This is a genomic window from Prochlorococcus marinus str. GP2, assembly GCF_000759885.1.
Taxonomy (GTDB): Bacteria; Cyanobacteriota; Cyanobacteriia; order PCC-6307; family Cyanobiaceae; genus Prochlorococcus_A; species Prochlorococcus_A marinus_J.
The window spans coordinates 167,746-225,416 of record NZ_JNAH01000008.1 but is presented as its reverse complement, the minus strand read 5'-3'; the positions used below and the strand labels follow the sequence as shown (position 1 = coordinate 225,416).

The following is a 57,671-nucleotide window of genomic DNA, read 5'->3' as shown; positions in this document are numbered from 1 at the left end:
AAAATAATAATAGAAAGGATTTGTAAAATTATTTTTGTTAGAAAGGACGGTAAACTTTTCAAATAAGTAAAAAATAATATTTTTTTCTAAATAAGGGTTAATAGAGACTGCCCAAAATGAGTATGGAATAAATCCGATTAGTAGTCCAAGCCAAAAGTATTTACTGAAAAAAAGATTCTTTTTTTTATATAAGTATGGTGATAGTGCTAGTAAAGGGACAAATACTAGAAAAGTTTTCATCATAAAGGATAAACCAATCCAAATACCAAAAAACAGAATATAGAATTTGTCGTCGTCATTGTTTATTTTGACTAGAGAATATAATCCAATACTTACTAAGCATGAAAAAATGATATCTTGAGTTGCTAAGTGTGAGTAATCAAACCATAGATATGTAGTAGAGAGTATGAGTGGAGATATAATTGCATATTTTTTACTGAAAAATTCTTCATGTAATTTGTAAGTTATAAAGAGCATCAATATTGCTGTCGCTGTTGTAGGTAGATATGCCGAAAACATATTACGCCCAAAGATGACTTGTGACTGTGCAATTAAAAACTGTAATCCTATTGTTCTATCTAAAACATACTGATCCAACCAAAGTGGAATTGTCCAGTTCCCTTTATCCAGTATCCATCTAGCTTGAAGTGCATAAAATCCCTCATCAAAAGCAATGTAACTTCTTTTGCCAAAATAAAATATGAGAGGAATAAAAATAAATAATTTGAATAATTTCTTGAATTTTAAAATTTTATTATTCATTCTTTTTGTAAATTTGCTTTTGAAATGCCGATAATTGGAATTGAACCAATGACCTACTGTTTACGAGACAGTTGCTCTGCCGCTGAGCTATACCGGCAATACAATAATTCTGATAATTTCATATAGACTTAATTTTATAATTTAAAGAATTTATGTCAAAAATAGATCCTGAGTTAAAAAAGAAATTATTAAAGGAATCTCAGGCTCCTTTCAATGGATTAAGGAGAATATTATGGATAGCTTTTAGTGGCTCCGCATTTTTGGGGCTACTAATAATGTTTTTCAAAATGTCCAGTGGAAGTGCGCTTCAGCAGAATAACCTTCTTATTCAATTGGGTGCTTGTATTTTATTTCCTTCTTTATTATTTTTGATAGGAAAAAAGATTGATTAGTTAGATATTAATTATTGAGTTAATGTTCTCTTTTTAGTAACAAATTTGAAGGCTTCGATTATATCTCCTTCAATCCATGAAGAGAATTTATCGCAGCCAACACCACATTCAAATCCTGTATTTACTTCTTTTACGTCATCTTTAGATCTTTTAAGAGAGTCTAAATCGCCTTCAAAAATAACTTTATCTGCCCTAACAACTCTCAAAGAGCAATTTCGTTGAAGCTTGCCAGATTGTATATAACACCCTGCTATAGCTCCTTTGCCAACTGCAAAAGTTGCTCGAACTTCTGCTTTGCCTAATGATTCTTCTACAAGATCTGGTTCAAGTAGACCTTCCATAGCCAACTGAATATCTTCTAGGAGTTTATAAATTACTTCATATTCTCTGATATCAACATCATTAGCATCTGCTGCCCTCTTAGCTCCAGATGCCAATGAAGTATTAAAACCAATAATTACTGAACCTGATGCGGCTGCAAGATCTATATCTGTCTCAGTTATTTCTCCTGGAGCGGAGAGTAGAACTCTTACTTGAACTTCATTTTTAGGTAATTGTTCTAGTGATCCCAATATCGCTTCAACACTACCTTGAACGTCAGCCTTAAGGATTAAGTTTAACTCTTTTAATTCCCCATCATTTGCTTGAGTTGATAATGATGACAAGCTAACTCTTCTAGAAGCCATTTGCTGAGCTAATTTTGTAGCTCTAGCATCTGAAGCTCTGTCTCCAACAACTGCTCTAGCAGTTTTTTCATCTGAGTAAACTTCAAATTCATCACCCGCTGTTGGTACTTCACTAAATCCTAGTGCCTCCACCGGGAAAGATGGACCTGCCTCTTTAATTCTATTACCATGTTCATCAACCATTGCTCTAATTTTTCCAAGTACCGAACCTGCAGCCAAAACATCCCCAGATTTTAAGGTGCCATTTTGAACTAATAAAGTAGCTACAGGACCTTTGGCTTTATCAAGGTGTGCTTCAATAACGGTACCTTTAGCGGTTCTGTTCGGGTTAGCCTGTAAATCTTCAACTTCTGAGACCAATAAAATCATTTCGAGTAATTTATCAATATTTTGTTTTTTGATTGCACTTACTGGCACCATGACAGTATCGCCTCCCCAATCTTCTGCAATTAATTCTTTATCTGATAGTTCTTGTTTGACCTTATCTGGTGATGCTCCTTCTTTATCAATTTTATTTATAGCAACAACAATTGGAACCTTTGCAGCTCTTGCATGACTAATAGCTTCAAGTGTTTGGGGCCTGCAACCATCATCTGCTGCTACTACAAGAACAGCTACATCAGTGACTTTTGTTCCCCTTGCTCTCATGGCCGTAAAGGCTTCATGACCAGGTGTATCAAGAAAAGTTAATTTTTTCTTTACAGATTCGTGCTCAAATTCAACTTGATAGGCTCCTATGTGTTGAGTTATTCCTCCTGCTTCACCAGAAGCAACTCTGGATTCTCTGATGGAATCTAAAAGACTTGTTTTTCCATGATCTACGTGACCCATGACTGTAATTACAGGTGGTCTTTTTATTAAACTATCAATATCATCAGATTCAATCATATCGACTGTTTTTTCTGCAGCTTCTTGAATATCATCTTGCAAAACAGGTACTCCAAATTCTTCAGCTACAGTTTCGATAGTTGTTAAATCAAGTGATTGAGTTACAGTTGCTGTTATTCCTTTGAAAAATAGAGATTTGATTATCTCTGAACTTTCAAGACTTAATTTATCAGCTAATTCTTGAACTGTTAAATTATCTTCGGGAACTATTATCATCTCTGGTCTTACTTGTTTCGCCTCTTTGGCAGCCTTTAATTCCATAGCTCTTCTTTTCTGCCTTTGCCGTGTGGTTTCTTTCTTCTTCTTTTTAAATTGTTTTATAGATTTTTGAGATTTAGTTTCATCAGACTTTTCTTTCTTTGGGCGGGCCAAACTAGCTGATAATATTGAAATTTTCTCGCCTGAGTATCCACTGGTTTCAGATGTTAATGAATCATCATTCTCACCTATGATGTGAACTTTTTGTCTTTGTTTCTGGGGATTTTTATTTCTTAATGCTTCTAGTTTGGCACTGTCATCCCAATCTGTTTTGCCTGTTTTTTTGGAAGTATTTGAAAATGATCTATGAGGAGACTTTTTGGTGCTTGGAGAATCAGGACGGCTATTAGGAGATTTCACCTTTTGCTTAGGTGATTCGATATTTTGTTTTTCGTTTTTCTGTATCCCTAGTTTTTCTTTTTCAGATTTATTTGTTTTTTGAAGTTGCAATAGTTCATTAGGTGATACTGGCTTCCTTATCCCAGATGACTTTTGTCCATTGAATTTAGAACTTTGCCTATTAAAATCACCTTGTTTAAACGAACCTCCTTGTTTGAAATTCTCACCTGGTCTATTAGGCATACCCGGTCTATTAGGCATGCCCGGTCTATTAGGCATCCCAGGTCTATTGGATGCACCAGGTCTGTTGGTCATCCCAGGTCTGTTGGTCATCCCAGGTCTATTAGATGCACCAGGTCTATTGGATGCACCTGGTCTATTAGACATGCCCGGTCTATTAGGCATACCAGGTCTGTTGGGCGCATTTTTTTTGAAAGTAATGTTTTGCTTATTATTTGAATTTTGCTTATTAGGATTTCTCTTAAGATCGTCTCTTCGTATTGGAGCTCCTACAAGCTCAGGGGGAGTTATTTTACTACTGAAATTTTTTGATTTAGGTTTGTTTGCATCTTGAGTAGGTTTGTTTGATAGTTGTTTTTTCCCCCCTGAGTTGTAGATGTTGTTTGAAGATTCATTAGTTTGAGCATTATTCTTATTATTTTTAGGCTTTGCAATTAATTGAATAGGAGGTTTTACTGCACTTTTTATAGGTTGGGTTGTATCACCTCGAGAAGTTTTTTTATTTTGGTTGAAATTTTGTAAAGGTTTAGCCTTTATATTTTGATTAGTAAGATTTCCTTGAGACTGTTTGCTGTTAATAAAAGAGGCTTTATTAAGATCTTTAGTTTGATTTGAGGTTGTTTTTAGACTTTCAGGCTTATTTAGAGGCTTTATCAATAATGGCTTTTTATTAGAATTATCATTTAGAGGATTTCCTGTTGCAGAGGAGGTTGCTGGAGATTTATCTTCTGTGTTTTGTTTGTAATTATCTTTTTTAATTGAAGGTTTATTGATAGAGAGTATTTTTTTATCTGAATTCTTCCTATTAAAAAGATTTTTGATTTTTTTTGCATCCTCTGCACTTATTGAACTGCTATGGCTTTTTACTGAAATTGAAAGTTTTTGAGCGGCATCCAATATATCTTTATTTTCCAGATTTAAGTCTCTAGAAAGTTCGTAAATTCTGATTTTATCGCTGATAGTCATTTAATCTGATTTTTATTCTTTATTTAATTGAAGAGGATATAAATTCATTATATTCCCTTATTGGGTTAGTGATTGTAGCTTGCAATTTCTTTTTCAAAAATATCAATAAATTCAGGTTCTAAAAATGTTTTTAAAGCTTTTTGAAGCTTTTTTTTGATCTTGGAATCTGAGTAACATTTTATTGACTTACAAATGTATGCTGATCTTCCCATTCCCTTTTGAAAAGTTATGCCTTGCCTGTGATCTTTTGTAATCTTAATAAGATTTTTCCTATCGTATGTTTTTCTACACGAAATGCATATACGCATCACAGGGGCATGATGTATCATCCTTTTCTCTCCTCTTTTGAGGACATTTCACTTTCTTGAATTTCCTCCAATTGATCATTATCTGAGAAAGTTTCTCCTTCGTATTGTTCTTCTCCATATTCTTCATCATCTTCAGGAAGAGGATAAAGCTCCCTTAATCTTGCATCTTCTGCGGCACGTTCAGCTTGTTCTGCTTCTAATCTTAATTCAGCTTCTCGCTGAAGATTTTCTTCATCTTCCCGTTGAGTGATTAATTCAGAGACTGCAGCATCTTCTGCTTCTTGATCATATTCATGTGAATTCTTAACATCAATCTTCCAACCAGTTAACCTTGCGGCAAGTCTTACATTTTGACCTTCTCTACCAATTGCGAGACTTAATTGATCAGGAGGAACTAATACGTGCGCATGCTGTCCTTCTGGATCAACTAGTCTTACTAGATCAACTTTTGCAGGACTTAAAGAATTTAAAATATACTGAATTGGATTAGAAGACCATTTTATAACATCAATTTTTTCTCCTCTTAATTCATTAACTACTTGTTGAATTCTTGCTCCTCTAGCTCCGATACAAGCGCCTACGGGGTCAACTTCTTGCTCGACACTATCAACTGCTACTTTTGTTCTAGGACCAACAGCTCTTGATGGCGGATTTGCTTCTCTGGAAACAGCAACTATTTTAACTGTACCCTCTTGAATCTCCGGTACTTCATTTTCGAATAAATAGACAACTAAACCAGCATTTGCTCGACTAACAAAAAGTTGTGGTCCTTTTCTAGCTATTTCACTAACTTCTTTCAAAAATACTTTGAACGTTGCGTTTGCTCGATAGTTATCATTTGGTAATTGATCTCTCTTAGGAAGTTCAGCTTCTACTTCTGGTCTCCCAATACCTGAACTAACTCCCATAATCACTGATTGACGCTCAAATCTTATAACTCTTGCAGTTAAAACAGGATCCTCTAAATCTGCAAATTCTTCTTGGATCATTTTTCGTTGTTGATCTCTTAATTTTTGTGCTAATACCTGCTTGGTTGTTGATGCCGCCATCCGCCCAAAATCCTCTTTTTCTGGAGTGACATCTAAAACAACTGTGTCACCTACTTGAGCATCATCAGCAACTTGTTTAACTTCTCCAAGAGATATTTGATGATCTTCGCTCTCGACTTCCTCAACAATTATTTTGCTCGATAAGATTCTATAACCCTCTTCATCTAAGTCTAATCCAACATCAAAATTACTAAAGTATTCTTCATCAAATGGATCTTCATTAACACCTATGTAAAAAGTTCTTCTATATTTTTCGTACCCTTTTAATAAGGCTTCGCGCAAGGCTGCTTCCACGACATTAGGAGGTAACTTTTTTTCCTCACTAATATCTTCAATAAGATTGTTTAAACCTGGGAGAATAACTAATGCCATCTATGATGGGAAATTTGGATAATGATTGAAAAATAATTAATCTTTTAATGTACAAAGACTAATCCTTAATACTTCAGTAAAAGGGATTCTTTTAATTTTACCCTTTATGTTAATGGCTAAAAAATCTTTAGACTTTTCATAAAGTAAACCATTCAGAAATTTTATTTTTGAATTCTTTTGGTTTAACTCAACATTAACTGGAAAACCCTTAAAAGTTTTGAAGTCTCTTTCTGAGGTTAATTCATCACTGACCCCTTGACTACTAATTTCTAAGACATATGAACAATTTAAAAGATTTGAGTTTTCTATTTCTTTAGATACTGGGCTATTAAATACAACACAATCATCTAAAGAAATCTCGTCTCCATTAGTTTTTTTTATTATAATTTCAATAACAATTGGATTAAGATTAGTTTTTAGATTTAAACTAATTAATTGTAAACCCCATTCTTTTGCTACTTTCTTTAATAAATTTTCAAGTTGTCGTATTTTTTCTTTATTCAAATTCAAAAGTCTAATTTAAATAATTTTCACATATTATAAATTAGTTTTTCTATAAAAAATTCAAAATTTGTATTTTATGGATGTAAACAAAAAAACAACGATAATTTATTTCTTGAATTAGATTTACTAAAAAAATTATAATCTACTTACTATAAATGAAATTGCTCAAGATTAAATTAAATGATTTAATCAAAATATCCATTATTCTTTGTTTTTGTTTAGTTAACTTCTTTCAAGAAACTGAAGTTTTAGCGTTGAATTCTTTTGAAAACCATAATTTTGTATCCTCTGCAGTTAAAAATGTTAGCCCTGCTGTTGTGAAAATTGATACTGAGCGATTGGTTGAAAGGCAACAGTTTGATCCAACTTTACTTGATCCTTTATTAAGGGATTTGCTTGGGGAACCTGGTATCTTCCCAGATAGAGAAAGAGGCCAAGGTTCTGGAGTCATTATCAATGATAATGGTTTAGTTCTCACAAATGCTCATGTTGTAGAAAGAGTGGATGAAGTTTCAGTAACCTTGGCAGATGGAACAATTTGCGATGGGCAAGTTTTGGGAACGGATTCAGTCACTGACTTAGCTTTAGTAAAAATTAAAGAATCAACTTATTCTAGTTCTGCACCACTTGGGAATTCTGAGGATCTTGAAGTTGGAGACTGGGCAATAGCTCTTGGAACTCCATATGGTCTGGAGAAAACAGTTACACTAGGTATAGTTAGTAGCCTCCATAGAGATATTAATAGTCTAGGATTTTCAGACAAAAGACTTGATTTAATTCAGACTGATGCGGCAATTAACCCAGGTAATTCTGGAGGCCCACTTATCAATTCAAACGGCGAGGTAATAGGAATCAACACTTTAGTAAGAAGCGGCCCTGGTGCAGGTTTGGGTTTTGCAATTCCAATTAATTTAGCTAAAAATGTTACTGATCAGCTTCTTAAAAATGGAGAAGTTATTCATCCCTATTTGGGAGTCCAATTGATTTCTTTGAATCCTAAAATTGCTAAAGAACATAATAAAGACCCTAATTCATTAGTTCAATTACCAGAAAGAAATGGAGCATTAATTCAATCAGTGATACCTAATAGCCCTGCTGAAAAAGCTGGGTTAAGAAGGGGCGACTTAGTAATAGCAGCCGAAAATATTTCTATAGATGAACCTAAAGCTCTGCTAGATGAAGTAGAAAAAGCTCAGATAGGTAAAGTATTTCTACTAAATGTTTTGAGAGATAATAAAGAGATAGAGATAAATATTAAACCAGAACCCCTTCCAGGTTTGACATAAATCACCCATTGAAATTTAATTATCTATAAACCTAGGAAAAAAGATTTTGGATACACAAACACAAATGAAACAAGTTGTTGCTGATGCAGCAATTAACGAGGTCAAGAGTGACATGATACTAGGATTAGGATCTGGATCTACAGCCGCGCTTATGATAAGAAGTTTAGCTAAAGAAATTCATTCAGGAAAATTGCAAAATATTAAAGGAGTTGCAACTTCCTTCCAGTCAGAAGTTTTGGCTTTAGAGCTCGATATTCCTCTTGTTGATTTAGCTTCTGTTTCTCAAATCGACTTAGCTATTGATGGAGCTGATGAAGTTGATTCCAGATTTCAGTTAATAAAGGGTGGAGGTGCATGCCACGTTCGAGAAAAGTTGGTAGCATCTAAAGCTAAAAAATTATTAATTGTTGTTGACGAAACTAAACTGGTACAAAATTTAAATCATTCTTTCCCTTTACCAGTGGAGGTTTTGCCGAATGCCTGGAAGCATGTTCAGGAATTAATTTCAGAAATGAATGGAAGTTCTACATTAAGAATGGCTACTAAAAAAGCTGGACCTGTTGTTACTGACCAAGGCAACTTGGTCTTAGATGTTTTTTTTAAAAATGGTATTCAAGATCCAAAAGAGATTGAAACTAATATTAATAATATTCCAGGAGTATTAGAAAATGGATTATTTGTTGATCTTACAGATAAAGTATTGGTTGGTAAAATTGAAAACAATGTTCCAGTCGTCTATTCTCCTTCAAAACTTTCCTAGTCTTCAAATCTTATTTTTACTGAATCAGCGTGACTATCTAACCCTTCACTTTGAGCAAGATGAATAATGTCACGGCTGTTAACTTTTAAACTTTCTTTATTAAATTCTATTATTGATGTGTTTTTCATGAAAGTTTCAACTCCTAAAGAACCGCTGAATCTGGAATTCCCTGATGTAGGTAAAGTATGATTCGGTCCAGCCAGATAATCTCCTACGGCTTCTGGTGTCCATTGTCCTAAAAATATTGCACCCGCATTTTCTATCCCTTCAAGTATCTTTTCATGATCTAAAGCTAAAATTTCTAAATGCTCTGGAGCAAAGCTATTGCTTAGTTCAACACATGATTCAAGATTTTCGCAAATAACGATTAATCCCCAGTTTTTTATTGATTCCATGCAAATTTCTTTTCTTGGATGATTATCTACTATTTTGAATAGTTCTTTTAAGACTTCTTTAGCTTGTTCATCTGAAGTAGTTAGAAGTATTGAAGAAGCTAAAGGATCATGTTCAGCTTGTGCTAATAAATCAAAAGCTATATGTTTACTTAGAGCTGTTTCATCTGCAATGATTAATATTTCACTTGGGCCAGCTAAGGAATCAATTCCTGTAGAGCCATAAATTAGTTTTTTAGCAGTAGTTACATAGATATTTCCTGGACCTGAAATAACATCAACTTTATCGATTTGATTTGTTCCAAATGCTAAAGCACCAATTGCTTGAGCCCCTCCAATTCTAAAAACTTTATTGATTCCTGATAAATGTGCTGCAGCTAAAACGGCTTTGTTTACTTCCCCTTTAGTATCTCCAGGGGAAACCATTATAATTTCTTCTACACCTGCTACTGTCGCAGGTATCGCATTCATCAATACAGTACTTGGGTAAGAAGCCCGACCTCCAGGGATATAAAGACCTGCTTTTTTTACAGGTCTCCATTTTCTTTGAACTTTATCACCATGTTCACCTTTTATAATAAAAGATGATGGAATCTCTTTTTCATGGAATTTTTTGATTCTTGTATAGGCTACTTCAAGTGCTTGCTTTAAATTGCTATCAATTTTATCCCATGCATCTTTCAAATCTCGAGCGCTAATTTGCATTGGCTCAGGGTTGAAACCATCAAATTTTCTTGTATATTTTTCTACAGCTATATCTCCATTTTTTTTTACTTCTTGAAGAATTTTTTCGACAATTGAATTTATATTTTTATTGTTTTCTGAGTTAGTTCGATTAGAAATCCTTTTTAATTCTTGGATCGCTTCTTTTTTATTATTAATAATCTTCATATTCTAAATTTTCAAATTGATAGGCTTAAAGTCCAATTTACTTCACTTTATAAATTATATATGATTGATAAGTAGTCAATTAATTTGCTATTATAAAATCTTCTATTTATATACCCTCTGTGGCTAATAACAAATCAGCAAAAAAGAGAATACAAATTGCCGAAAGAAATCGATTAATCAATAGATCATACAAATCAACTGTAAGGACTTTGACTAAAAAAACCTTGGAGAATTGTGAAAAATATAAAAAAGAACCTAACAAGGATAATGAAGATTTAGTGAAAACAAGTCTTAATAAAGTTTTCAGTTTGATTGATAAAGCTGTTAAGAAAAATGTTCTCCATAAGAATAATGGAGCTAATAAAAAATCAAAAATTAACACTTTTGTAAAATCCACTTTAACAACAAAGTAAAAAGACAGAACATAATTATGAGCGATATTGAACTCATTGATTCACACTGTCATTTGATATTTGAAAATTTTGAGAGCGATATTGAAGATGTTGTTCAAAGACTACGTTCCAGAGGTGTAAGAAAATTAGTTCATGCTTGTTGTGAACTAAATGAAATTCCTAAGTTAAAAACAATATCCCATGAGTTTAGTGAAATATATTATTCGGTAGGTTTGCATCCCCTAGAAGCCAACAAATGGGAACTAAATTCTAAATCCGTCTTAAGAAAGTCAGTACAAGAAGATAGAAAAGTTGTAGCAATTGGGGAATTAGGTCTTGATTTTTTTAAAAGTGAAAATAAAACTCAACAAATTGATGCTCTTATTCCACAAATGGAGTTAGCTTATGAACTTGATTTGCCAGTAATAATTCATTGTAGAGAGGCTGCAAATGAAATGATTGAAATATGTGATGACCTCTCTAAGAAAGGGAAATGCCCTAAAGGTGTACTTCATTGTTGGACAGGAACCCCGAAAGAAATGAAACAATTTCTAGATCTTGGTTTTTATATCAGTTTTAGTGGAATAGTGACCTTCCCGAAAGCACATGAAATTCATGAATGTGCCAAAATAGTACCTAATGATAAGTATCTAATTGAGACTGACTCACCCTTTTTAGCTCCTGTTCCCCATAGGGGTAAAAGAAATGAACCTGCATTTGTTGAAAATGTTGCAAATTTTATGGCGGATTTAAGATCTACTGAATTATTTACAATTGCGAAAGAGTCATCTAAGAATGCTAAAGATTTGTTTAAATTTGACTTGTTAAGTTAACACTAAAGCTGCTAATATAAGGAATTACTGGAAATTTTCTTAATTTTTAGTTTTTACTTTCCTAATTATTGGTTATTTGGCCATTGTACTCAATTTTTTTTGTCTTAATCATTGGTTTTTTGTTGAAATCGAGACTTAATTATTGAATTTAAATTGAGAGAAAGGTTAAACAACTAGATATTAAGTAGATTTTAAGTAAATAGTAAATCTCACATAATCGAAGGTTTTCTTGGATGAGCAGTAGCGCTTTACAGGTAGCAAAAACAGCTACTTATCTACCAGATTTAGTTGAAGTACAAAGAGCAAGCTTTAAATGGTTTTTGGAGAAGGGGTTAATAGAAGAATTACAAAACTTTTCACCCATTTCTGATTACACAGGCAAATTAGAATTACACTTTATAGGTGAAGAGTATAGGCTGAAAAGACCTAGACATGATGTTGAGGAAGCAAAAAGAAGAGATGCAACATTTGCTTCTCAAATGTATGTAACTTGTAGATTAATCAATAAAGAAACAGGGGAAATTAAAGAACAAGAAGTATTTATTGGGGAATTACCATTAATGACTGAAAGAGGAACTTTAATCATTAATGGTGCTGAAAGAGTCATTGTTAATCAAATTGTTAGGAGTCCAGGGGTATATTTTAAAGATGAACAGGATAAGAATGGTCGAAGGACTTACAATGCGAGTGTTATTCCTAATAGGGGTGCATGGTTAAAATTCGAGACTGACAAAAATAATTTACTTTATGTGAGAGTTGATAAAACAAGAAAAATTAACGCTCATGTTCTTATGAGAGCGATGGGACTTTCTGATAATGATGTGGTTGATAAACTGAGGCATCCTGAATTTTATCAGAACTCGATTCAATCAGCTAATGACGAAGGTATAAATTCAGAGGATCAGGCTTTACTTGAGCTCTACAAAAAGCTTCGTCCCGGTGAACCACCCTCAGTCTCTGGTGGGCAACAGCTATTACACAGTAGATTTTTTGATCCCAAAAGATATGATTTAGGCCGAGTAGGTAGATATAAAATAAATAAAAAATTGAGACTTACCGTTCCAGATGATATAAGAACACTAACTCATGAAGACGTTCTTTCTACCATTGATTACCTAATTAACCTGGAATTGGATATTGGTGGTGCGAGTTTAGATGATATAGATCACCTTGGCAATCGAAGGGTAAGATCTGTTGGAGAACTTCTTCAAAATCAAGTAAGGGTTGGCCTTAATCGTTTAGAGAGAATAATAAAGGAAAGAATGACTGTTGGAGAAACAGATTCTCTTACTCCCGCACAACTTGTGAATCCTAAACCTTTGGTGGCCGCTATCAAAGAGTTTTTTGGGTCAAGTCAATTAAGTCAATTTATGGATCAAACTAATCCTCTGGCTGAATTAACACATAAGAGAAGAATATCAGCTTTAGGTCCTGGAGGTTTAACACGAGAAAGAGCAGGGTTTGCGGTTAGAGATATTCATCCTTCACACTATGGAAGATTATGTCCTATCGAGACTCCTGAAGGTCCTAATGCAGGACTTATTAACTCTTTAGCTACCCACGCAAGAGTAAATGAATATGGCTTTATTGAGACTCCTTTTTGGGAAGTTAATAATGGCAAAGTTAAAAAAGAGGGTAATCCTGTTTATCTTTCTGCTGATTTAGAAGACGAGTGTAGAGTAGCTCCAGGTGATGTTGCGACAGATAAGGATGGAAATATACTTGCGAATCTAATTCCAGTTCGATATAGACAAGATTTTGAAAAAGTACCTCCTCATCAGGTTGATTATGTTCAGCTTTCCCCTGTTCAAGTTATTTCAGTGGCGACTTCATTAATTCCTTTCCTAGAACATGATGACGCAAATAGAGCTTTGATGGGTTCGAACATGCAACGCCAAGCCGTTCCATTGCTAAGGCCAGAGCGTCCTTTAGTTGGGACAGGATTAGAATCTCAAGTTGCTAGAGATTCAGGGATGGTCCCCATAACAAAAGTTAATGGGACTGTATCTTATGTAGATGCTAACGAGATTGTTATTAAAGATAAGGATGGTAATGAACATTTTCATTATCTCCAAAAATATCAAAGATCAAATCAAGATACCTGCCTAAATCAAAGACCCATAGTAAAAATTGGAGATCAAGTTATATCGGGTCAAGTCTTAGCGGATGGATCTGCATGTGAAGGAGGGGAAATAGCACTTGGTCAGAATGTGCTTATTGCATATATGCCCTGGGAAGGATACAACTACGAAGATGCGATTCTCGTCAGCGAGAGGATGGTAACTGATGATTTATATACATCGGTGCATATTGAAAAATACGAAATTGAGGCAAGACAAACAAAGTTAGGTCCTGAAGAGATTACAAGAGAGATTCCCAATATCTCTGAAGAAAGCTTGAATAATCTTGATGAAATGGGAATTATCAGGATTGGAGCTTTTGTTGAGAGTGGAGATATTCTGGTTGGAAAAGTTACTCCAAAAGGGGAATCAGACCAACCGCCCGAAGAAAAACTTTTAAGAGCTATTTTTGGTGAAAAGGCTAGAGATGTCAGAGATAACTCCTTGAGAGTCCCTAAAACTGAGAAAGGAAGAGTATTGGATGTTCGCATTTATACCCGAGAACAGGGTGATGAGTTGCCTCCAGGAGCAAATATGGTTGTCAGAGTCTATGTAGCCCAAAGAAGAAAGATCCAAGTTGGAGACAAAATGGCTGGTAGGCATGGTAACAAAGGAATTATTAGCAGAATTTTACCGAGGGAAGATATGCCTTACTTGCCTGATGGAACTCCTGTAGATATTGTTCTTAATCCACTTGGAGTTCCGAGTAGGATGAACGTTGGTCAAGTTTTTGAACTATTAATGGGTTGGGCAGCATCAAACTTAAATTGTAGGGTTAAAGTTGTCCCATTTGATGAAATGTACGGTGCTGAAAAATCACATCAGACTGTTCAAGCATTTCTAGAAGAAGCTTCAAAACAACCAGGTAAAGCATGGGTTTATAATCCTGAAGATCCAGGAAAGCTATTACTCAAAGATGGTAGAACAGGCGAACCTTTTGATCAGCCAGTCGCTGTAGGATACTCTCACTTCCTTAAATTAGTTCACTTGGTGGATGACAAAATTCATGCAAGATCTACTGGTCCTTATTCTCTAGTTACTCAACAACCATTGGGTGGAAAAGCTCAACAAGGAGGACAAAGACTTGGAGAAATGGAAGTATGGGCTCTCGAAGCCTATGGAGCAGCTTATACACTTCAGGAACTTTTAACAGTTAAATCTGATGATATGCAAGGAAGAAATGAAGCTTTAAATGCAATTGTAAAAGGTAAACCAATTCCAAGGCCTGGTACTCCAGAGTCCTTTAAAGTGCTTATGAGAGAATTACAATCTTTAGGTTTAGATATTGGGGTTTATACAGATGAAGGAAAAGAAGTAGATTTAATGCAAGATATCAATCCAAGGAGAAATACTCCATCAAGGCCTACTTACGAATCACTAGGGACCTCTGAATATGAAGAAGATTAAATACCCAACTAAAAACTTTTAATTTAAATTTCCTAAAAATGACCAACAGCAACTTAAGAACTGAAAATCACTTTGATTACGTCAAAATTTCAATAGCATCTCCTCAAAGAATAATGGATTGGGGACAAAGGACATTACCCAATGGACAAGTTGTGGGCGAAGTTACGAAGCCTGAAACTATAAATTACAGAACACTTAAACCCGAAATGGATGGATTGTTTTGTGAGAAAATTTTTGGACCCTCTAAAGATTGGGAATGTCATTGTGGAAAATATAAAAGAGTAAGGCATCGAGGAATAGTTTGTGAGAGATGTGGTGTTGAGGTAACTGAGAGCAGAGTTAGAAGACATAGGATGGGCTACATAAAACTTGCTGCCCCAGTTTCCCATGTATGGTACTTGAAAGGAATTCCTAGTTATGTTGCAATTCTTTTAGATATTCCACTCCGTGATGTTGAACAAATAGTTTATTTTAATTGTTATGTTGTTTTAGACCCAGGTGATCATAAAGAACTCAAATATAAGCAATTACTTACTGAGGATGAATGGCTGGAGATTGAAGATGAAATCTATGCTGAAGATTCAACAATTGAGAATGAACCATTTGTTGGTATTGGGGCTGAAGCCTTGAAGCAATTACTTGAAGATCTTGATCTAAATGAGGTTGCTGAAGAGCTCAGAGAAGAAATAACAAATAGTAAGGGTCAGAAAAGGGCAAAACTTATAAAAAGGATCAGAGTTATTGATAATTTCATTGCAACTAATGCAAAACCAGAATGGATGGTCTTAGATGCAATTCCTGTCATACCTCCAGACCTAAGACCAATGGTTCAGCTAGATGGGGGGAGATTTGCAACTTCTGATTTGAATGATCTTTATAGAAGAGTTATAAATAGAAATAATAGATTAGCTAGGCTTCAAGAAATTTTAGCTCCTGAAATTATCGTAAGAAATGAAAAAAGAATGCTTCAAGAGGCAGTTGATGCTCTGATAGATAATGGAAGAAGGGGAAGGACAGTTGTTGGTGCAAACAATAGAGCTCTAAAATCTCTTAGTGACATCATTGAAGGAAAACAAGGAAGATTTAGACAGAATCTTCTTGGAAAGCGCGTCGACTATTCAGGAAGATCTGTAATAGTCGTGGGCCCTAAATTAAAAATGCATCAGTGTGGTCTACCAAAAGAAATGGCGATTGAGCTCTTCCAACCTTTTGTGATTCATAGATTGATACGTCAAAATATTGTTAACAACATAAAAGCTGCAAAAAAATTAATACAAAAAGCTGATGATGAAGTTATGCAGGTTCTTCAGGAAGTTATTGATGGTCACCCAATTCTCTTGAATAGAGCACCTACACTTCATAGATTAGGAATTCAAGCTTTTGAGCCAAAATTAGTGGGAGGAAGAGCGATACAACTTCATCCTTTAGTTTGTCCAGCATTTAATGCTGACTTTGATGGAGATCAAATGGCAGTTCATGTCCCCTTAGCTTTAGAGGCACAAACTGAAGCCCGTATGCTTATGTTGGCTAGCAATAATATTCTTTCTCCTGCTACTGGGGAACCAATTGTAACTCCATCACAAGATATGGTTTTGGGATCTTATTATTTAACTGCTTTGCAACCTAATTATCAGAAACCGAATTTTGGTGATAAAAATACTTTCGCGTCACTAGAAGATGTTATTTCTGCTTATGAAGATAAAAGACTTAGCTTACATGAATGGGTTTGGGTTAGATTTAATGGAGAAGTTGAAGATGAGGATGAAATGAGTCATCCACGAAAGACCGAAGATCTAGAAGACGGCTCTAGATTAGAAATTTGGAATTTAAGAAGAGATAGATTCGACTTACAGAATAATTTAATAAGTAGATTTATCCTGACAACTGTAGGGAGAGTAGTGATGAATTTCACCATCATTGATTCGGTATCTAAAACGTAATCTTTAAAAACTATTTTTCATTTATTTAAAACTCATGACATCATCAAAGCCTAAAAAAACTTCTAGAGTGCGCAAAGCTTCCAAAACCTCAAAAAAGAATAATCCAGTTACGATGCCTGCACTAGCTAAAACGCCACCATCATTCAAGAATAAAGTAGTTGACAAGAAAGCCTTAAAAAATTTAGTTTCTTGGTCTTATAAAACTCATGGTACTGCTATAACTGCAGCAATGGCAGATAATTTAAAGGATTTAGGCTTTAAGTATGCTACCCAAGCTGCCGTTTCTATTTCAGTAGATGACTTAAAAGTTCCTGAAGCTAAACAAGATTTGATAGGACAAGCTGAAGAGCAAATTTCTGCTACCGAAGAATGTTATAGACTTGGTGAAATTACAGAAGTTGAGAGACATACAAAAGTTATTGATACCTGGACTGAAACTAATGAGAGATTAGTAGATGCAGTCAAAAATAATTTCAATCAAAATGACCCTCTAAATTCCGTTTGGATGATGGCTAATTCAGGAGCAAGGGGAAACATGTCCCAGGTAAGACAACTTGTTGGCATGAGAGGACTGATGGCTAATCCACAAGGAGAAATCATTGACTTACCAATAAGAACAAACTTTAGAGAAGGACTTACTGTCACTGAGTATGTAATTTCTTCTTATGGAGCGAGAAAAGGTTTAGTTGATACTGCTTTAAGAACTGCTGATTCTGGCTATTTGACTCGAAGATTAGTTGATGTCGCTCAAGACGTAATTGTCAGAGAAGAGGATTGCGGAACAGAACGATCAATAGTTGTTGAAGCAGAAGATGGCAAATTTGGATCAAGGCTCCTTGGCAGACTTACCGCTGCGGATATTGTAGATTCCGAAGGTAACTTAGTTGTTTCTCAAAATACCGCAATAGACCCCACACTATCAGCAAAAATTGAGGCAGCATCTATCACAAAGGTTAAAATAAGATCCCCATTAACTTGTGAAGCGACTAGATCGGTTTGTAGGAGATGTTACGGATGGGCTTTAGCTCATAATCATCTGGTTGACTTAGGTGAAGCAGTAGGAATTATTGCTGCTCAATCTATTGGAGAACCAGGTACTCAATTGACAATGAGAACTTTCCATACTGGAGGTGTATCAACTGCTGAAAGTGGAGTAGTAAGATCTAAGATTTCTGGTAGAGTTGAATTCAGTTCAAAAGCGAAGGTTAGAGGTTATAGAACTCCACACGGTGTAGAAGCTAAACAAGCGGAAGTTGATTTTATTTTAAAAATAGTTCCTCAAGGAAATAATTCAAATAAATCTCAAAAAATTGAAGTTTCAAGTGGATCACTTTTATTCGTTGAGAATGGTGAAGATATAGATTCAGACATAACAGTTGCTCAGATTACTGCTGGAGCTGTGAAAAAGAGCGTTGAAAAAGCAACCAAAGATGTTATTTGTGATTTAGCTGGTCAAGTCAAGTATGACAAGGTTATTCAGCCAAAAGAGGTCACAGATCGACAGGGAAATATTACTTTAAAAGCTCAAAGATTGGGTAGATTGTGGGTATTAGCTGGAGATGTTTATAACTTGCCACCTAACGCAAGACCTGTTATAGCATCTGGAAAGTTAGTTGATAAAGGAAACGTTTTAGCAGAGGCAAGTCAATCAAGTGATTTTGGTGGAAAAGTAAGATTAAGAGATTCAATAGGTGATTCAAGGGAAGTTCAAATTGTCACAACTTCAATGTCAATAAGTAATTTTAAATTAATTGAAGAAGCTACTCACTCTGGACAAATATATAATCTTGAATCTAGTGATGGGACCTCTTACCGCTTGAATACTTCTCCCGGGAGTAAGATTAGTAATGGTGAGGTTATAGCGGATTTAACAGATGAAAGGTTTCGAACAAAAACAGGCGGATTAGTAAAATATTCCCCTGGATTAAGTGTTAAAAAAGCCAGATCATCCAAAAATGGTTTTGAAGTTAATCAAGGCGGAACATTGCTCTGGATTCCTCAAGAAACACATGAAATAAATAAGGATATATCTCTTCTAATGATTGAAGATATGAAATGGATTGAAGCGGGAACAGAAGTTGTTAAAGATATATTTAGTCAAACATCAGGAATTGTTACCGTGACTCAGAAAAACGATATCCTTCGTGAAATAACTGTAAGAAATGGAACTTTCCATGAGTGCGACGATGAAGAAGTTTTGAATAGATTTACAGAGGAAGGGAGTATAGTAAATCCAGGCGAAAAGATTATGGATGATATTGAAAATAAAGAAATTCTATTTGTTCAGAGATTAGAAACCCCTAAATGTAGAGGCTTACTATTAAGAACAGTTGAGGAATTTACTATTCCTGATCAAGCAGAATTACCTGAACTATCTCATGTTAAACAGGAAAAAGGACCACATCTTGGTTTAAAAGCTATCCAAAGGCTTGCTTTTAAAGATGGTGAATTGATAAAGTCAGTCGAAGGAGTTGAACTTCTTAGAACACATTTAAGCATTGAAAGCTTTGATGCTACTCCTCAAATGACGATTGATGTGGAGTCGATTCAAGATAAAAACGATAAAGCAATAAACAGATTAAATCTTGTAATATTGGAATCAATTCTTGTAAGAAGAGATACCATGTCTGACTCCAGTCATGGTTCAACACATACAGAATTACAAGTAAAAAATAATCAAAATGTCAAAGCAGGAGATGTAATTGCTACTACTCAAATTCTATGTAAAGAAAAGGGATTGGTTCAATTGCCAAAATTGATTGATGACGAGCCAATAAGGAGGTTAATCGTTGAAAGAGAAGAAGATAAAATCAAAATTGAGATTACTAATAAAGCTGTTGTTAAAGTTGGAGATCGTGTAGTAGATGGTGATGCTGTAAGTAAATCTGAAAAAGCTACTTCTTGTGGAGAAATTGAAGAGGTTTCTGGTAATTCAGTAACCTTAAGACTTGGTAGACCTTATATGGTTTCTCCAGATTCTGTTTTACATGTTGAAGACGGTGATTTAGTTCTTAGGGGAGATGGTTTGGCTTTACTTGTTTTTGAAAGACAGAAAACAGGAGATATTGTCCAAGGTTTGCCTCGTATTGAAGAACTGTTAGAAGCTAGGAGACCAAGAGATTCTGCAATTTTGTGTAAAAAATCTGGAGTTGTTCAGATTAAACAAGGTAATGATGAAGAATCAGTTTCTTTATCAGTTATTGAAAAAGATGATTTTGTTAACGAATATCAACTCCTTATTGGGAAAAATATAATGGTTAGCGATGGTCAACAAGTTACAGGTGGAGAGATCTTAACTGATGGTCCAATTAATCCTCATGAATTATTAGATTGTTACTTCAGCGACTTAAAGGATCAAAAACCTTTAATTGATGCAGCTCGAGAATCCATATCAAAATTACAAAGAAGTATGGTAAACGAAGTTCAAAACGTCTATAAATCCCAGGGTGTTGCAATTGATGATAAACATATTGAGGTTATTGTCAGACAAATGACAAGTAAAGTTCGTATAGAAGATGCTGGGGATACCACTCTTTTACCTGGGGAACTTATAGAATTGAGGCAGGTGGAAGATACAAACCAAGCAATGGCAATTACGGGGGGAGCTCCCGCAGAGTTTACTCCGGTACTATTAGGAATAACTAAAGCCTCTCTCAATACAGATAGCTTTATATCAGCAGCTTCATTCCAGGAGACTACTAGGGTTCTTACAGAAGCTGCAATTGAAGGTAAGTCTGACTGGTTAAGAGGTTTAAAAGAAAATGTTATTATTGGTAGATTGATCCCTGCAGGTACCGGTTTTAGCGGATTTGTGGAAGAATTAGCCTCAGAGGCTGGCCCCCATCCCGATATTCTTGCGGAAGAATCAGGTGGATATAGAAGAACTCAGAACTTAAGGCCAGACTATACAGTTGATATGCCACAATCACCGGCCGTAAACTCTTCAGCAATACTTGATGATCCTAGCGATGAAGATTTGGAAACTACACGTAACAGACACGGAATAGATCCCTCTTCCAGCAATTTTGCTGCATTTACAAGACCAAGTGCTGAAAATCAATTCTCAGAAGATCAATTACCAGATCCTGCTGCATTAGAGGGATTACAAGAGGAGGGACTACTTTCTGATGAATAATATCCATTATAATTTTTAGTTATTAGAATAAACTTTTATTAGTAATAAATGATTAAGCCAGAGATTGCCCCCAAAAGAAAATTACCTCGTTATGGTTTCCATTCTTATAATGAAAGACTTAATGGAAGAATGGCAATGATTGGATTTATAGCTCTTATTCTTACAGAATTCTTTCTTAAACATGGTCTGCTGTTATGGTGAAAACAGTTTTGAGCTAAAGTAAATATTTTGAAAAATCTTCTTGGAAGTTCTTTAAAGGATTTAGAAAATATAGCTTTAGGTTATGGTCAGGCAGCTTTTAGAGGTCGCCAAATCTATAGTTGGATCTATAACTATAGAAACAAGAATAAAAATATTGATCAAATAGAAGTCTTACCTTTAGATTTTAGAAAAAAGTTAAAGGAGGATGGTTTTAAAGTAAGTGAACTTAGTTTTCAAGAAAAAAACTTGTCTAACGATGGTACTCTTAAGCTATTACTAACTACATTGGACAATGAAAGTATCGAGTGCGTCGGCATACCTACTGAAAAAAGATTAACTGCATGTCTCTCTAGTCAAGTTGGATGCCCAATGGACTGCAAATTTTGCGCAACTGGTAAGGAAGGTTTGAAGAGATCTTTAAAAGCAAGTGAAATATTAGATCAAATTTTATTTATTGAGAATGAAATGAATAGAAAAGTAACTAACATTGTTTTTATGGGTATGGGCGAACCCTTATTGAATATTAATGATTTGCTTTTATCAATTAGGTCTATAAATGATGATTTTCAGATTAGTCAAAGAAAGATAACTGTGAGCACTGTTGCTGTACCAAGAATGATAAAAAAGTTATCAGCAAAATCTTTCCAAATTTTAGGAAATTGTCAATTTACATTAGCAATAAGTTTACATGCTTCAAATCAAAAAACAAGACAAATGATAATACCAAGTGCAAAAAACTATGATATTGAAAATATAATTGAGGACTGCAGGCAATATGTAAAAGATACTGGTAGAAGAGTAAGTTTTGAATATTTAATGTTAAATGGGATTAATGATAAATTAGAACATGCCAATGAATTGAGTAATTTGTTAAGAGGTTTTCAATGTCACGTAAATTTAATACAGTACAACCAGGTTGATGAAGTTGAATTTAAACGAGCCTCAATAAAAAATCTTCAATTATTTCAATCTAGACTTTCTAATAATGGTATTGCTGTCAGCTTGCGAAAAAGCAGAGGTCTAGATAAAAATGCTGCATGTGGCCAGTTAAGACAAAATGCAAGAAAAAAATAATATTATCTTAGAAAAAATTTTTAAAAGTCTATTAAACAGGTTATTATTGTTTTAATTAATTTTGAATCTTTGGGTTTTATTAAGACAAAAGTTTTACCTTTCGCTATCGTAGCACTTTTTGGGATTGCTTTCTTTGCAGTTAGTGCAAGAATTTGGTTGCCAGGTGATATGATGTCGCCTGCTCCCCTTAATTAATATTTTTTGTTTTTGAAAATGAAAAAGAATAAGGATCCTAATAACGAAAGCTTAGCTGAAATCGCAGTTGATCCAGATGTTTTAGCCAAAGAGTTAGCTTTAGAGATTGAAATAGATCCATTGGAGCAAATCGATGAAGACGCATTTTCAAAAGGTTTGAATATTACTGAAGAATGTACTGAAGCTTTAAAAATGCTTCAAGGTGATAGAGAAGAAAGAATTCAAGGCTTAAGAATATTTTGTGAGTATAGAGATCAAAGATCTTTCCCCCTTTTGTTACCGTTACTTGATCAACCTTGTCCTGTTGAAAGAATGAGTGCGGTATATGCTTTAGGTCGTAATCCATTCCCTGGCGCAGTTCAGAAACTCGTTAGTCTTTTGAAGAACGATGATAATGCTTACGTTAGAAGAGCAACTGCATGGAGCCTAGCAAACTACGATAACCAAATTGTTTTAAAACCATTAATAAATGCTTTAAAAAATGATGTGGCTGCAGTTCGGTTATGGTCATCTAGTTCTTTAGCTGAAATTGGAAATGTTTCTTTGGAAAATGCTCAATTAGCAGCTGAACAGCTTTTAATAAGTTTAAAGATTGATAATGAATCAGGCGTAAGAAGTAATTGCATTTGGTCATTGTGTAGGTTGTACGAAAAATTAAATAATACATTTCAAGAAAGTTTCGTTGATGAATGTACCAAAATAGCACTTTTTGATAAAGAGCCTTCTGTTATGGAAGAAGCAAAAACTGCCTTAGATTCAATGGGTATGCAAGGTTTTTATAATTAAACCTCTTAATTTTTTTTACCAGAACTCCAAAAAAATAAATTATCATACATTCAAAATAAAAATTAAAATTAATTAACTTGTACCAACTGAAACAAAATATTTTCGTTATTGTATATAAAGTAAAAGTACTTAGTACTTGAATTTAATGCCTCAAAAAACATTGAGATTCAAAATTCATCAAGACGGAAGAGTTGAAGAGACTGTTGAGGGATTTACTGGTCATTCATGCATTGATGCCACTCAAAATCTCGAAGATGCTCTTGGGAAGGTAACAGTTATGAATAAAACCTCTGATGCTTTCATCTCTAATGACAATGAAAACTTAAACCAACTAAACAACGAATCTAATGTCACATTTTAGTACTATTAAAACCCAGCTTAAAGAAGCAGAGCCACTAATTAAGGCACTAAATAATCTTGGTTATCTTATTAATCAAGAAGAAAAGTTTGTGAGAGGCTATAGAGGCAAGTTTACAGCAGTTGATATAAGTATGAATTTACCAGGTGATACTAAAGTGGGTTTTAAATGGGATAATAATTCAAATTCTTATGAATTAGTTACTGATCTTGATTTATGGAAATTTGAGATTCCAGTTGAAAGATTTATATCTAAGGTTACTCAAATGTATGCTTACGAAACAATTATTTCCAAAACAAAAGAAGATGGATACCAAATTGTTGAACAAAAAAACAAAAATGATGGTTCCATCGAGTTGGTTTTAACCAAGTGGGATAGCTGATATCAGAATATGGATTTTACAGATCCATTTAATAATCCTGAAGAAAATATTGAAATTACAGGGTGGGAGCCTGTATTAGGTGGTCAGCTAGCTGAGAAAGCTGTATGGGTTGATGAAGCTAAATGTATTGGCTGTCAATACTGTATACACGTAGCTTCAAACACTTTCATAGTTGATGAATTTCATGGTAGAAGTCGAGCTGTGAGACAAGACGGAGATAGTTCTGATGTTATACAAGAAGCGATAGATACATGCCCTGTTGATTGTATTCACTGGGTCAAGTTTGAAGAATTGGATGATTTGGAAAATAGTCTAGATAGGGATATGTTCCAATCATTTGGAAAACCTCCAAGAATGAATAAGCATTAATTTGAAAAAATGGAATATCGGAGATTTGGTCGAACCAATCTAAAGATTCCTATTTTGTCTTTGGGTGGCATGAGATTTCAAAAAAGTTGGGATCAATTAGACTTTTCAGAGATTTCAAATGAAGAACAAACTAAAGTTGAAAATATTTTAAATCTGGCAAACAAATATGGCTTAAGTCATGTAGAAACTGCTAAGTATTACGGAACTTCTGAGGTGCAATTAGGAATGGGTTTTAAAAATATTAAAAAAATCCCAAATATTATTCAAACGAAGATTCCACCAAACAGTGATCCCAAAATTTTTAAGAGAGATGTTCTGACAAGTCTTGAGAAATTGAAAGTTAAAAGAATTGATTTACTAGCAATACATGGCATTAATACCAATGAACATTTACATCAAACTATTAAAGATGGAGGCTGTATTGAAATTTTAAGGAAGATGCAAAAAGAAAATTTAATTGGATCTATTGGATTTTCGACCCATGGAAGATCTTCGCTTATTGAGAAGGTTATATCAACCAACTTATTTGATTATGTAAATTTGCACTGGTATTTCATAAATCAAGAAAACACAAAGGTTATAAATTTAGCAAAAAAGCATGATCTTGGGGTATTTATTATAAGCCCCACTGATAAAGGGGGACATCTTCATACACCTTCAACAAAAATGTTGGAACTTTGTAGTCCACTTCATCCTATAGTTTTTAATGATCTTTTTTGCTTAAGAAATCAAAACGTCCATACTCTGAGTGTGGGTATTGCAAAAGAGGCAGATTTTGATCTTCATTTAGAAGCAGTCTCTTTGTTATCAGAATCTGAGAGATATGTTCCAAAGATATTAGACAGATTGAGGCAGGAATCAATTAATGCTTTAGGTTTAGAGTGGAATCAAAATTGGAATAGAAATTTACCCAGTTGGGAATATACCCCAGGAAATATTAATATTCCAGTTCTGCTCTGGCTTTCAAATTTAATAGATTGGTTGGATATGGAAGGATTTGCAAGAGCAAGATATCAATTGCTTGGTAATGGAAGTCATTGGTTTCCAGGATGTAACGCTAATTTACTTGATGAGGATGTTTCTGAAGGACAATTATTGAAAGTTTTAGAAGGCCATATCAATCCAAAAAAAGTTATAAGAAAATTAAGAACTTTAAAAGAAAAGTTTGGTGATAACGTTGCTAAAAGATTATCAAAAAAATAATTTTATAATGGATTTTTCTCTGGTTTACCGACTTTTCTAGGGTAAATTTCAGGGCAAAGATTTTTAGGTTCAATAAGAATAATATTTCGGGTGCCTTTACTTTTTGGTAATAAAATCTTCTTTTTCTCTTTAAATTTTCCTTCTAATATTTCTAAAGTTTTATCTAGATTTTTACTTTCTTCATCATTCCATTTTCCACAATATAAAACTCCTATTCCCTCTTTTTTTAGCATTGGTAGTATATATTCTGAAACTGTTGATGGATTACTCACTGCTCTAGTAGTAGCTATATTAAAACTATTTCTCATTGACGATTGATGGGCTAAGTTCTCAATACGATCATTAATTACATGAATATTGTTTTTGAAATTGATCTCTTTAATTAAGTGTTTTAGTGCATCTGTTTTCTTTTTGGAAGAATCAACTAAGTATATTTCTGAAGTAGGATGAATTATGGCATAAGCTAAACCCGGGAAGCCACAGCCAGATCCAATATCTAAAAATTTTTTATTATCAAAATTAATGTTCGGGAAAGTTTTAAAGGGCCAAATGCTGTCAAAAACTTGAGATACCCAATAATCATCACCATTAATTAATCTCGTTAAGTTTGTTTTATGATTTAATTCTTTAATTTTAATTTGTAATTCTTGAAACATAATTATTTCTTCTTCAGTTATTAAGGAAAAAATTTCTTCTGGAATGTTTTGTTTTTTCATTTCGTTATAAATATAAATTTTTACCATTCATAAAATACATTCTATTTATTAAAAATTTATTAGAATTACAATATTAATAAAAGATTATTTTGAAAGGGGAAATTTCTTATTACAAAATTTTAGGTGTAGATGAAAATGCCTCAAATCATGAATTAAGAAAGGCATTTTGCAAACTCTCCATTGAGTTGCATCCTGATACAACTTCTTTAGAAATAGACGATGCTAAAAGTAAATTTCAAGAAGTTTTGGAAGCTTATGAAAATTTGAATAATAGTAATTTGAGGAAAATATATGATGACAAACTAAAGGAAAAATCTAGAAGCAAGGATAATAATAAAGTATTAAATAATTTAATAATCGATTCAAATAATCAAAATTTAATTGGTAACAGAAGACCTTTCTCAAATGGGGAATTGTTTTCATTATTTCTCTTATTTATTATTATTTCTATTAGTTTGATTTGTTCAATTTTTATTGCCTCTTTTACTGGCAAAGAACTAGATACAATACCGTACTGGTTAGTAAAATGATACTTTAAAAAAGTTTGTGAATTTCTCTAAAAAACCCATTAACCAACATTCACTGCAATCATTGGAATTGTGGCTTACTGATTTAGGTGCTGTGAAGGATGTTAATAATCCGTCTAAATGGTACCTTTTACTTTCTAATTGGAATGCAACTATTATTTTTGAACAAGAAGATTTAGTTGTTATTTGGGAAAGTGAAGGACAAGAAACTAAAAGACTATTTTCCTATTGTATTAATAGAGAAGATGTGGAAAATGCAATACTGCAGGGACCTTAAATTTCTATTTAAATATTGTCTAAGATTTGCCTTATTATCCAGTAACTTTTTTCTAATTGATCATCTGTTATACAGAGAGGCGGCAAGAGGTAAATAACATTTCCAAGGGGCCTAATGAATAAACCTTGCTCCATTGCAAGACTCTTTATTTCTTTCCCAATATTATTGAAATAACCTTTTTTGTTACCAATATCTAAATCGAAGGCAGCAATTGTACCGGATACCCTTATTTTTTTTATGTGAGGTAAGTTTTTAAATTTATTCAAATGAGATAAATGTTTTTCTTCAAATGAAAGGTATTTTTGTGGTTCTTTTTCTAATAAATCAAGGCTAGCGTTTGCTGCAGCACAACCTAAAGGATTAGCAGTAAAACTATGTCCATGCCAAAAAGTTTTTCTTGGGCAATCATCAATAAAGGATTGAAAAATTTTTTCTTTACATAAAGTTATTCCCATCGGTAAAAATCCACCAGTTAAACCTTTTGAAATACTTATTAAATCAGGAATGATTTTTGCTTTTTGAAACGCAAAAAGGCTTCCACATCTTCCAAACCCAGTCAATACTTCATCGGCAATTAACAAAGAATTATTATTTTTTATAACTTCTGAAACTTTTTTTATAAACTGAGGCCTAACCATATTCATTCCTCCTGCTCCTTGAACAAGTGGCTCAAGGATTACTGCAACTGTGGGAGTTTTAAGTAGAGTTTCTAATTTTTGGATCGCTTCATTTTCTTTATTTTCTACTTCTTCATCGTTCATCCAAGTTGAAGGCCATGGGACTCTTCTAACCGGGAACATAAGATTATCGAAATTCTCATTAAAAATATTTCTTTCACCTAAAGCCATTGCTCCAAATGTATCACCATGATATGCGCCATCAAAAGCTACTATTTGAGTTCTTGTCTCTCCTCTATTTTGCCATGATTGGAAGGCAATTTTTAAAGCGACTTCCACAGCTGTGGAACCGTTATCAGAAAAGAATAATCTTTCTAGTTTTGTTAATTCACTAAGTCTTTCCGCCAATTTTTTTGCTTGTGGATGTAAGAAATCAGCAAATATAACTTGCTCAAGTTTTTTTGATTGATCAAAAATGGCATCGGCAATATATTCGTTACTATGACCATGAAGAGTTACCCACCAACTACTAATTGCATCTATTAGTTCTTTGTTAGGATTTTTAGTAAATAGGAGGGCATCTTTACCATGAGTTACTTCTATTTGCGGTTTGCTGTTATTGATTTGTGTAAAAGGTGGCCAAATATTTGGGTGCCAATCTGGATTTTGAGTTTTTGAATCCAAAGATTTCATTTAACTTTTTTTTGAGTTTAATAGTGAAATCAACTTATTCTTGGTATCTAGTTCTTTCCATATTATATCTAAATTATTTGAATCCATTTTTTCGATGTAAGGAAATTCAGCAATTAATGGAATACCACTAAAATCAACTAGAGTTTTTGGATTATCTAGGTGTTTTTCGCCATTAACTACTAAACCTAAAATTTCAATATTTCTTCTTTTTAAGGCCTCAATACTAAGCAAGGTATGGTTAAGAGTGCCAAGTGAGCTCTTACATACAAGTATTACAGGAAGATTCCATTGTTTTATTTGATCTATTTGCAAAAAATTGCGTGTTATTGGAACCATTAATCCACCTGCAGTTTCTACAATTAGTGAGCCTTGCACTTTAGGCAAACTCAACTTGTCAAAGTTAATAGTTTTTTGATCTATTTCAGCAGCCCAATGAGGAGATAGAGGTTTTGTAAAGACATAAGCTTCTTTGATGATTTTCTCTTTACTTACTTGTGCAAGTTTTTCAACAGTTTGACTATCAGTTTGCGATTCAATACCACTTTGAATAGGCTTCCAATAAAAGGAATTTAATCCTTTAACGAAAAAAGAGCTTATTAAAGTTTTTCCTATATCAGTATCTGTTCCACAAATTATAAATTTGAAAATATTATTGTGATTGCTCATAATTTCTTTATGATTTGAATCTCAATTTGCCATGAAAGGTTCACTGTATTATTGTAATTCTTTGGCCAAAACTTTTGAATATCCTTTAACTCTTTCACTGTTTTGCGTTTACAACTTGTTGATTGTGCTCCTACATTTTTAATGCTTCTAAAAAGCTTATATACATCTTCAAAATTTTCAAGATAATTAAACTCTTCTGAATAATGTATTTCAGTTGATTTGAAATCTTTTAATAATTCTTTAGAGCAAAGGAAATTAAGACCGCTGTATTCAATATCAATTTTTTTACAAGTATCTTTCCATTCAGGAAAACAATCTTTTGTAGGATATGAAATGATTAAAAAACCTCCAGTTGTTAATTTGCTAAACCAATTTTTTATTATCTTTTCTGGGTTGTTTAACCAATGTATGCAAAAGTTAGATGTTAATAGAGAACAGTTATTTACTTCCGTTGGTAAATCATTATTCAAATCCCATAAAATTTTTTTTCTAGATAATTTATTCTCAAAAAGCATTTTTTTGCTGAAATCAATTCTTGATACTTTTTGGGAAGGAAATTTTTTTTCTATTTCATCTGCTAATAGTCCTGGTCCTGATCCTAGATCTATCCATTCACCTTTTTTTGGGGGATTTAATTCTTTGATAAATTGAACGATCTTGTTTGCAAAAAATTTCTGAATATTTGAATGCTCTAAATACCGATATGCAGCTTCATTGAAATTATTTTTTATTTTCTCATTCCACTTTTTACTATCCATTTCAATCATTAAGTTTATTAAGTAAGATCTCGTACAAATTTAAATTTTTCAAGCAATGCCCTTGTTGAGCTAATTTAATTAAAATTGGCTTCCTATCAAGTGTTTTATTTAAAGAATCTAAAAAGTTATTATTTGATTCGTTGTCAAGAATCAAATCATTTTCTGATTTTATAAAAATAATTTTGCAATCTTTTCTTAAAAATACTGGATAATCTCTATTGATGTAAAGTTGTTTTAAATCATTTAAAAGAAGAGTTTTATTTAAACTTTCTAGACTTTTATAAAAGATATTTTTAAAACTATGATTCATATGATTTGGCATAAATGATCTATGAATAAATTCTTTCAACACATCCTTAGGTTCATCTTTTATGATTTTTGTTTCCATTCTTTTTAGAGATCTCAAAATAAATTTTTTCTTATTACTTAAAGGAAGAAAATTATTAAAAGAATTTATAAGAACAATATGAGTTGCTTCTTTTAAAATATTTTTTTGCATTAAATGAAAACCAAATGAATGGCATATAGTCATTTTGATTTCTTTTTTAGATTCGCTTTTAATCCATTTTGCTTGATAATTATTTGTCGAAAAATAGCCCCTTTCATTATCTTGCCAATGCCAATTATTATTTAAAAAATCAACTTTATAATCATCCCAGAAATATTTACTTAGTCCCCACCCATGTTGAGTAATAATTTGTTTCATTTAAACTCTTTTAAAACTGCAATGAAATTCTTTAGCAGATTAAAATCTAAGTTTCTTCGTATTGTTATTCTGATTCTTGATTGCCCTACTGGAACAGTTGGAGGTCTTATCGCAATTGCTAAAAAACCATTTTTTTCAAGATATTTTTGTAGATAAATTGCCTTCTCCTCTTGGCCAACAATAATTGATAAAATGTGGGAATCTCCCTGAACTGGAAGACTAAAATTTTTAATAATTTCATCTTTCCATACATTCGCAGAAGATAACAAATCATTACCCCATTCTTTATTTTCTAAAATTTTTTTTAAACCTTCTAGCGCAGCAGCAGCTAAAGATGGCGCAAGTGCGGTTGTATACCTAAATGCACCACTTGTTTGGATAAGATATTCTCCAATTTCTGAATTGGAAGCTATGAAAGCTCCACCGCTTCCAAATGCTTTTCCAAAAGTTCCAGTAATCATAGTTATATCTGAACGACAATTAAAACTTAACCCCCTGCCTTCAGGACCTAAGATCCCAATTGCATGAGCCTCGTCAACTAATAATTGAACACTATTTTTTTTGCAAATTTCCGTTATTTCTCTGAGCGGAGCAATTGATCCCTCCATGCTATAAAGAGATTCAACAATAACTAAAATCGAATTTTTTGTAGGGTTAGATTTCATAATTTTATCTTCTAAATCTTTTAAATTATTGTGTGAAAATCTAACCAGTTTTGCTTGAGCAGCTTTGACTCCAACCAATAAAGAGTTATGGATCAATTTATCTGCTATTACGATACTATTTCTGTTTGCTAAAGCCTGGACAGCAGCTATATTTGCTTGAAATCCGCTTGGGAAAAGTAATACTTTATCTTGATCAAGCCACTTGGCAAGTTCTGTTTCTAATAATTTATGTATTGGTCTTGAACCTGTAATAAACCTAGAGCTTCCTGAGCCAATACCTTCTAACAAGCTTATTTCGTAAGCAGCTTTTACTAAATCCTTATCCCTACTTAATCCAAAATAATCATTACTGCATAAGTCTATAAGTTTTTTATTTTGCGAATTTAAACTTAGAAGTTCGAATGATTTTTTACCTAAAGAAAATGTTTTTAATTTACGGATTCTATTTTTTGGAATTTTTACTTTTTTCATTTTGGCAAAATAAAATATAGTGGATTTAATTAAAAAGATTTAGATTTACTATTAAAGTTTGCAAGGTATTTTTTGTTTATTAATATCTATATAGATCATATATTAAGAAGTTAACTCATCCTCTCTTCAATCACAATTATTGCTTAATTTAGAGGAATATTTCCCCTTTCCGCTAGATGATTTCCAATTAGAAGCAATACGAGCTATTAATAGCGGAAATTCTGTTGTTTTAACGGCACCAACAGGTTCGGGTAAAACATTGATAGGTGAATTTGCTATATATAGAGGATTATCTCATGACAGCAGAGTTTTTTATACAACACCTTTAAAGGCCTTATCAAACCAAAAGTTTAGAGATTTTGCTAATCAATATGGTGAGAAAAAAGTTGGTCTTTTAACTGGCGATATAAATATAAATAGAGAAGCACCAATCCTAGTAATGACGACTGAGATTTTTAGGAACATGCTTTATGGCGAATTTGATGAATTGGATGACCCCTTAGAAAATTTAGAATCTGTGATTCTTGATGAATGTCATTACATGAATGACCCCCAAAGAGGCACGGTTTGGGAGGAAACCATAATCCATTGCCCAACTAGAACTCAAATAATAGCTTTATCAGCAACAATAGCTAATGCAGATCAACTACAAAATTGGATAGAAAAAGTTCATGGACCCACAGTATTAATTAATAGTGATAAGAGACCAGTCCCACTTGATTTTATTTTTTGTAGTTTTAAAGGCCTCCATCCACTTTTGAATAATAAGGGTAATGGAATTCATCCAAACTGTAAAACTTGGAGAGCTCCTAAAGGCCAGAAAAAGAGAGGAAAAGTGGGAAGGATAATGCAACCAAAGTCTCCCTCAATAAGCTTTGTGATCTCGAAACTAGCAGAAAGAAATATGTTGCCAGCTATTTATTTTATTTTCAGTAGAAGAGGCTGTGACAAAGCTATGGAGAATATAAAAGATTTAACTTTAGTGAGTTATTCAGAAGCAAAAATTATATCCCAAAAATTAGATGTTTATCTTAAAAATAATCAAGAGGCAATTAAAGATAAATCTCAATGCGAGGCATTAAAACGCGGTATTGCATCTCATCATGCTGGATTATTGCCTGCATGGAAAGAATTGGTTGAGGAATTATTTCAGCAAGGTTTGATAAAAGTTGTTTTTGCAACTGAAACTCTAGCTGCAGGAATTAATATGCCTGCAAGAACAACTGTTATTTCTTCTTTATCAAAAAGGACAGAAGATGGACACAGATTGTTATTTAGCAGTGAATTTTTGCAAATGTCAGGAAGAGCTGGAAGAAGAGGAAAAGATACACAAGGATATGTAGTTACATTACAAACAAGATTCGAAGGTGCAAAAGAAGCAAGTGCACTGGCTATTAGCAAACCAAATTCTTTAGAGAGTCAATTCACTCCTAGCTATGGAATGGTACTAAATCTTTTACAAAGTTATACTTTAGAGAAGTCTAGAGAATTAATTAAAAGAAGTTTTGGTAGTTTTTTATATTTAGGTGAATCCTCAGATGAAAATTTAATTCTTGAAAATTTAGATAAGGATTTAATTGAATTAAAAAAAATTACATCTAACGTTTCATGGAAAGATTTTGATGCCTACGAAAAGTTAAAAAGTCGTCTTAAAGAAGAGAGAAGACTCTTGAAAATTTTAGAAAAACAAGCGGCAGAAAAATTATCAGATGAGATCACTAATGCACTTCCATATATTAAAGATGGAAGCTTAATTTCAATCAAAGCTCCTCAAATTAAAAGAAAAATTGTTCCAGCATTAATTTGTAAGAAGATATATGAATCCCAAAAAATTAAGAGTTTGTTGTGTTTGACAATTAATAATTTATTTATTTTAATAAAACCCTCATACATAGTTAGTATTTTTAATGATTTGGATGCAATTGATGTCTTAGGGCTTGAAACACCAAAGATGTATTTTTCTGGGGAGGTTGTCAGGGGAGATGATATTTCGCAGTGTTTTGCGGAAAGAATTTTGGAAGCTTCTAAAAAAAATGATTTACAAACTCCACAATATGATCTGACGACTGAAGTTTTGGCACAACAGCAACAAATTAATAATTTAGAAGAAACAGTCACTGATCATCCCGTACATAGATTTGGAGACTCCAGGAAATTAAAGAAATATAGAAAAAGAATTGTTGATGTTGAACAAGAAATAAATATGAGAAAAAAACTTCTTGAGAGTAAAGAAAATCATAACTGGAGAACTTTTACTGATTTGATTAAAATTTTAGGCCACTTTGGTTGTTTAAATGATTTGGAATTGACGGAAGTTGGACAAACAGTTAGTGCAATAAGAGGTGAAAATGAATTATGGATTGGTCTTGTTTTAGTCAGTGGTTATTTGGATGATTTAGATCCTCCTGACTTAGCTGCAATTATTCAAGCTATATGTGTTGATGTAAGGAGACCGCATCTTTGGTGTAATTTAAAGCCCTCTTTAGAGGTAATAGATGTTTTTAATGAATTAGATGGTTTAAGAAAATTAGTCTCTTTTCAACAAAATAAGTTTCATCTTGAAATTCCAATCTATTTAGAAATAGAGTTGACTGGAATTATTTCTGAATGGGCGAGGGGAAAAAAATGGAAAGATTTGGTTTTTAATACTTCATTAGACGAAGGAGATGTAGTGAGGATTATTAGAAGATCAATTGATGTCCTTTCTCAAGTGCAATACTGTATTGGTGTTAGTAATAAATTAAAAAGCAAAGCAAAGCTAGCTTTAAAAGCTATTAACCGGTTCCCTATTGCTGAATCTAATGATCTTATAAAAGTCTTTGAAGATATTAATCCTGCAACAAAAAGAATTGACAATAATTCTTAAATTTTTCAATCAAATCATTGAATTAATATTCATTGCTTCATCAAATTCATCTTCGTTTAAATAACCTAATTTAAGTGTTGCCTCTTTTAAATTTAATGATTCTTTGAAAGCAAGGTTTGCAATCTCAGCTGCTTTTTCATAACCAACTTTTGGCACTATAGCTGTAACCAACATTAGTGAATTTTCTAAATTTAACTTTATTTTTTTTTGATTAGGTTCCATCCCATCAACTAATTTTATTCTAAAGTTTTCTATTGCATCTTTAAGTAATTTTAAACTTGTAAGAATATTAAATCCAATAAGAGGTTTATATTCATTCATCTGTAAAGTGCCGCTAGAATTTGCAATTGAAACTGCATATTCAAAACCCATTATCTGAGTACAAACCATTGATAAGGCTTCGCATTGAGTCGGATTCACTTTACCTGGCATAATAGAACTTCCAGGTTCATTTTTAGGGATAATTAATTCATATATTCCTGATCTTGGTCCAGAAGATAGAATTTTTATATCATTTGAAATTTTAAATAATGCACCTGCTAATATTTTTATTTGACTCATTACTTGAGCTAGACGATCATGCGAGGCCATAATAGAAAAATTATTTTTTGATTTATAGAATATTAGGTTAGTGTCATCGGAAATTGATTTTATAGACTCTTCACAAAATCCATTTGGACAATTAATACCTGTACCTACAGCAGTACCTCCAAGAGGTAAGAAATACAATTCGTCCAGACTTAAAATAATCGCATTTTCAGCATCTTTAAGTTGCTCTGACCATCCTGATATTTCTTGCCCAAGAGTAAGAGGCACTGCATCTTGAAAATGGGTTCTTCCTATCTTTATTAGGTCTTTCCATTCTTCACTTTTTTTATCAAGGATCTTAGTAAGTTCTTTGATCGTTGGTACTAAATTTTTGATTATTTCATTAACAACAGATATTTGAATAGCAGCAGGAAAAGTGTCATTAGTTGACTGAGATTTATTTACATCATCATTCGGATGTATTGGTTGATGACTGCCAAGCTCTGAATTAGTTTTTAAAGCTGCAATATTTGAAATTACCTCATTAACATTCATATTTGTTTGCGTGCCACTACCTGTTTGCCAAACCTTTAAAGGAAACTGTGAATCGTGCAGCCCATCAAGTATTTCCGTACATGCTTCTACGATCAAATCTTTTTTCCTTTCATCTATTAAGCCTAAATTGAAATTCGCGATTGAAGCAGCTTTTTTTATTATGGTGAGTGAATAAATTAACTCAATTGGAATTAATTCTTCTCCAATAGAAAAATTTATAATTGATCTTTGTGTTTGAGCACCCCATAAAGCTTCTATAGGAACCTCTATTGTTCCCATACTATCTTTTTCAATCCTAAAGTTTTTTGTCATTATTCCTCTGAAAACACTGGTTTAACTTAGATAAGGTTTTCAGTAATCTTAGATACCTAACTTCTCCCATATTACACTTAAATTATTGAGATGAATGGAAGGGTTAAAACATTCTTCCAAGTCACTTTTATCAATAAAATCCATTATTTCATTATCTCTCTCTATATTTTGTTTGAAATTCCCATTTTCCGTATTCCAGGCCTGATGCGCATTTTTTTGTACTAAGCTATAAGCTTTTTCTCTAGACATGCCCTTTTCTACAAGTAAAAGTAAAACTTTCTGACTAAAGATTACACCACCATATATATTTAAATTTTTGAGCATATTTTTTGGATAAACTCCTAAATTGCTTACTATATCTTTCATTTCCCTGAGCATAAAATGCAAACAAATTGAAACGTCAGGTAACATGATACGTTCATTTGAACTATGGCTTATATCTCTTTCGTGCCAGAGTGGAACATTTTCCAGTGCTGTTAAGACGTAACTCCTCAAAATTCTTGCTAGACCGCTTACTCTTTCACTTCGAATAGGATTTCTTTTATGAGGCATGGCAGAACTTCCTTTTTGCCCTTTTGTAAATCCCTCCTCAACTTCTAAAACATCTGTTCGTTGTAAATTTCTTATTTCAGTTGCGAATCTATCTAAAGAAGCACCAACTAGTGCAATAGTTTGCACATATTCTGCATGTCTGTCTCGCGATATAACCTGCGTACTTGCTGTATCTGGTTTTAAGCCGAGTAAATCACAAGTTATTTGTTCTACTTTGGGATTCGTATTAGCGTAAGTTCCCATCGCACCACTTATTTGTCCAATAGCTACAGATTCTTTCAGTGTTAGCAATCTTTTTTTGTTCCTTATTATTTCTGCTAACCATCCAGCAAGTTTAAAACCAAAGGAAATAGGCTCCCCATGAATTGCATGAGATCTGCCAATCATTAATGTATTTTTATGCTTCCTTGCTAATAATCTGACTTCATTTTCTAGGTTCTCAATTTCTTCTAATAACAATTCGCAAGAATCTTTTAACTGAAGAGATAAGCCAGTATCAAGTACATCACTACTTGTCATGCCAACATGTATGTATCTTCCAGAGTCTCCTACAAATTCATTAACGCTTGTAAGAAAAGCTATGACATCATGTTTAACTTCTTTCTCAATTTTTGTAATTCTAGATTCATCAAACTTTGCATTTGAACGTATTTCTTTCATGGCATTCTCAGGAATTTTCCCTAGGGAAAAATTTGCTTCACATGCAGCTATTTCAACCTTAAGCCAACTCTGAAATTTTGCGCTTTCAGTCCAGATTTTCCCCATTTCGGGTAATGTGTAACGCTCGATCACAATTTTTATTAATCATCAATTTAAACTTTATAACTAAAATCGAATTATTGCCCTATACATTAAAGATGTACTTGCCATTGAACATATTTGTCTGATTATTATTTTCTTATGTAACATTTTTCTGGCTAATAACGAAAGTTTTTATATTAAAATTTTGTACTTATTCCCTTCGTTAATTATGGGTAATTTTTAAGTTCTAATTTAAAATTAAAAGGTATTTAAAGAATTTGCATCTTAATCTTGTAGAAGTTCATTATTAAGTTTTTTTTATTGATGAATAGATGATTAAAAAAAGTAGATTAGACCTTTATCTTCTAAATAAAGGTTTATGTGAAACTCGTCAAAAAGCCCAAGGTTTAATTCTTGCGGGCAAGGTTAGAGATGTCAATGGAAAAGTATTGGATAAACCAGGTCAACAAGTATTAATTGGATCAGAATTTTTTATTGATTCCGAACCTATGTTTGTTTCAAGGGGAGGCGAAAAATTATTGGAGGCATTTAAAAGATTTGAAATTAAAGTAAAAGATAAAATATGTATTGACGCAGGAATCTCTACTGGGGGATTTACTGATTGTTTATTGCAACAAGGTGCAAAGTTAGTTTATGGGATTGATGTTGGTTATGGACAGACTGCATGGAAGATTAGAAATAACCCAAAAGTCATACTTTTTGAACGAACTAATATTCGAAATTTAAAACCTAATGATCTTTTATCTAGAAGTAATGGATTACCAAATTTTGTGGTTGCTGATTTGTCTTTTATTTCATTAAAGTTAGTTTTTAAATCTATTGGTAATTTATTAGAGGGTGATTGTATTGAGGGAATATTTTTAATTAAACCCCAATTTGAGGTGGGAAAAGATAAAGTCAGTAAAGGAGGCGTGGTTCGCAATCCTAAATTCCATACTGAGGCTATAGAGTCTGTTATTAATAGTGCTAAGAATTTCGAATGGAATATAAAGAATTTGATAGCTTCTCCACTAGTAGGTCCTGCTGGAAATCATGAATATCTAGCTTGGATGACCTTAGGAAGTCAATCAAATAGAGGTATTAATAGTGAATATATACAAAATTTAGTAAAAGAAACTCTTTGAATTAAAGAGCTTCTTCATCTTTGTCACCAGTTCTAATTCTCACAACGGAATCAATTGATGTGATGAAAATTTTCCCGTCACCGATCTCACCTGTTTTTGCTGCTTCAGCAATCGCATCTATGACTGAATTAACTTTTTCATCTTCTACAACGACTTCTACTTTGAGTTTTTGAAGGAATTCAACAGTAAATTCGGAACCTCTATATCTTTCAACTTGTCCTTTTTGCCTTCCAAAACCTCTGACTTCACTAACTGTCATTCCAACAATACCAGAGTTTACTAATGCAATTTTTACATCCTCCAACTTAAATGGACGTATGATTGCTTCAATTTTCTTCATAATTAAAGATTGAATATTCCTATTTTAATTGTTTTTTGGGAAAACATCCAACATTGAAATATCAGAAAGACATTTAATATTTAGGCCTGCATTAGTGGCGTCTTCAATTAATAATTGGGAATTTTCTTCAGAAATTATTACTGTACTATTTGACAAGGCTTCCCACTTATCATTCTCAAAGTGTGTTTGAAGCCATAACATTCCAATTGCTGTTTTTGGTTGAAGAGATTTATTTTGGTGGTTATCGATAGTTATCAAACAAATGTCCATTAATTTTTCATTAAACTAAACACATATAACCCTTTCAACCGACACCGTGAATGTTGCTGTTGATACAAAAATAAGATTTAACAGCTTTTGACTTATTCAATTGTAATACTTAAGCTTGTTGAGATTTTTGCAGATTTCGATCTTTTTATATAGTTTTAGTAAATAAGTTCTACTAAAAATGAGTACAGCTAAATTAGATGATTCGACGCAAAGACCACTTTATGGTGAAAGAATTATTGAAGAATCAAAAATAATTTGTTTCGAGAATCCAAATAAGAAAAGAATTTATGAAATTTCTATCCAGTTACCAGAATTTACATGTAAGTGCCCATTTTCTGGTTATCCAGATTTTGCAAAGCTAAATATTATTTATCAACCTAATTTGAAAGTCTATGAGTTGAAGTCATTAAAGCTTTATATAAATAACTTTAGAGATATAAAGATATCACATGAGGAAGTTGTTAATAGAATTATGGATGATTTAGTGCATGCGGGCTCGCCTCACTGGATACATTTAAATGCTGAGTTTAATCCTAGAGGAAATGTTTCTATGCAGTTAGATATTTTTAGCGGACAGAAAAAAAATTAAAAATTTTTTATTTCTTCTGATAATTTAAAAAATTCTCTTTTAAAACCAACTAGATTTTTATTGCTAAGACCTCCAATGAAAAGCTTTTGTGATTCCTTATTGACAAGAATCCATAATTGGTTTGTTGGTATAAGACTTATTATTGTTCCAAAAATTATTAAGATAAAAGAAAAGTAAATAAACGGTATAGACGGATCATTTTTAATTATTAATCCACTGCTTGGGATTATTTTTTTCAGAGATACTTTTGAAGAATTAACTTCTAAAGGATTGTCATTAATATAGAGATTTTTCCCGGAAAAATTTTCTGTATTGGAAATTTTAAGTGGACCATTTTCATTATCTATTGTTAAAAGGAAATTTTTTCTTGTCTCTGATCCTAATTCAACCAAAACTCCCCAAACCTGATTTCCGATTTCAGGAATCTCTTTTAACTGTAATTGATAAAGGATATTATCAATTTCTAAAACAACATTCGATATTGCCCAATCAGCTTGATAAATAGTTAATCCTTTAAACCTTATTGGGTGATTAACTTTAGCAGTTTTTATTTCATTTAATTTTAAATCTTCGGAAGAAAAATCGAGTTTTGAAATAAATTGCTTGGGTAAACCATCACTTTCTCGTTCTATAGAAAAATCAACTAATTTCACATTGGCTTTTGAGTTTGTGCTTTCATTGATAAGATCCAAGCTTTCTCCAGGCAACAAATATTGTTCTTTTGATTGACTTGTAAAACTTCCATATGCTGAACCTATAAGTAAGACTATTAATCCAACGTGAACAACTAAAGGACCGATTTTGCCAATTAAACCCCTTCTTGCAGAAATATGACTCTTAAATTTGTATGTTTCCCATCCTCTTTTTTTAAGTAATAAATCAGCTTTTGATATGTGGTCTTGATTTTCATTGATTTGATGACTCGAAGTTAATTGCAGTTTGCTGAATTTTTTTTCGCTGTTATATTCAATCCATTTTAATGAAGCTTTTAAGGAAGGGATTTGCCTCCTGAAACTACAAGCTGCCAGAGAAATGCAAAGAAGAATTAATGCAAATAAAAACCAAAAACTTGTATATATATGATCCAATTGAAGTTTTAAAACTTTTTCTCCATTTAAAAATCCAAAAATAGGAGCATCATCGAAAATATCAATGTAAAAATTTTTATTGCTGCCTTGAGGAATAAAAGTTCCTATGCCACTTGAGATGGCTATGAAGATTATGAGTGATATTGCAAATCTTAAACTTGCTATTTTGAAAATTAAATTTTTAACAATAGTCATTTAAAACCAATTTGAAAATAAATTTAATAATCCTAGGGAAACTAAAAATATCCCGCTAATAGTAGGTATTAATTGACTAAATTTTCTAATCTCTAAAAATTTTTTTAAGTTTTCTGTGGTTGAACCTGCAACGATTAATGGAGTTACCTGGCCTATTCCGAAGAAAAATAAAAAAATGATAGAGATCGTTGGGTTTTTTGCTTGCGATACCCATGCCAGAAGAGTTGCTAAAACTGGAGTAATGCAAGGCGAAGATGCTAGTCCAAAAGTAGTCCCTATCGCAAATGGCGCAATAAATGATGGTATTTTATCCTCAATTATTTTTAAATCAGGTACATTTGGGAACTGGAACTTTATAATTCCTAGTAAATTTAAACCCATGATTATTGCTATCAAGGCAACAATAGAAGTGTAATAGGATGGAATTTGACCATATATTTTACCTAATAATCCACTAACAGCCCCAAGTGCAACAAGTGAAAAAACAACTCCCCCTGAAAAACTTACAAGTTTAAATTTATTTTTCTCTGTTCCTCCTATATAAGCAATTGTAACTGGAAGTAATGATAATGAACATGGTCCAAGACTCGTTAAAAGTCCTGCGCTGAAAACCAAAAATATAGTAGATGGGCCAGGATTATTAAGACCATTCTGCATAAGCAGATTACCTTTTTGAGATAATTCTGAAATAACTAAATTAAATGTTTCGATAGTTTGAAATAAATCTCTTAAATTCTAACTAATTAAGAGTCTTTCGTGTACTAATCATACCAATGAATCCTGTTGATTCTAATGAACATCTCAGTAACATCCCTGCAATAAAGAAAGATGCGATTAATGAATTGCCACCATAACTAATAAAAGGCAGTGGTAAGCCTGTAGTAGGCATTGAACCTGTCGCTACAGCAATGTGCATAATTGATTGACCTACCAACAATACACCACATCCTATGGCAACTAATTTTGTATAGTTATTCCTGCACTTAAAACTAATTCTAAGAGTTATATATGAGAAAACTACTAAAAATCCTAAAAATAAAGTACACCCCAACAAACCAAATTCTTCCGCAAAGATGGCAAAAATAAAATCTGTGTACATAAAAGGCAGGTACTGTAATTTTTGTACCGACAGCCCAAACCCTTGGCCAAATAGACCACCTGAACCAATAGCTAATAAACTCTGTACTAATTGAAATCCACTTCCCTGTTCATCTTTCCAAGGATTAATAAAGGAAGTAACTCTCAGTTTTTGATATTCGTTATTAAGGATGCTAATACATCCAGTAATTAATCCTATTGAAGCAAATGAGGTAAGAGAACTTAGCTTTACACCTCCACATAAACCCATTACCCAAAAAAGAATTCCAGTTAGTGATGCAGTACTTAAATTAGGCTGTTTTAGTATTAATAAAATTAATAAACCAAAAGAGATTATTGAAATTAATTTTTTTTCACTCTTTATCAGATTCCAATGAGCGAAAAGGTTAGAGGCTTCTAAAATTAGAAAAGGTTTAATTAATTCAGATGGCTGCATACGTAAATTGCCTAGCACTAGCCATCTCGAAGATCCATTAACTGTAATTCCTGTAATATTTGTAAGGAAAATCAAAAAGAACAAAATATAAAAAATAATTCTTGAGAACTTTAAAAGATTTTTAATGTTCGTATTTAGAACGTAATAAAATAAGCTAATTCCTGGAATTGTCCAAATAATTTGTTTTTTTAAGAAGTAAGCCCAATTTCCCATTTCCCTGCTTGCTACCCACCAACTTGATGAACCCAGAATGCATATTCCTAATATTGACCAAAGTCCAATGAGCACAAGGAGGATCTTTGCTTCATAAGGCCATATCGTCCAAGGTAAGGGAAATATAGATTCAAAAAAATTGCTTCGATTCTCTTTGTCATCAAAAAATAGGGTTTTTTTTCTAGAAATTCTTTTATATTTTATTTTTTCTTGACTTATTTCCAATTGTTTAGCCGTATACGTCTATCTGTCCTATTGAGACGTTTAATTAAGATTTTGCCAAGTCTTTTATCAACGTTTTGAAGTGTAAATCAATTAAAAAGATTAATTTTCATAAAATCTATTTTTTTATCGAATAAATTAAAAAATGGTCTATGTATTCATAATAAATCTTAAGAATTAATTTTTTATAGAAAAAAACTAGCTAAAAGGTACCTCTACGTGATAGATTCCGTGAGTTTATATACTTACTTCAATCCATTAAGAGGGGTGTTCTAAACTATGTTCACATTCGTGGACTCAAATAGAAAAAAACTTGAGCATCCTTCGAATAAGAATGTTCAATTTCCTCAATCCTTGGATAATTCGATCATTAAAGAAAGTAAATCTGGCATTGCCAATCAAATAGATAATTTGCTTTCTCAAAACGATGAATACACAAAATTGCAATTAACAATTTTTGGAATTACTTTTATTGTTTCTATTCTATTAGCATCAATAACTGGAATTTTTATCGGATTTACTTTTGGTTTTAGTATTTTTATAGGTGCAATTGCCGGTATTTTTTACTTACGTTTGCTTGCTAAAAGTGTAGGAAAACTAGGTAAAGAATCATCAGGTGTATCAAAATTGCAACTATTAGTTCCAGTTTGCCTCTTTATTTTTGCTAGCAAGCTAGGATCTTTAGATATTTTTCCTGCAATGATAGGGTTTTTTATTTATAAACCTTCACTCATTCTTTATTTTTCACGTTCCTAAGTAAGTTTTTACCCAAAAAATTACTAATCTTTCATTCAAATCAAATGTTCTTTAATTCCTTGCTAACAAATTTTGCAGCATTAGAAGTTGGTCAACATCTTTATTGGAAAATTGGAAATATCAGACTTCATGGGCAGGTATTTTTGACATCTTGGATTTTATTAGGAGCGTTACTAGTTTTTATTTCTTTAGGAACTAAAAAAATGGAAAATGATCCTAAAGGCCTTCAAAACTTGCTTGAGTTTCTCTGGGATTACATAAGAGATCTTGCTAGGACTCAAATAGGTGAAAAAGTTTACAGAGATTGGATGCCATTTATAGGAACTTTATTTTTATTTGTATTTGTTAGTAATTGGGGAGGAGCTTTAATTCCTTGGAGATTGATTAAGTTACCAAGTGGCGAGTTGGGAGCACCTACTGCAGATATAAATACAACAATAGCCTTGGCTTTATTGGTTTCACTTTCTTATTTCTATGCTGGTTTAAGCAATAAGGGTTGGAGATACTTCGAATACTACGTTCATCCAACTCCGATTATGCTTCCTTTTAAAATTCTAGAGGATTTTACTAAACCTTTATCACTCTCTTTCAGGCTATTTGGAAATATTTTGGCTGATGAACTTGTAGTTGGTGTTCTAGTATTTTTAGTTCCGCTAATTCTACCAATTCCAGTTATGTTCCTAGGATTATTTACTAGTGCAATTCAGGCATTGATTTTCGCAACTTTAGCTGCCTACTACATAGGAGAAGCTGTTGAAGAACATCATTAGCTGTCTTCTAATACATTCGGACGCTTTTACAAAGGGTCTGTAATCTGGCAAAATATCTAATCGCGTAGGTCTGAAAAAATCAGGCCCATTCTTAAAAAAGGATGTCCAAGCGTGTATGACAACAAAGATTATCACAAGTATTAAGCTCTTTATTTCAAAATTATGGATTCGATTACTTCCGCTGCATCAGTTGTAGCTGCTGGTTTAGCAGTTGGTCTAGGTGCTATTGGCCCAGGTCTTGGACAAGGTAACGCAGCTCAAGGTGCTGTTGAGGGTATTGCCCGTCAACCAGAAGCTGAAGGTAAAATCAGAGGAACTCTTCTTTTATCTTTCGCTTTCATGGAGTCATTAACAATTTACGGATTAGTTGTGGCTTTGGTACTACTTTTTGCGAATCCTTTTTCCTAAAAGTTAATATTGCTTCTAATCCTTATTAGCAATATTTAAATTTAATTTTTTAACTTCAACTGAATCATATGTTGGCCTTTAATTTTTTTGGTGCTACAGAAGGTGGATTATTTGACATAAATGCCACTTTGCCACTAATGGCGATACAAGTAGTTGCGCTTACTTACATATTAAATTCTCTTTTTTTTAAGCCTGTTGGCAATGTCGTAGAAAAAAGAGAAAAGTTTGTAAGTAATAATATTATTGAGGCCAAAAATAAACTTACTGAGGTTAAAAAATTAGAAGCTGATTTATTAACCCAGCTTCAAAGTGCTCGTACAGAAGCCCAAAGAATTGTTAGCGAAGCTGAGAATGAGTCTGACAAGCTCTATAAAGAAGCGCTAGAACTTGCCAACAATGAAGCAAATGCTTCAAAAGAAAAAGCAAGACTAGAAATTGAAAGTCAGACGTCTGCTGCTCGTGATCAACTTTTTAAACAGGCTGATGATCTAAGCGAACTTATTGTTAATAGATTGATTCTCGAAAAATGAATTTAACTCTTTTAGCTACAGAAGGTTTTGGATTGAACTTCAATTTATTCGAAACTAATATCCTTAATTGGGCTGTAGTAGTTTTCGGTCTTTATAAATTTTTGCCTGGTTTTCTAGGTAAAATGCTTCAAAAAAGGAGAGAAGGAATCCTTCTTGAATTAAAAGATGCTGAAGATCGACTCCTAAATGCAACTCAAGCTTTAGAAAAGGCGAAGAAAGATTTATCTTCAGCAGAAGAAAAAGCTTCTCAAATAAAAGCAGATTCCCTTAAAAGATCTGAATCAATCAGAATGGAAAGTGAGAAAAAAGCGATAGAAGAGATGGCACGAATTAAACAAAGTGCAATCTCTGATGAGAGCTCTGAAGCATCCAGAGCAATTTCTCAACTTCGAAAAGAAGCTGTTGAACTGGCAATTAAAAAAGCTTTAGATTCTCTCCCAAATCGACTTGATAAAACAACACAAGAAAATTTGGTAACTCAATCAATTAATAATATTGAGGTGAACTAATGCCACTTTTAAATTCAGTTACTACACCATACGCAGAGGCATTACTTCAAGTTGTGAATGAAAATTCGCAAACTGATGAGATGGTTTCTGAGGTTAAACAACTCTTGGAATTAATAAATGATTCCCCTGAATTGGAGAAGGCATTATCCTCTCCTATTTTAGAAACAGATGCTAAGAAGAAAATCATTGTTGAAATTTTTTCAAATAAGGTTAATTCTTCTTTATTGAATTTCTTAAAATTATTGGCCGATAGGCAAAGAATTGCAATCCTTACTTCAATTCTTGATAGGTTTTTAGAGATTTACCGAGAAAATAGTAATATTGCATTGGCAACTGTTACTTCTGCAGTCGAGCTTACTGATGAACAGAAAGGTTTAATTACCAAAAAGATCATCAATATTGCTGGAACAGAAAAATTAGAACTTGTAACTAAAATTGACCCATCTATTATTGGTGGTTTCGTTGCCAGTGTAGGATCAAAAGTAATTGATGCTTCTCTTGCTTCACAAATCAGAAAACTTGGCTTATCTCTTTCCAAGTAACTTTTAAATCAACCTTAAATTCTTAAATCCATGGTATCTATACGCCCTGATGAAATCAGTTCAATCTTAAAACAACAAATAACTGATTATGACCAATCTGTAAGTGTTAGCAATGTAGGAACTGTTCTGCAAATCGGTGATGGCATTGCAAGAATATATGGCTTAGATCAGGTCATGGCAGGTGAGTTATTAGAATTTGAGGATGGCACCGAAGGTATAGCTTTAAATCTTGAAGATGATAATGTTGGAGCTGTTTTAATGGGAGAGGCACTTGGTGTCCAAGAAGGAAGTAACGTTAAGTCCACAGGTAAGATCGCATCTGTTCCAGTTGGTGAAGCAATGCAGGGGAGAGTTGTTAATCCTCTCGGACAACCAATAGATGGGAAAGGGGAAATTCCAACAAGTGATACTAGATTGATTGAAGAAATGGCTCCTGGAATAATCAAGAGAAGATCAGTGCATGAACCAATGCAAACAGGAATCACATCTATTGATGCAATGATTCCTGTTGGAAGAGGTCAAAGAGAATTAATTATTGGTGATAGACAAACTGGAAAATCTGCGATTGCTATCGACACAATAATCAACCAAAAAGGTCAAGATGTAGTTTGTGTTTACGTAGCTATTGGTCAGAAGTCAGCATCAGTAGCAAACATCGTAGAGGTCTTAAGAGAGAGAGGAGCTTTAGATTATACAGTCGTAGTAAGTGCAGGAGCTTCAGAACCAGCGGCTTTACAGTACTTAGCACCTTATACCGGTGCAGCAATTGCTGAACATTTTATGTACCAGGGGAAAGCAACACTTGTTATATACGATGATCTAACAAAACAAGCTCAGGCTTATAGACAAATGTCTCTTCTTTTAAAAAGACCACCAGGAAGAGAGGCTTACCCAGGAGATGTTTTCTACTTACATAGTAGATTGTTAGAAAGAGCAGCAAAACTTTCTGATGCTATGGGAGGGGGGTCTATGACAGCTCTTCCAATTATTGAAACTCAGGCAGGGGACGTTTCGGCTTACATCCCAACTAATGTTATTTCAATTACAGATGGACAAATTTTCTTAAGTGCAGATTTATTTAACTCAGGATTAAGACCAGCTATTAATGTTGGTATTTCTGTTAGCCGCGTTGGAGGAGCAGCTCAGACAAAAGCAATTAAAAAAATTGCTGGAACTTTAAAATTAGAACTCGCACAGTTTGATGAACTAGCTGCTTTTTCCCAATTTGCATCTGATCTTGATGAAGCAACTCAGCAACAACTTGAACGAGGCAAAAGACTTAGAGAGTTATTAAAGCAGCCTCAATTCTCTCCACTGAACCTTGCAGAACAAGTTGCAGTTGTTTATGCAGGAGTTAAAGGCCTTATTGATGAGGTTCCAGTTGAAGATGTTACTAAATTTGCAACTGAACTTAGGGAATACCTGAAGTTAAATAAGGCAGAATTTATAGAAGAAATTCTTAAAGAAAAGAAATTAAATGATGGATTAGAAGCGACACTAAAAGAGGTGATAAATGAAGTTAAATCATCAATGCTTGCCACAGTTTAAAGTTATTTAGGAGATACCATGGCAAATCTTAAAGAGATTAGAGATCGAATCGTTTCCGTTAAAAATACAAGAAAAATAACGGAGGCTATGAGACTTGTTGCAGCTGCAAAAGTTAGGAGAGCTCAAGATCAAGTTCTTAAAAGTAGACCTTTTGCAGATAAACTTGCACGAGTCTTAGAAAATATTCAATCTAGAGTACAATTTGAGGCTGTCGACTCTCCTCTATTATCTAAGAGAGAAGTAAAGAGTATCACCTTGGTTTGTATAACTGCAGATAGAGGTTTATGCGGTGGTTACAACACAAATATTATTAAAAAGGTAGAAATAAGATATGCAGAATTAGTCAAACAAGGTTATCAGCCAAATTTAATTTTGGTAGGGAAGAAAGCTATTGGATATTTTCAAAATAGAAAGGATAGATATGTAATTAAAAGTACTTTCAAAGAACTAGAACAGGTACCCACAGTCAAGGACTCAGAAGGAGTTACAAATGAGATTTTAGCTGAATTTCTTTCAGAAAATTCTGATAGGGTGGAAATTATTTACACGAAATTCATTACTCTAGTTAGCTGTGCGCCTGTCGTTCAAACACTATTGCCACTTGACCCACAAGGAATTGCTGAGGAAAACGATGAAATTTTTAGGTTGACTACAAAAGATAGTAAGTTACTTGTTGAAAAATCAAATATTGAAAAAAGTGATTCAGAGAAATTACCATCAGATATTGTTTTTGAACAAAGTCCAGATCAACTATTAGATTCGTTATTACCACTATATTTACAGAATCAGGTACTAAGAGCTCTTCAAGAGTCGGCAGCTTCAGAACTCGCTTGCAGGATGACTGCTATGAATAATGCGAGTGATAATGCTAAAGAATTAGCAAGTACTTTGAATCTAACCTATAACAAAGCAAGACAAGCAGCTATTACTCAAGAAATATTAGAAGTTGTAGGAGGTTCAGCAGTCTAGCAAATAGATTTAGGATATGCCTGAATACAATATCAAAGTTCAATTTGAGCAAAAGACTTTTAGTTTTTTATGTTCTGATGATCAAGATATTATTTCAGCGGCAAAAATTAATGGAATAGATTTACCAAGTAGTTGTTGTTCAGGAGTTTGTACAGATTGTGCATCTATGATACTGGAAGGATCTGTAGATCAAGAAGATGCGATGGGATTAAATGATGATTTAAGGGAAAAGGGCTTTGCACTCTTATGTGTGGCATATCCTAAGTCAGATTTGAATATTGTTATTGGTAAAGAAGTCGAAGATGATTTATATAATGATCAATTTGGTAAATATCAAAAATGAAATTAAGTTCAGTTGATTATTATTTAGATTGGCCAGTTTCAATAAAATTAAAAAATTTGAGGAAATTTATAATTGCAAATTTAGAGAAAAAAGGTGATTTAATTCGATGGTCAATTGTTGATATTCAAAATTCTATTGACTCTTTTGGAACAAAAAAACTTAAAATTAAAGCTATCTTAGCTATTTAAAAAATATAAATTGAAGTATTTTTAATAATGGAAAATTCACCAACAATATTTATTGTTCCAACTGGTATTGGTTGTGAAGTAGGAGGTTTTGCTGGCGATGCACTTCCAACCGCTAAATTATTAGCATCGGCAAGTGGATGTTTAATTACTCATCCAAATGTTATGAATGGCGGTACTCTTTCTGAAAAAGATAAAAATATTTTTTATGTTGAGGGTTATAGTTTAGATCGACTTGCTAAAGGAGAAATAGCTTTAAAAAGGGTAAAGCAACAGAAAATTGGGATAATTTTTGATTCAGCCATTGAAAAAGAAATTTTGTTAAGACATTTACAAGTTGCTGATGCATGTGTTTCTACTTTAGGGATTAATGTTCATTCTTATGTGATTACAAAAAAGCCATTAAACATAGTTATTGATTCTGATTCTTCAAAAATCAGTGGTGGCACTATTGAAAATCCTGATACTTTAATTGATGCTGGAAAATTTTTAATAGAAAGAGGAGTTACAGCAATAGCAATTGTTGCAAAATTTCCAGATGATCTAGATCCTTTAGAAACAAATATCTATCGCGAGGGGAAAGGGGTTGATCCTATCGCTGGAGTCGAAGCAGTTATAAGCCATTTAATAAGCAAATTTTTAAAAGTTCCCTGTGCTCACGCACCTGCTTTAAATCCAATTGAATTGAATGAAAATTTAGATCCTCGTGCAGCTGCAGAAGAAATAGGATACACCTTTTTACCATCAGTACTGATTGGCTTAAGCAATGCACCTGACATTGTTGAATTGCCTTCTAAAAATGAATCAATCTCACTACACCCTGATCAGATTGAATCTATTGTTGTACCAAATGGTGCATTAGGAGGAGAAGCAGTGCTAGCAGGGATTGAAAAAGGTTTAAATATCATATCTGTACAAAATAAAAATACATTAAAAGTGACAAATGAGTTTTATGAATATCCCAATCTTTTTGAAGTGGATAATTATCTAGAAGCTGCAGGCATAATTCTTGCTATCAAAGAAGGTATCAACCTTGATTCAGTAAAACGTCCTTTAAAAAAAATTCAAAAAATTTCTAATAATGATTAATAAGATATTGCTATGGGAACTCTCCAGTCACTTCCTAATGATTGGCTGCTTAGTTTTAGGATTGGAGGAGCCTGCTTTCTTTTAAATTCCGCTTTTTTTATGAGTGAGATAATTTTTAAAATTAAATCTTTTTTATAACCATCTTCTTCTAGTTGTTGTAAATCTTTTTTCTCTTCAATAATTCCTTTAAGAATACTATCTAAAATAGAATAAGGTGGGAGAGAATCAGTATCTAATTGATCAGGACCTAATTCGGCACTTGGAGCTTTTGTACGTATATTTTCTCCAATTATATCTACATTAGTATCTAACATATATGACTTTCTATGATTAATTGAATCTTCACTATCAAGCCAATTGCATAATTTAAAAACATTAGTTTTATATAAATCCCCAATTACCGATAATCCCCCATTCATATCACCATAAAGTGTGCAATATCCTACAGCTAGCTCTGATTTATTTCCTGTTGAAAGTAATAAATGCTTTTCTTGATTTGCTAATGCCATTAGAAGCGTTCCTCTGATTCTTGATTGAATATTTTGATTTGTTATTTCAGCCATCTCGAAAGATATGGTATTTATAAAAGATTCTTCAAAAGAGCTCATCAAGTTTTCAATTGGGATGCTATTGAAATTTATTTTTAATCTTCTTGCTAAATCTTTTGCATCACTCTTTGAATGAGATGAGCTCCACCTAGAGGGCATTGAGACGCAATAAATATTATTACTGCCAAGAGCAGCTGTCGCAATTGCTGACACTAGTGCTGAATCAATGCCACCACTTAGTCCAATTAAAGCTGTTTTAAAACCGCATTTTTGAGCATAATCCCTAACACCAAGGACTAATGCATCAAAAATTGATGAAATCTCAGAATTTTTAAATTTATATTTTTGAGGTTTTGTTTGCTCAATATCCCAACTGGAGAGGTCTTCTGAAAAAGATTTTAATTGCTTAATTTTTGATCCATTCTTATCAAGAATAAAACTATTCCCATCAAAAATTAAATTATCATTTGCTCCGATCTGGTTTACATATATCAGCGGTACTTGAAGATATTGAGCAGCAAAACTCGAAACTTTTGATCTTAGTTCTAACTTTTTAAAGGTATATGGGGAGGCCGATAAGTTTACTAAGATATCAACTTTTTTTTTCTTTAAATCAAAAATAGGATTCTTTTTATGAATTCCTCTACCCTCTATATTTTTGTTGACCCATAAATCCTCACATATAGTAAAGCCAATTCGCCAAGTTTTATTATTAATTTCTTTTGTTAATACGGAAACTTTTTCTTCTGATCTAAAGTATCTTTTCTCATCAAATACTTCATAGGTGGGAAGGATAATTTTACGAGCAATTATTTTCCACTCACCGCGCTCAAGCAATGCAATAGAATTATAAAGATTTGGGAAAAAAGAATCATTTATTATCTCAGCTATCCCTACTGTGATACTCAAGCTTCCATATTTTTTATTAATATCTAAGGCTAATTGGTCAAGAATTTGATATTGATTTTTGATTAAATTTTTTTTTAGAAGTAGGTCATTTGCTGGATATCCCCATAGTGATAATTCTGGAGTAAGAACTAAATCAGCAGAAGTTGAGCTAGCTTTAGAAGCAGTACAAAGAATTCTTTTTGCATTACCCTCTAAATCACCAACAACTGGATTAATTTGAGCAAGTAAAAACTTCATTCAACTAATTTAGTGGATTCATATAAATTATTCTTTTTAACAATATCTATTAATGAAGTTGGTAAATTAGAATAATTTAAATTTGATCTGAGCTTAGAACTTGAAATGTTTGGAATTTGTATGGTTGAAATCTTAAATTTCACTTTATAAGTTTCTAACATTTTAAGAGTAGTTGATTCAACAGGATATCCTTTTCTTAAAATTACTAAAAAACTAACTTCTTTAACAATTTTATCAAAATTATTCCAATGGCAAATATCTTTGATTAAATCACTTCCAATAACAAAATCTAAGTTATTAAGTTCATAAATTTTTTTGCAATATTTTATAGATTCTAATGCCCACTGGCTACTCACTTTTTGATTAAATTCAATTTTGGGATTATCTAAATCTTTAATCAATGTTTCTAATAGGTGACTACGAATTGAGAGGTCTTCTATATGCTTTTTGTTGGGATTGTTGCTTACATAACTAACAGTAGAATCATAAATTTTGGACAATTCCTCGAGTATTTTTTTATGACCAATGGTGGGCGGATCTGCACTAGTACCAAATAAAGCAATACTTTTTTCCATTTTAAGTTTTAAGGCAGAAAACTCACAAAATTATTATTTAAATTTCTTTTTGATAAATAAATATTAATGTGGTTAAAAATGTCTGGCTCTTTAAAAGTTATATTTTGGATCAATATAAAAGGGTCCATATGAGAAAATTTGCTTCTTATAAATATCTCTTTCGCTGCTAATTTACCAAGTATTTTCGTAGAGTGGATTGCGATTGCTGCTTGAATAATTGCAATAGGTACGTATGGTAATAAAGATATCCCATTAGTAAAAGGTGCTGTTAATAAAAATACTTTCTTAATGAGGTTAAAAGATGTATTAATACCAACTTGAGAAACTCCTAAAAATAAATTATTAATAGATATATTTTTGAAAATTTTTCTTGTAGATTCTCCCTTCAAATTTAAGCCATAAATCTTACTTAATTCATTGATTAATGCTGTATCTAATGCAAAACTTCCAGCAATATCGAATAAAATAAGAGGATTAAGAGCTACTGTCGATGCCTTTATAGTCGAAAATTTTCCAATAGTTGATTGAGCTAATTTCTGCCTTTTTTTTAATCTTTCTTCTTTTATCTTTAGGAACAATTTATCCGCCAATTGGAGAGAATTTAGAATTAATAATATCTCTCCATATTGACTAACTATATTTGCTAGATAGTTTCTGATATTATTTTCATTATTAATAATTATCGGTATATTTAAATCTTTTGGTAGCTTGAGCTTTATATTTTCAATTATTTCTTTTAAATCTTCTTTTTTCAAAAGATCGATTTTGTTTAGAACTATAATAATTTTTTTCCCATCTTTAATGAAGGCGCTGATTTCGCTTATTTCGTTTCTATTTATATCACCTGCAACTACAAATAAAATAAGATCTGAGTGATTTATACGAGAATAGATTTTTTCAGGGGATTTAATGTTGCAAAAATCAAAACCTGGAGAATCAAGTAATTCTATACTTTTAAGCGTTTGATCTTTTAGTGTGTATTCCTCAGCTTGTATTTCTCTTGTAGACCCGTTGATAATATTTGTTTTGAACATGTTCTTATTAAATAGAGAATTTAAAACAGAAGATTTGCCTACCCCTGATTTACCATATGCTCCAATTCTTATTTTCTTTTCTTTCAGCCTATAAATTTGTTGATTAAATGAAATTATTTCTCTATTTAGAGTTCTTTTTTCGTAGTTGGTAAGATCCATGGTCTCCCACCAATTTTTTAAAAGAAAATAATATTTATTAATTTTCAATTGTTTCATAACTTATTTTTTCCACCAACCAGCTAACACAGATAAGACAACCTCTGCACCAATAATTCCCACGAATCCTCCAAATTCATCTACTACTACTTTCACTCCTTTGTGATTCTTGTCAAATCTTGTTAATAATTGGTCTGCCTTTATCATTTCTGGAATGTAGTCCACTGGTTCGCAAATTTCTGATAATAATTTTTTATTTTCCCCATTAATTAATTTTGCCAGCATATTCTCACGTTTCACTACCCCTTGTATTTTGTCAACTTTATCTCCCAAAATAACCCACCAAGGGGAGTTATCTAACATTATAAGTTTTGAAATTTCATCAAGATTTGAAGACCCATCAAGACAAGGTGCTGATACCCTTGGGATCATTAAATCTTTAGCTTTTAAATCATTTAATTGAAAAACTTTAAATATCATTGCTGCCTCATCAGCTTCTATTAAACCTTTCTGACTTCCAATTTTTGCCATTTGTCTAATTTCTTCTTCATCAGTTGAGATTTCATTTTCTGCAGTTATGACTGGAAATATTTTCTCAATTAATATTAAAAATGGTCTCATTAAGGTATTTAATATTCTCAGGATTGGTACTGATAGTAGTGCTATTTGCAATGAAAATCTTGTACCTAGAGCTTTAGGGAGAACTTCTCCTATTAACACAACAAGAATATAAAAAACAATTGAAAAAAGAGTTAAGCCATAACTACTATTAATTACTAATGCACCGTATACTCCTAAAATTAGGCTTCCAATTATATTAAATCCATTATTAGTTATTGTAATTACAGTTAATGTCCTTCCAAGATGTTTCCTTAATTTGAGGAGTTGATTTGCAGAACTTTTAGGTTTTTGTTTTGAAGCTATTTCTAGAATCCTAATTGAATTTACAGCTAAAAAAGCCGCTTCAGCTCCCGAACAACATGCTGACCCAATTAAAATGATAAATATAAGTATAATTAAACCGTAAACACTTGGTTCCATTAAAATAAATTAAGCATTAAATCTGTTTAAACTCATTCTTCCATTTTTTTTTTAAACACGCCAATACACAATTTATGTTTAAACCTCACAATAAAGTTTTTGAAGAAAGAAGAGAAATTTTTCTAGATAAATTAGACGGAAAAGCTGCTATTATCCCTGGAGCTAACCTTGTAAAGCATCATGCTGATTGTGAATATCCTTTTAGACAAGATAGTAATTTTTGGTATTTAACTGGTTTTGATGAGCCTGATGCGATCGCTCTTTTTTTATCGCATAAGCCAAAAGGAGAGAGGTTTATTTTGTTTGTTGCACCTAAAGATATTATTACCGAAGTATGGAATGGTTTTAGATGGGGTTTAGATGGTGCTGAAAAAGAGTTTAAGGCCGATAAGGCTCACTCTATAAATGAATTAAGAGATTTACTTCCGGGATATATAAATGGAACTGATGAACTTGTTTTTTCAATTGGTAAGAATCCATTAATTGAGAAAATAGTATTGGAGGTATTTTCAAAACAACTTGAAAATCGCTCAAGATTAGGAATTGGTGCAAATTCTATAAAATCTCCTGAAATTTATTTAAATGAGATGAGATTAATTAAAAGTGAATTTGAAATTAAGAGAATGAGGGAGGCTATACAAATTTCAGCGGAAGCTCATGAACTAGTCAGGGAGTCTATTTCATCTAAAAAAAATGAAAGACAAATTCAGGGTCTTATAGAAGGATTCTTTTTAGAAAAAGGCGCTAGAGGACCTGCTTATAATTCTATTGTTGCTTCAGGAGATAATGCATGTATCTTGCATTACACTTCAAATAACTCCCCCTTAAATAAGGGAGATTTATTATTGGTAGATGCTGGCTGCTCATTAAGTGATTATTACAATGGTGACATAACACGAACTATTCCAATAGGTGGCAAATTTTCGAAAGAGCAAAAAGTTATCTATGAAATTGTTTTAACTGCACAAAAAAACGCAATTAAAGAAGCAGTAACTGGATCAAATTCTAGTAATGTGCATAATGTTGCTCTAAAAAGTCTTGTAGAAGGATTAAAAGAAATTGGCTTATTGTCCGGTAGTACTGAGGAGATAATTGAGAATAAACTATATCAACATCTCTACATGCACAGAACTGGACATTGGCTCGGCTTAGATGTTCATGATGTTGGAGCATATAGAATGGGAGACTATGAAGTCCCGCTTCAGAATGGGATGATTCTTACAGTAGAGCCTGGCATATACATCAGTGATAGGATTCCAGTCCCTAAGGGACAACCTTATATTGATGAAAAATGGAAAGGCATTGGTATTAGAATTGAAGATGATGTTCTTGTAAAAGATAAAAAACCAGAAGTTTTAAGTATTGCTGCACTTAAAGAAATTTCTGACATAGAGTTTTAAAATTTGACTTATCTATTTATAAGATTTATTTTTATAAAGTTTAAAGTATAAAAATGAATAATTCAGAGTCATACGATTCGAAACTTTCTAAAGCAAGAGGGTTGGCTAGTCAGCTTGGAATGTTTGCAGAAGAAAATGATATCCCCAAAGATCTTTGGGATTCATTGGAGGCTACAATTTATGATTTTTATAAAGTTTCTCACGATAGATAAAATACAATACATCTTAAAAATATCAATAACTAAAATCAATTATTTTTGAATAATTTAATCAAAAAGTGACCATAAACTGATAAATTATTTATTGAACATAAATAATTGAATGACCTCATCAGATAAGTTAAATCAAAATTCATCAGAAGAAAAGGAAAAAAACAGTGATTACTCTAAATCTAAAAGTTCTTCTATAAATTCAGGAATGATGGGTGCGTCAGCTGTTTTAGCAGCCGCAACAATTGATGAAGATGGAGTACCTACTGGTTACACTCCCAAGCCTGATGAAGGGAGGTTCATTATTAAAGTATTATGGTTACCTGATAATGTTGCTTTAGCTGTTGATCAAATAGTCGGTGGAGGCCCAAGCCCTTTAACTGCGTATTATTTTTGGCCAAGAGATGATGCTTGGGAAAAATTAAAAAGCGAACTAGAAAATAAAGGTTGGATTACAGATAATGAAAGAGTTGAAATATTAAATAAAGCGACAGAAGTAATTAATTATTGGCAAGAGGAGGGGAAAACAAAAAAATTAGAGGAAGCGAAGTTAAAGTTTCCAGAAGTAACTTTTTGTGGTACCGCTTAAAAATTAGTTTTTAGCAGCCTGAATTCTAGCCTCTGCCTTTGAAATCTCTTTCAAAGCTTTAATTTTCTCTGGATTTTTTTCATTATCAGAGAATTTACTAATTGCTAATCTTGCTTCTTTGAGATCTTGTTCGGCATTTTGAACATTTATCTCAGAACCAATTTCAGCATTGTTTACTAATACTATTACTTCATCTGATTCAATTTCAGCGAAGCCACCCATTAATGCTATCGATTTCCACTGAGAATTCATTCTTAACCTTAAAACGCCAATATCTATGGCAGTAACTAAAGAGATATGTCCTGGAAGTACACCAAGTTGACCTGTTGTGCTGGGTAGGATTACTTCTTCAGCTTCGCCTTGATAAACATTTTTGTTTGGAGCTAAAACCTTTAGAGAAATTGACATTAATTTAAAATTTTTGAGGATTAAATTTGTAAATAGATATTATTTTTCTGACTTAATTTTTTCAGCCTTTGCTTTTACTTCATCAATGTTGCCAACTAAGTAAAATGCCTGTTCTGGTAAATCGTCTAATTCACCTGACAAAATCATATTAAAACCAGCTATGGTGTCTTCTAATTTCACGT

At 32.7% G+C, this 57,671-nt stretch carries 60 protein-coding genes and 1 tRNA gene (2 of these 61 only partly in view); 35 read left to right on the top strand and 26 right to left on the bottom strand.

The window, feature by feature from the left end:
- Together EU91_RS01230 and EU91_RS01235 are read right to left on the bottom strand one after the other, a co-directional pair.
- A protein-coding gene (locus EU91_RS01230; protein WP_032525030.1) for an ArnT family glycosyltransferase crosses the window boundary here: on the bottom strand, window positions 1–762 show its 5' portion. Its footprint begins 792 nt before the window's first position; only the first 762 of its 1,554 coding nucleotides appear in the window; it begins with the start codon at window positions 760–762; the stop codon falls past the left edge of the window.
- 25 nt (window positions 763–787) lie between these two features.
- A tRNA-Thr gene (locus tag EU91_RS01235) sits at window positions 788–859 on the bottom strand.
- A gap of 55 nt (window positions 860–914) precedes the next feature.
- On the opposite strand from EU91_RS01235, the gene EU91_RS01240 reads away from it, so the two are divergent.
- On the top strand, window positions 915–1,154 hold the full coding sequence (locus EU91_RS01240; protein WP_032525029.1) for a DUF3493 domain-containing protein: 240 nt from the start codon (window positions 915–917) through the stop codon (window positions 1,152–1,154).
- Between the two features lie 11 nt (window positions 1,155–1,165).
- On the opposite strand, the gene infB is transcribed toward EU91_RS01240, so the two are convergent.
- The 4 genes from infB to rimP all read right to left on the bottom strand — a co-directional run bounded on the left by infB (window position 1,166) and on the right by rimP (window position 6,764).
- Window positions 1,166–4,531: a translation initiation factor IF-2 gene (gene infB, locus EU91_RS01245; protein WP_032525028.1), complete on the bottom strand. Its 3,366-nt coding sequence runs from the start codon at window positions 4,529–4,531 to the stop codon at window positions 1,166–1,168.
- 65 nt (window positions 4,532–4,596) lie between these two features.
- On the bottom strand, window positions 4,597–4,860 hold the full coding sequence (locus EU91_RS0108870; protein WP_082303042.1) for a YlxR family protein: 264 nt from the start codon (window positions 4,858–4,860) through the stop codon (window positions 4,597–4,599).
- On the bottom strand, window positions 4,857–6,260 hold the full coding sequence (nusA, locus tag EU91_RS01250; RefSeq protein ID WP_032525027.1) for a transcription termination factor NusA: 1,404 nt from the start codon (window positions 6,258–6,260) through the stop codon (window positions 4,857–4,859). Before nusA ends, EU91_RS0108870 begins: the two co-directional genes overlap by 4 nt.
- A gap of 36 nt (window positions 6,261–6,296) precedes the next feature.
- Entirely contained in the window at window positions 6,297–6,764 is a 468-nt protein-coding gene (gene rimP / locus EU91_RS01255) for a ribosome maturation factor RimP (RefSeq protein ID WP_032525026.1), read from the bottom strand.
- 155 nt (window positions 6,765–6,919) lie between these two features.
- Between rimP and EU91_RS01260 the strand changes: the two genes are divergently transcribed.
- The gene (locus tag EU91_RS01260; protein ID WP_032525025.1) at window positions 6,920–8,050 is read left to right on the top strand and encodes a trypsin-like peptidase domain-containing protein; all 1,131 of its coding nucleotides are present in this window, start codon (window positions 6,920–6,922) and stop codon (window positions 8,048–8,050) included.
- A 46-nt stretch (window positions 8,051–8,096) separates the two neighbouring features.
- Window positions 8,097–8,810 carry a ribose-5-phosphate isomerase RpiA gene (rpiA, locus tag EU91_RS01265; protein ID WP_342503434.1) on the top strand — a complete coding sequence of 238 codons (714 nt, stop codon included), beginning with the start codon at window positions 8,097–8,099 and terminating at the stop codon, window positions 8,808–8,810.
- On the opposite strand, the gene hisD is transcribed toward rpiA, so the two are convergent.
- Entirely contained in the window at window positions 8,807–10,093 is a 1,287-nt protein-coding gene (hisD, locus tag EU91_RS01270) for a histidinol dehydrogenase (protein ID WP_032525023.1), read from the bottom strand. The genes rpiA and hisD overlap by 4 nt on opposite strands.
- Window positions 10,094–10,212: 119 nt before the next feature.
- Between hisD and rpsT the strand changes: the two genes are divergently transcribed.
- The 13 genes from rpsT (at window position 10,213) to EU91_RS01325 (ending at window position 25,488) form a co-directional block, all read left to right on the top strand.
- Window positions 10,213–10,506, top strand: a complete 294-nt coding sequence (gene rpsT, locus EU91_RS0108865) for a 30S ribosomal protein S20 (RefSeq protein ID WP_032525022.1) — start codon at window positions 10,213–10,215, stop codon at window positions 10,504–10,506.
- Window positions 10,507–10,523: 17 nt separating this feature from the next.
- The gene (locus EU91_RS01275; RefSeq protein ID WP_032525021.1) at window positions 10,524–11,318 is read left to right on the top strand and encodes a TatD family hydrolase; all 795 of its coding nucleotides are present in this window, start codon (window positions 10,524–10,526) and stop codon (window positions 11,316–11,318) included.
- A gap of 233 nt (window positions 11,319–11,551) precedes the next feature.
- Entirely contained in the window at window positions 11,552–14,845 is a 3,294-nt protein-coding gene (rpoB, locus tag EU91_RS01280; protein ID WP_032525020.1) for a DNA-directed RNA polymerase subunit beta, read from the top strand.
- A 38-nt stretch (window positions 14,846–14,883) separates the two neighbouring features.
- Window positions 14,884–16,785, top strand: a complete 1,902-nt coding sequence (locus EU91_RS01285; protein ID WP_032525019.1) for a DNA-directed RNA polymerase subunit gamma — start codon at window positions 14,884–14,886, stop codon at window positions 16,783–16,785.
- A gap of 34 nt (window positions 16,786–16,819) precedes the next feature.
- Window positions 16,820–20,920, top strand: a complete 4,101-nt coding sequence (locus tag EU91_RS01290; protein ID WP_032525018.1) for a DNA-directed RNA polymerase subunit beta' — start codon at window positions 16,820–16,822, stop codon at window positions 20,918–20,920.
- Between the two features lie 48 nt (window positions 20,921–20,968).
- Entirely contained in the window at window positions 20,969–21,121 is a 153-nt protein-coding gene (locus EU91_RS01295) for a high light inducible protein (protein ID WP_032525017.1), read from the top strand.
- A gap of 27 nt (window positions 21,122–21,148) precedes the next feature.
- Window positions 21,149–22,195 (top strand): 23S rRNA (adenine(2503)-C(2))-methyltransferase RlmN, encoded by a 1,047-nt coding sequence (gene rlmN, locus EU91_RS01300; RefSeq protein WP_032525016.1) that lies wholly within the window; start codon window positions 21,149–21,151, stop codon window positions 22,193–22,195.
- 69 nt (window positions 22,196–22,264) lie between these two features.
- Window positions 22,265–22,390: a hypothetical protein gene (locus EU91_RS09705; RefSeq protein WP_275040676.1), complete on the top strand. Its 126-nt coding sequence runs from the start codon at window positions 22,265–22,267 to the stop codon at window positions 22,388–22,390.
- Between the two features lie 18 nt (window positions 22,391–22,408).
- Window positions 22,409–23,176 carry a HEAT repeat domain-containing protein gene (locus tag EU91_RS01305; protein ID WP_032525015.1) on the top strand — a complete coding sequence of 256 codons (768 nt, stop codon included), beginning with the start codon at window positions 22,409–22,411 and terminating at the stop codon, window positions 23,174–23,176.
- Window positions 23,177–23,321: 145 nt separating this feature from the next.
- Entirely contained in the window at window positions 23,322–23,537 is a 216-nt protein-coding gene (locus EU91_RS01310; protein ID WP_032525014.1) for a DUF2997 domain-containing protein, read from the top strand.
- Window positions 23,524–23,916 (top strand): DUF1257 domain-containing protein, encoded by a 393-nt coding sequence (locus tag EU91_RS01315; RefSeq protein WP_032525013.1) that lies wholly within the window; start codon window positions 23,524–23,526, stop codon window positions 23,914–23,916. The genes EU91_RS01310 and EU91_RS01315 overlap by 14 nt, the downstream gene beginning before the upstream one ends.
- Before the next feature lie 9 nt (window positions 23,917–23,925).
- Window positions 23,926–24,285, top strand: a complete 360-nt coding sequence (locus EU91_RS01320) for a ferredoxin (RefSeq protein ID WP_032525012.1) — start codon at window positions 23,926–23,928, stop codon at window positions 24,283–24,285.
- Between the two features lie 9 nt (window positions 24,286–24,294).
- On the top strand, window positions 24,295–25,488 hold the full coding sequence (locus EU91_RS01325) for an aldo/keto reductase (protein ID WP_032525011.1): 1,194 nt from the start codon (window positions 24,295–24,297) through the stop codon (window positions 25,486–25,488).
- Window positions 25,489–25,490: 2 nt separating this feature from the next.
- On the opposite strand, the gene rsmG is transcribed toward EU91_RS01325, so the two are convergent.
- Window positions 25,491–26,204 carry a 16S rRNA (guanine(527)-N(7))-methyltransferase RsmG gene (gene rsmG, locus EU91_RS01330; protein WP_032525255.1) on the bottom strand — a complete coding sequence of 238 codons (714 nt, stop codon included), beginning with the start codon at window positions 26,202–26,204 and terminating at the stop codon, window positions 25,491–25,493.
- An 89-nt stretch (window positions 26,205–26,293) separates the two neighbouring features.
- On the opposite strand from rsmG, the gene EU91_RS01335 reads away from it, so the two are divergent.
- Entirely contained in the window at window positions 26,294–26,734 is a 441-nt protein-coding gene (locus EU91_RS01335) for a J domain-containing protein (RefSeq protein WP_032525010.1), read from the top strand.
- A gap of 16 nt (window positions 26,735–26,750) precedes the next feature.
- Entirely contained in the window at window positions 26,751–27,008 is a 258-nt protein-coding gene (locus EU91_RS0108860; protein ID WP_032525009.1) for a DUF3143 domain-containing protein, read from the top strand.
- Between the two features lie 8 nt (window positions 27,009–27,016).
- On the opposite strand, the gene bioA is transcribed toward EU91_RS0108860, so the two are convergent.
- From bioA to EU91_RS01360, 5 genes are read right to left on the bottom strand one after another with little or no spacing between them, the layout of a single operon-like run.
- Entirely contained in the window at window positions 27,017–28,318 is a 1,302-nt protein-coding gene (gene bioA / locus EU91_RS01340) for an adenosylmethionine--8-amino-7-oxononanoate transaminase (protein ID WP_032525008.1), read from the bottom strand.
- Window positions 28,319–28,984, bottom strand: coding sequence for a dethiobiotin synthase (gene bioD, locus EU91_RS01345; protein WP_032525007.1), 666 nt, complete (start codon window positions 28,982–28,984; stop codon window positions 28,319–28,321).
- Window positions 28,981–29,751: a methyltransferase domain-containing protein gene (locus tag EU91_RS01350; RefSeq protein ID WP_032525006.1), complete on the bottom strand. Its 771-nt coding sequence runs from the start codon at window positions 29,749–29,751 to the stop codon at window positions 28,981–28,983. The genes bioD and EU91_RS01350 overlap by 4 nt, the downstream gene beginning before the upstream one ends.
- Window positions 29,744–30,448 (bottom strand): hypothetical protein, encoded by a 705-nt coding sequence (locus EU91_RS01355; protein WP_032525005.1) that lies wholly within the window; start codon window positions 30,446–30,448, stop codon window positions 29,744–29,746. Before EU91_RS01355 ends, EU91_RS01350 begins: the two co-directional genes overlap by 8 nt.
- A complete protein-coding gene (locus EU91_RS01360; protein ID WP_032525004.1) occupies window positions 30,445–31,584 on the bottom strand; it encodes an aminotransferase class I/II-fold pyridoxal phosphate-dependent enzyme in 1,140 nt (379 codons plus the stop codon). The genes EU91_RS01355 and EU91_RS01360 overlap by 4 nt, the downstream gene beginning before the upstream one ends.
- A gap of 139 nt (window positions 31,585–31,723) precedes the next feature.
- Here EU91_RS01360 and EU91_RS01365 point away from each other — a divergent pair, with 139 nt between their 5' ends.
- Entirely contained in the window at window positions 31,724–34,450 is a 2,727-nt protein-coding gene (locus EU91_RS01365; RefSeq protein WP_032525003.1) for a DEAD/DEAH box helicase, read from the top strand.
- Window positions 34,451–34,459: 9 nt separating this feature from the next.
- Here the strand turns inward: EU91_RS01365 and EU91_RS01370 are convergent, their stop codons facing one another.
- Together EU91_RS01370 and purB are read right to left on the bottom strand one after the other, a co-directional pair.
- Complete coding sequence (locus EU91_RS01370; protein ID WP_032525002.1) at window positions 34,460–35,845, bottom strand: class II fumarate hydratase; 1,386 nt, start codon at window positions 35,843–35,845, stop codon at window positions 34,460–34,462.
- A 48-nt stretch (window positions 35,846–35,893) separates the two neighbouring features.
- Window positions 35,894–37,189, bottom strand: a complete 1,296-nt coding sequence (gene purB, locus EU91_RS01375) for an adenylosuccinate lyase (RefSeq protein WP_032525001.1) — start codon at window positions 37,187–37,189, stop codon at window positions 35,894–35,896.
- Window positions 37,190–37,470: 281 nt separating this feature from the next.
- Here purB and EU91_RS01380 point away from each other — a divergent pair, with 281 nt between their 5' ends.
- Window positions 37,471–38,283: a TlyA family RNA methyltransferase gene (locus EU91_RS01380; protein ID WP_032525000.1), complete on the top strand. Its 813-nt coding sequence runs from the start codon at window positions 37,471–37,473 to the stop codon at window positions 38,281–38,283.
- 1 nt (window position 38,284) lies between these two features.
- Here EU91_RS01380 and EU91_RS01385 read toward each other — a convergent pair whose 3' ends face one another.
- Window positions 38,285–38,623 (bottom strand): P-II family nitrogen regulator, encoded by a 339-nt coding sequence (locus EU91_RS01385; protein WP_011377098.1) that lies wholly within the window; start codon window positions 38,621–38,623, stop codon window positions 38,285–38,287.
- Window positions 38,624–38,647: 24 nt separating this feature from the next.
- Window positions 38,648–38,893 carry a hypothetical protein gene (locus tag EU91_RS01390; RefSeq protein WP_032524999.1) on the bottom strand — a complete coding sequence of 82 codons (246 nt, stop codon included), beginning with the start codon at window positions 38,891–38,893 and terminating at the stop codon, window positions 38,648–38,650.
- A gap of 178 nt (window positions 38,894–39,071) precedes the next feature.
- On the opposite strand from EU91_RS01390, the gene queF reads away from it, so the two are divergent.
- Window positions 39,072–39,482 carry a preQ(1) synthase gene (queF, locus tag EU91_RS01395; RefSeq protein ID WP_032524998.1) on the top strand — a complete coding sequence of 137 codons (411 nt, stop codon included), beginning with the start codon at window positions 39,072–39,074 and terminating at the stop codon, window positions 39,480–39,482.
- Here queF and EU91_RS01400 read toward each other — a convergent pair.
- From EU91_RS01400 to EU91_RS01410, 3 genes are all read right to left on the bottom strand, one after another.
- Complete coding sequence (locus EU91_RS01400; protein WP_032524997.1) at window positions 39,479–40,765, bottom strand: cytochrome c biogenesis protein ResB; 1,287 nt, start codon at window positions 40,763–40,765, stop codon at window positions 39,479–39,481. The genes queF and EU91_RS01400 overlap by 4 nt on opposite strands.
- Window positions 40,766–41,422 (bottom strand): cytochrome c biogenesis CcdA family protein, encoded by a 657-nt coding sequence (locus EU91_RS01405; protein ID WP_032524996.1) that lies wholly within the window; start codon window positions 41,420–41,422, stop codon window positions 40,766–40,768. It abuts the gene before it with no gap.
- An 82-nt stretch (window positions 41,423–41,504) separates the two neighbouring features.
- The gene (locus tag EU91_RS01410; RefSeq protein WP_032524995.1) at window positions 41,505–42,737 is read right to left on the bottom strand and encodes an FtsW/RodA/SpoVE family cell cycle protein; all 1,233 of its coding nucleotides are present in this window, start codon (window positions 42,735–42,737) and stop codon (window positions 41,505–41,507) included.
- A gap of 276 nt (window positions 42,738–43,013) precedes the next feature.
- Between EU91_RS01410 and EU91_RS01415 the strand changes: the two genes are divergently transcribed.
- The 11 genes from EU91_RS01415 (at window position 43,014) to EU91_RS01465 (ending at window position 50,383) form a co-directional block, all read left to right on the top strand.
- On the top strand, window positions 43,014–43,490 hold the full coding sequence (locus EU91_RS01415; RefSeq protein WP_032524994.1) for an ATP synthase: 477 nt from the start codon (window positions 43,014–43,016) through the stop codon (window positions 43,488–43,490).
- Between the two features lie 44 nt (window positions 43,491–43,534).
- Complete coding sequence (gene atpB / locus EU91_RS01420; protein ID WP_032524993.1) at window positions 43,535–44,260, top strand: F0F1 ATP synthase subunit A; 726 nt, start codon at window positions 43,535–43,537, stop codon at window positions 44,258–44,260.
- A 162-nt stretch (window positions 44,261–44,422) separates the two neighbouring features.
- Complete coding sequence (atpE, locus tag EU91_RS01425) at window positions 44,423–44,668, top strand: ATP synthase F0 subunit C (RefSeq protein ID WP_002805169.1); 246 nt, start codon at window positions 44,423–44,425, stop codon at window positions 44,666–44,668.
- A gap of 68 nt (window positions 44,669–44,736) precedes the next feature.
- Window positions 44,737–45,198, top strand: a complete 462-nt coding sequence (locus tag EU91_RS01430) for a F0F1 ATP synthase subunit B' (RefSeq protein WP_032524992.1) — start codon at window positions 44,737–44,739, stop codon at window positions 45,196–45,198.
- Window positions 45,195–45,707: a F0F1 ATP synthase subunit B gene (locus tag EU91_RS01435; RefSeq protein WP_025882323.1), complete on the top strand. Its 513-nt coding sequence runs from the start codon at window positions 45,195–45,197 to the stop codon at window positions 45,705–45,707. Before EU91_RS01430 ends, EU91_RS01435 begins: the two co-directional genes overlap by 4 nt.
- Window positions 45,707–46,249: an ATP synthase F1 subunit delta gene (atpH, locus tag EU91_RS01440; RefSeq protein WP_032524991.1), complete on the top strand. Its 543-nt coding sequence runs from the start codon at window positions 45,707–45,709 to the stop codon at window positions 46,247–46,249. The genes EU91_RS01435 and atpH overlap by 1 nt, the downstream gene beginning before the upstream one ends.
- Window positions 46,250–46,279: 30 nt before the next feature.
- On the top strand, window positions 46,280–47,797 hold the full coding sequence (gene atpA, locus EU91_RS01445) for a F0F1 ATP synthase subunit alpha (protein ID WP_011863563.1): 1,518 nt from the start codon (window positions 46,280–46,282) through the stop codon (window positions 47,795–47,797).
- 18 nt (window positions 47,798–47,815) lie between these two features.
- Window positions 47,816–48,766 (top strand): F0F1 ATP synthase subunit gamma, encoded by a 951-nt coding sequence (locus tag EU91_RS01450; RefSeq protein WP_025894977.1) that lies wholly within the window; start codon window positions 47,816–47,818, stop codon window positions 48,764–48,766.
- A gap of 16 nt (window positions 48,767–48,782) precedes the next feature.
- A complete protein-coding gene (locus EU91_RS01455) occupies window positions 48,783–49,109 on the top strand; it encodes a 2Fe-2S iron-sulfur cluster-binding protein (protein ID WP_032524990.1) in 327 nt (108 codons plus the stop codon).
- The gene (locus EU91_RS01460; RefSeq protein ID WP_032524989.1) at window positions 49,106–49,297 is read left to right on the top strand and encodes a hypothetical protein; all 192 of its coding nucleotides are present in this window, start codon (window positions 49,106–49,108) and stop codon (window positions 49,295–49,297) included. Before EU91_RS01455 ends, EU91_RS01460 begins: the two co-directional genes overlap by 4 nt.
- 27 nt (window positions 49,298–49,324) lie before the next feature.
- On the top strand, window positions 49,325–50,383 hold the full coding sequence (locus tag EU91_RS01465) for a DUF3326 domain-containing protein (protein ID WP_032524988.1): 1,059 nt from the start codon (window positions 49,325–49,327) through the stop codon (window positions 50,381–50,383).
- Here the strand turns inward: EU91_RS01465 and EU91_RS01470 are convergent.
- The 4 genes from EU91_RS01470 to EU91_RS01485 are packed head-to-tail and all read right to left on the bottom strand — an operon-like array spanning window position 50,380 to window position 54,883.
- Window positions 50,380–52,077: an NAD+ synthase gene (locus EU91_RS01470; RefSeq protein ID WP_032524987.1), complete on the bottom strand. Its 1,698-nt coding sequence runs from the start codon at window positions 52,075–52,077 to the stop codon at window positions 50,380–50,382. The two genes, EU91_RS01465 and EU91_RS01470, sit on opposite strands and share 4 nt — an antisense overlap.
- A complete protein-coding gene (locus EU91_RS01475; RefSeq protein ID WP_032524986.1) occupies window positions 52,074–52,652 on the bottom strand; it encodes a nicotinate-nucleotide adenylyltransferase in 579 nt (192 codons plus the stop codon). Before EU91_RS01475 ends, EU91_RS01470 begins: the two co-directional genes overlap by 4 nt.
- 8 nt (window positions 52,653–52,660) lie before the next feature.
- Window positions 52,661–53,902: a GTP-binding protein gene (locus tag EU91_RS01480; RefSeq protein ID WP_032524985.1), complete on the bottom strand. Its 1,242-nt coding sequence runs from the start codon at window positions 53,900–53,902 to the stop codon at window positions 52,661–52,663.
- Window positions 53,903–53,905: 3 nt separating this feature from the next.
- Window positions 53,906–54,883, bottom strand: a complete 978-nt coding sequence (locus EU91_RS01485) for a CNNM domain-containing protein (protein ID WP_032524984.1) — start codon at window positions 54,881–54,883, stop codon at window positions 53,906–53,908.
- A gap of 74 nt (window positions 54,884–54,957) precedes the next feature.
- On the opposite strand from EU91_RS01485, the gene EU91_RS01490 reads away from it, so the two are divergent.
- From EU91_RS01490 to EU91_RS01495, 3 genes are all read left to right on the top strand, one after another.
- Entirely contained in the window at window positions 54,958–56,283 is a 1,326-nt protein-coding gene (locus tag EU91_RS01490; RefSeq protein WP_032524983.1) for an aminopeptidase P N-terminal domain-containing protein, read from the top strand.
- A 53-nt stretch (window positions 56,284–56,336) separates the two neighbouring features.
- Window positions 56,337–56,495, top strand: coding sequence for a hypothetical protein (locus EU91_RS09555; protein ID WP_193741645.1), 159 nt, complete (start codon window positions 56,337–56,339; stop codon window positions 56,493–56,495).
- Window positions 56,496–56,604: 109 nt separating this feature from the next.
- A complete protein-coding gene (locus EU91_RS01495) occupies window positions 56,605–57,081 on the top strand; it encodes a 30S ribosomal protein PSRP-3 (RefSeq protein ID WP_032524982.1) in 477 nt (158 codons plus the stop codon).
- Window positions 57,082–57,084: 3 nt separating this feature from the next.
- Here the strand turns inward: EU91_RS01495 and atpC are convergent, their stop codons facing one another.
- The gene (gene atpC, locus EU91_RS01500; RefSeq protein WP_032524981.1) at window positions 57,085–57,489 is read right to left on the bottom strand and encodes an ATP synthase F1 subunit epsilon; all 405 of its coding nucleotides are present in this window, start codon (window positions 57,487–57,489) and stop codon (window positions 57,085–57,087) included.
- 39 nt (window positions 57,490–57,528) lie between these two features.
- Window positions 57,529–57,671, bottom strand: the final stretch of a protein-coding gene (gene atpD, locus EU91_RS01505) for a F0F1 ATP synthase subunit beta (protein WP_032524980.1). The gene runs 1,318 nt beyond the window's last position; only the last 143 of its 1,461 coding nucleotides appear in the window; its start codon lies off the right edge, out of view; its stop codon occupies window positions 57,529–57,531.

Coding starts and splice junctions, on each gene's coding strand:
- EU91_RS01455 (WP_032524990.1), top strand. CDS start 48,783: ATGCCTGAATACAATATCAAAGTTCAATTTGAGCAAAAGACTTTTAGT.
- atpH (WP_032524991.1), top strand. CDS start 45,707: ATGCCACTTTTAAATTCAGTTACTACACCATACGCAGAGGCATTACTT.
- hisD (WP_032525023.1), bottom strand. CDS start 10,093: ATGAAGATTATTAATAATAAAAAAGAAGCGATCCAAGAATTAAAAAGG.
- EU91_RS01485 (WP_032524984.1), bottom strand. CDS start 54,883: ATGGAACCAAGTGTTTACGGTTTAATTATACTTATATTTATCATTTTA.
- EU91_RS01385 (WP_011377098.1), bottom strand. CDS start 38,623: ATGAAGAAAATTGAAGCAATCATACGTCCATTTAAGTTGGAGGATGTA.
- atpE (WP_002805169.1), top strand. CDS start 44,423: ATGGATTCGATTACTTCCGCTGCATCAGTTGTAGCTGCTGGTTTAGCA.
- EU91_RS01310 (WP_032525014.1), top strand. CDS start 23,322: ATGCCTCAAAAAACATTGAGATTCAAAATTCATCAAGACGGAAGAGTT.
- EU91_RS01475 (WP_032524986.1), bottom strand. CDS start 52,652: ATGGAAAAAAGTATTGCTTTATTTGGTACTAGTGCAGATCCGCCCACC.
- EU91_RS01290 (WP_032525018.1), top strand. CDS start 16,820: ATGACATCATCAAAGCCTAAAAAAACTTCTAGAGTGCGCAAAGCTTCC.
- nusA (WP_032525027.1), bottom strand. CDS start 6,260: ATGGCATTAGTTATTCTCCCAGGTTTAAACAATCTTATTGAAGATATT.
- EU91_RS01275 (WP_032525021.1), top strand. CDS start 10,524: ATGAGCGATATTGAACTCATTGATTCACACTGTCATTTGATATTTGAA.
- EU91_RS0108870 (WP_082303042.1), bottom strand. CDS start 4,860: ATGATACATCATGCCCCTGTGATGCGTATATGCATTTCGTGTAGAAAA.
- atpB (WP_032524993.1), top strand. CDS start 43,535: ATGTTCTTTAATTCCTTGCTAACAAATTTTGCAGCATTAGAAGTTGGT.
- EU91_RS01350 (WP_032525006.1), bottom strand. CDS start 29,751: ATGATTGAAATGGATAGTAAAAAGTGGAATGAGAAAATAAAAAATAAT.
- EU91_RS01480 (WP_032524985.1), bottom strand. CDS start 53,902: ATGAAACAATTGAAAATTAATAAATATTATTTTCTTTTAAAAAATTGG.
- rsmG (WP_032525255.1), bottom strand. CDS start 26,204: ATGAAAAAACAAAACATTCCAGAAGAAATTTTTTCCTTAATAACTGAA.
- EU91_RS01370 (WP_032525002.1), bottom strand. CDS start 35,845: ATGACAAAAAACTTTAGGATTGAAAAAGATAGTATGGGAACAATAGAG.
- EU91_RS01315 (WP_032525013.1), top strand. CDS start 23,524: ATGTCACATTTTAGTACTATTAAAACCCAGCTTAAAGAAGCAGAGCCA.
- EU91_RS01320 (WP_032525012.1), top strand. CDS start 23,926: ATGGATTTTACAGATCCATTTAATAATCCTGAAGAAAATATTGAAATT.
- EU91_RS01305 (WP_032525015.1), top strand. CDS start 22,409: ATGAAAAAGAATAAGGATCCTAATAACGAAAGCTTAGCTGAAATCGCA.
- EU91_RS01240 (WP_032525029.1), top strand. CDS start 915: ATGTCAAAAATAGATCCTGAGTTAAAAAAGAAATTATTAAAGGAATCT.
- infB (WP_032525028.1), bottom strand. CDS start 4,531: ATGACTATCAGCGATAAAATCAGAATTTACGAACTTTCTAGAGACTTA.
- EU91_RS01415 (WP_032524994.1), top strand. CDS start 43,014: ATGTTCACATTCGTGGACTCAAATAGAAAAAAACTTGAGCATCCTTCG.
- EU91_RS01380 (WP_032525000.1), top strand. CDS start 37,471: ATGATTAAAAAAAGTAGATTAGACCTTTATCTTCTAAATAAAGGTTTA.
- EU91_RS01495 (WP_032524982.1), top strand. CDS start 56,605: ATGACCTCATCAGATAAGTTAAATCAAAATTCATCAGAAGAAAAGGAA.
- EU91_RS01450 (WP_025894977.1), top strand. CDS start 47,816: ATGGCAAATCTTAAAGAGATTAGAGATCGAATCGTTTCCGTTAAAAAT.
- bioD (WP_032525007.1), bottom strand. CDS start 28,984: ATGAGCAATCACAATAATATTTTCAAATTTATAATTTGTGGAACAGAT.
- EU91_RS09555 (WP_193741645.1), top strand. CDS start 56,337: ATGAATAATTCAGAGTCATACGATTCGAAACTTTCTAAAGCAAGAGGG.
- EU91_RS01490 (WP_032524983.1), top strand. CDS start 54,958: ATGTTTAAACCTCACAATAAAGTTTTTGAAGAAAGAAGAGAAATTTTT.
- atpC (WP_032524981.1), bottom strand. CDS start 57,489: ATGTCAATTTCTCTAAAGGTTTTAGCTCCAAACAAAAATGTTTATCAA.
- EU91_RS01435 (WP_025882323.1), top strand. CDS start 45,195: ATGAATTTAACTCTTTTAGCTACAGAAGGTTTTGGATTGAACTTCAAT.
- rpoB (WP_032525020.1), top strand. CDS start 11,552: ATGAGCAGTAGCGCTTTACAGGTAGCAAAAACAGCTACTTATCTACCA.
- queF (WP_032524998.1), top strand. CDS start 39,072: ATGAGTACAGCTAAATTAGATGATTCGACGCAAAGACCACTTTATGGT.
- EU91_RS01405 (WP_032524996.1), bottom strand. CDS start 41,422: ATGCAGAATGGTCTTAATAATCCTGGCCCATCTACTATATTTTTGGTT.
- EU91_RS01260 (WP_032525025.1), top strand. CDS start 6,920: ATGAAATTGCTCAAGATTAAATTAAATGATTTAATCAAAATATCCATT.
- EU91_RS01460 (WP_032524989.1), top strand. CDS start 49,106: ATGAAATTAAGTTCAGTTGATTATTATTTAGATTGGCCAGTTTCAATA.
- EU91_RS01295 (WP_032525017.1), top strand. CDS start 20,969: ATGATTAAGCCAGAGATTGCCCCCAAAAGAAAATTACCTCGTTATGGT.
- EU91_RS01465 (WP_032524988.1), top strand. CDS start 49,325: ATGGAAAATTCACCAACAATATTTATTGTTCCAACTGGTATTGGTTGT.
- EU91_RS01285 (WP_032525019.1), top strand. CDS start 14,884: ATGACCAACAGCAACTTAAGAACTGAAAATCACTTTGATTACGTCAAA.
- EU91_RS01355 (WP_032525005.1), bottom strand. CDS start 30,448: ATGAAACAAATTATTACTCAACATGGGTGGGGACTAAGTAAATATTTC.
- EU91_RS01325 (WP_032525011.1), top strand. CDS start 24,295: ATGGAATATCGGAGATTTGGTCGAACCAATCTAAAGATTCCTATTTTG.
- EU91_RS01400 (WP_032524997.1), bottom strand. CDS start 40,765: ATGACTATTGTTAAAAATTTAATTTTCAAAATAGCAAGTTTAAGATTT.
- bioA (WP_032525008.1), bottom strand. CDS start 28,318: ATGAAATCTTTGGATTCAAAAACTCAAAATCCAGATTGGCACCCAAAT.
- EU91_RS01430 (WP_032524992.1), top strand. CDS start 44,737: ATGTTGGCCTTTAATTTTTTTGGTGCTACAGAAGGTGGATTATTTGAC.
- EU91_RS01360 (WP_032525004.1), bottom strand. CDS start 31,584: ATGAAAAAAGTAAAAATTCCAAAAAATAGAATCCGTAAATTAAAAACA.
- atpA (WP_011863563.1), top strand. CDS start 46,280: ATGGTATCTATACGCCCTGATGAAATCAGTTCAATCTTAAAACAACAA.
- EU91_RS01390 (WP_032524999.1), bottom strand. CDS start 38,893: ATGGACATTTGTTTGATAACTATCGATAACCACCAAAATAAATCTCTT.
- EU91_RS01470 (WP_032524987.1), bottom strand. CDS start 52,077: ATGAAGTTTTTACTTGCTCAAATTAATCCAGTTGTTGGTGATTTAGAG.